The sequence below is a fragment of the Nocardioides ginsengisoli genome (assembly GCF_039537225.1).
Taxonomy (GTDB): Bacteria; Actinomycetota; Actinomycetes; order Propionibacteriales; family Nocardioidaceae; genus Nocardioides; species Nocardioides ginsengisoli.
Genome location: NZ_BAABAC010000049.1, coordinates 296115 through 339909, shown reverse-complemented (window position 1 = coordinate 339909; position 43795 = coordinate 296115). Strand labels below are relative to the sequence as shown.

Sequence of the window (43795 nt, the reverse complement as noted above, 5' to 3'; positions counted from 1 at the left end):
CTCCGGGGCGGCGGCCGGCTCGGGCGCCGCGGGAGCGGCCGGAGCGGCGGCGGGGGCCGGGGAGCCCGAGCCGATGATGGCGAGCTCGGCGCCCACCTCGACGGTCTCGTCCTCGGCGGCCTTGATCTCGAGCAGCGTCCCGGCGACGGGGGAGGGGATCTCGGTGTCGACCTTGTCGGTCGAGACCTCGAGCAGCGGCTCGTCGACGGCGATCTGGTCGCCGACTTGCTTGAGCCAGCGGGTGACGGTGCCTTCGGTGACGGACTCGCCCAGCGCGGGGAGGGTGACCGGGGTGCCGTCGGCGGCGCCGCCGGAGGCAGCGGGCGCGGCGGGAGCGGCCTGCTCGGCTGCGGGCTCGGCAGCGGCAGGGGCCGGAGCGGCCTCGGCGGCCGGCGCGGGCTCGGGCTCGGGCTCGGCCGGAGCAGCGGGAGCCTCGGCAGCGGGAGCGGAGTCGCCCGCGGGTGCCTCGCCGGCCTCGCCGACGACCGCCAGGACGGCGCCGACCTCGACCGTGTCATCCTCGTTCGCCCGGATCTCGAGCAGCGTCCCGGCGACCGGCGCGGGGATCTCGGTGTCGACCTTGTCGGTCGAGACCTCGAGCAGTGGCTCGTCGATCGCGATCTGGTCGCCGACTTGCTTGAGCCAGCGGGTGACGGTGCCTTCGGTGACGGACTCACCGAGGGCGGGGAGAGTGACTTCGGTCGCCATGGGGATCATCCTTGCACCACGGTGGAGCGAACTCGCAACGGCCCACCCACGGATCGGGCAAACTGGTCACATGGGATTGTTCGACCGGTTCCGTGGTGGCTCCAAGCTACGTATGAGTAACCCCTCCCGGGACGCCGCACGCACCGGTTCGACCCGTGTCCGGGCCTCCGATCGCGCCGACGAGGAGCACCTGCAGACGTGGATCCAGGCGCGCCGCGGCGTCGAGGGATTCGTCGAGCCCCGTACGGCGGTCAGCGAGATCACCCTGCTCCTCGTCGCCCACGACGGCGAGTGGACCCGCCGCCGTGTGCCGTCCGCGCGGTGGGCGCACGACTTCTGCAACCGCTACCAGATCCCGTCCTACGACGCGGCGGTCGTCGGCGTCCCGCAGCGGATGCGCGACTACAACTCCCGGGTCAGGCAGGCGCAGAAGGAGCGGGAGCGGCAGCGCCGCGACCGGCAGCAGTGAGCTCCAGCAGTTCGATCAGCGTCGCCACGCCGTAGCCGGTCGCGCCGGTCGCCAGGTGACCGGTCGCGCCGCCCTTGTTGTACGTCGGTCCGGCGATGTCGAGGTGCGCCCACGGCAGACCGCCGGTGAACTCGCGCAGGAAGGCCGCGGCGAAGAGGCCGCCGCCCCAGCGGATCCCGTCGTACTGCGCGAGGTCGGCGATGGTGGAGCTGTGGACGCGCTCGTCCATGTACTCCGGGATCGGCATCGGCCAGGCGTCCTCGCCCGCGGCCTCGGCGGCGGCGAGCACGTCGGCGACGACGGCGTCGTCGCCCATCACGCCCGCGATCCGGTCGCCGAGCGCCAGCACCATGTGGCCGGTGAGGGTGGCGATGTCGATGATCGCGTCCGGTCGCTGCTCGACGGCGCGGCCGAGCGCGTCGGCCAGCACCAGGCGGCCCTCGGCGTCGGTGTTGCTGATCTCGACGGTGGTGCCGTCGTAGGTGGTGAGCACGTCGCCGGGGCGCATCGCGGCCTCGCCGATCATGTTCTCGGCGAGCGCGGCGAAGGCGGAGATCCGCACGGGCAGGCCGAGGCGGGCGGCGGCGAGGGTGGCCTGGACGACGGCCGCGGCGCCGGCCATGTCCTCCTTCATGGTGGCCATGCTCGCGGCCGGCTTGATCCAGAGGCCGCCGGAGTCGAAGGTGATGCCCTTGCCAACGAGCGCGAGGTGGGCAACCGCGTCCTGGGGCGCGTAGGTCAGCTCGACCAGGCGCGGGGGAGCGGCCGAGCCGGCACCCACGCCGAGCAGTCCGCCGCAGCCGAGCTCGGCGAGCGCTGCCTCGTCGAGGACGTCGACGGTGACCTTGGTGGCGCCCTTGCCGAGCCCCTTGTTGGCCGTCTTGACCGCCGCGGCGATCGCCTCGGCGAAGGCGGGCGGGGTGAGGTCGGCGGGCGGCGTGTTGACCCAGTCACGGGCGGCGACGACCGCGTCGACCAGCACCTGCGCAGGCTCGACGGCGGCCGCGATCTCGGCGCGCCGGGCCGCCGGGGTCAGGACGACGATCTCGGCGGGGGTGGTCGGCGTCCCCGGCTGGCTCTTGTACGACGTGAACGCGTAGCCGCCCAGCCGGTAGCCCTCGATGACCGCCCGCACCAGCTCGGGGCTGTCGGCCGGCAGCGCGAGCGCGACCGAGGCGGCGTTGGTGACGGCACGCGCGGCGTTGCCCGCCGCCCGTCGTACGGCGTCGGGGCCGGCGTCGGGCCCGAGACCGACGAGCACGAGCAGCGGTGAGGAGATGACCCCGCCGGTGGGGACCTTGGCGACCTCTCCGGGCATCCCGTTGATGCCGATGCTGGCCAGCAGGCCGGACAGCTTGCGCCCGTAGGCGGCCGCCACGTCCTCGGCGCCGGGCGCGAGCACGCCGTCCGGCAGCACCCCGACGACCACGGCCTCGGCACGGGTCTTGGCGGGGCTGGCCGTACGAAGCGCGAAGGTCGTCACGCTCGGCAGGATATCGGCACGTCCGGGGCATCGCGGACGGGATGGATGGCGATAGATTCCGACCCATGGCCGACGCGACCCCGTCCCCGCTCACCAGCCCCCTCCACGACCGGCACGAGGCGCTCGGCGCCAAGTTCTCCGAGTTCGGCGGCTGGCTCATGCCCCTGGAGTACCCGACCGGCGTGGTCAAGGAGCACACCGCCGTCCGCGAGGGCGTCGGCATCTTCGACGTCAGCCACCTCGGCAAGCTCGTCGTCCGCGGCCCGGGCGCCGTCGAGTTCCTCAACGCGACGCTCACCAACGACCTCCACCGGATCGGGCCCGGCCGGGCGCAGTACAGCCTGGTCGTCGACGACGCGACCGGCGGGATCATCGACGATGTCTTCACCTACTACCGCGACGACGATCACGTCCTCGTCGTCCCCAACGCCGCCAACAACGAAGAGGTACGGCGGCGCCTGGCCGCCGCCGCGCCCGAGGGCGTCGAGATCGTCGACCACCACCGGGACTACGTCGTCCTGGCCGTCCAGGGCACGAGGTCCGACGACGTCGTCGCCGGCGTCGGCCTGCCGGTCGGCCACGACTACCTGACCTTCGTCGAGGCGCCCTTCGAGGGCGCCGAGGTGATCGTCTGCCGCACCGGCTACACCGGCGAGCGCGGCTACGAGCTGATCGCGCCGTCGAGCGTCGCGCCGGCCCTGTGGGACGCGCTGATGGCGGCGGGCGAGCCGCACGGTCTGGTCCCCGCCGGCCTCGGCGCCCGCGACACGCTGCGCACCGAGATGGGCTACCCGCTGCACGGCCAGGACATCTCCCCGGTCGTCACCCCCAACGAGGCCCGCCTGGGCTGGGCGGTCGGCTGGAAGAAGCCCGCCTTCTGGGGCCGCGACGTGCTGCTCGCCGAGCGCGAGGCCGGTCCGCGCCGCAAGCTGGTGGGTCTGGTCGCGACCGGCCGGGGCATCCCGCGTCCGCACATGAGCGTCCGGCTGATCCAGGACGTGCCGCTCGGTGAGATCACGTCCGGAACCTTCTCGCCGACCATGAAGAAGGGCATCGGCCTGGCGCTGGTCTCCACCGTCGTCGACGACGGCGCCGAGGTGAGCGTCGACATCCGCGGACGCGCCGAGGTCTTCCAGATCACCAAGCCCCCGTTCGTCCAGCCGTCCGTGCGAGAGTCGTGACCATGAGCCTTCCCGAGCAGCCCCCGTCCTTCCGCCCGCCGGCGCCCGTGGAGCAGCCCTGGCACTGGCGCCTCGAGGACGGCGCCGGCGCCGAGGTGACGCTGAGCGGCGCCGACGTCCAGGAGTACGGCGCGCAGGAGTTCCCGTCCCAGGGCGACGCCGAGTCCTGGATCGGCGAGGTCTGGCCCGAGCTGGCCGAACGCGGGGTCGCCCAGGTGACCCTCTTCGAGCTCGACCGCGAGGTCTACGGCCCGATGTCGCTCTCGGCATGACCGCGCGCACCGCCCGCGACTTCCGCCAGGTCGACGTCTTCACCGCCGAGCCGCTGCTCGGCAACCCGGTCGCCGTCGTCCACGGCGCCGAGGGGATGTCGGACGAGGAGATGCAGCGCTTCGCCCGCTGGACCAACCTGAGCGAGACGACCTTCCTGCTGGCGCCGACCGACCCGGCCGCCGACTACCGGCTGCGGATCTTCACGACCGAGACCGAGCTGCCGTTCGCCGGCCACCCCACGCTCGGCTCGGCGCACGCCTGGCTCGAGGCCGGCGGCACGCCCCGCGGTGCGTACGTCGTCCAGCAGTGCGGGGTGGGCCTGGTCGAGCTGCGCCGCGACGGCGGCCGGCTCGCGTTCGCCGCCCCCGACCTGCTCCGTTCCGGCCCGGTCGCGGAGGAGCTGGCTGCCGAGATCGCCGCCGCGCTGCGCATCGAGCGGGCCGCGATCCTCGATCTCGCCTGGGCCGACAACGGCCCCGGCTGGGTCGGCGTCCGGCTCGCGTCGGCCGACGCGGTGCTCGCACTCACGCCCGACCACGCCCGGCTCCCGGTCGACGTCGGCGTCGTCGGCCCCTACCCGGCGGGCGCGGAGTGCGCGGTCGAGGTCCGGGCGTTCGTCCCGCACGCCGCCGGCATCGCCGAGGACCCGGTCACCGGCTCGCTCAACGCCTCGCTCGCCCAGTGGCTGACGGCGACCGGCGACCTGCCGCTGTCGTACGTCGCCTCCCAGGGGACGGTCATCGGCCGGCGCGGCCGGATCCACGTCGACACCGACGCCGCCGGCACGATCTGGGTCGGCGGCGACACCCTGACGACCATCCAGGGGACGGTCGCCCTCTGACGACTTTGTCGGCACCCCGAACTACGCTGACCCCGTGCGCACGTATCTCGACCTCGTCCAACGCATCCTCGACGAGGGCACCGAGAAGGGCGACCGCACCGGCACCGGCACGCTGAGCGTGTTCGGCCACCAGATGCGCTTCGACCTGACCGCCGGCTTCCCGATGGTCACCACGAAGAAGATCCACACCCGGTCGGTCTTCGGCGAGCTGCTGTGGTTCCTGCGCGGCGACACCAACGTCCGCTGGCTGCAGGAGCGCGGGATCTCGATCTGGGACGAGTGGGCCGACGACAACGGCGACCTCGGGCCGGTCTACGGCGCCCAGTGGCGCTCGTGGCCGACCCCGGACGGGCGGCACATCGACCAGCTCGCGCAGGTCATCGAGCAGATCCGCAGCAACCCCGACAGCCGGCGCCACATCGTGTCGGCGTGGAACCCGGGCCAGGTCGACGACATGGCGCTGCCGCCGTGCCACAGCATGTTCCAGTTCTACGTCGCAGACGGGCGGCTCAGCTGCCAGCTCTACCAGCGCTCGGCCGACGTCTTCCTCGGCGTCCCGTTCAACATCGCCTCCTACGCGCTGCTCACCCACATGGTGGCCCAGGTGACCGGACTCGGCGTGGGCGACTTCGTGCACACCCTCGGCGACGCGCACCTCTACTCCAACCACCTCGAGCAGGCCCGGCTGCAGCTCACCCGCGAGCCGCGGCCGCTGCCCACGCTGGTCCTCAACCCGGCGGTGACCGAGATCGACGCCTTCGACCTCGACGACATCGCGGTCGAGGGCTACGACCCGCATCCCGTGATCAAGGCGCCGATCGCCGTATGACGACTCCTGCCGGCCGGCGCGTCACGATGGTGGCCGCCGTGGCCCAGAACGGCGTGATCGGCGCGGACGCCGACATCCCCTGGAAGATCTCCGAGGACTTCCAGCACTTCAAGTCGACCACGATGGGCCACGTGCTGATCCTCGGGCGCACCACCCACGAGGGCATCGGCCGGCCGTTGCCGGGCCGGACGACCGTCGTGCTGACCCGCGACCCGTCGTACGCGGCCGAGGGCGTGGAGGTCGCGCACTCGATCACCGACGCGCTCGAGCTCGCCGACCGGATCCTCGCCGACCAGCCTGACGACCGGCAGGTGATGATCGGCGGGGGAGCGCACGTCTACGCCGCCGCCCTGCCGTACGCCGACGAGCAGGTCATCTCCGAGATCCCGCTGTCGCCCGCCGGCGACACGCACTACCCCGAGTTCAGCCCGAAGCGCTGGGCCGAGGTCCGGCGTGAGCCGCGCGACGGATTCACCATCGTCTGGTGGGAGCGCGTCTTCGCGTGTGGAGGCGCCTGACAGGGTAGGGGCATGGAGCTCCGTGTCTTCACCGAACCGCAGCAGGGCGCGACCTACGACGACCTGCTGGCCGTCGCCCTCGAGGCCGAGCGACTCGGCTTCGACGCGTTCTTCCGCAGCGATCACTACCTGCACATGAGCGGTGACGGCCTGCCCGGCTCGACCGACGCCTGGACGACGCTCGCCGGGCTGGCCCGCGACACGAGCACCATCCGGCTCGGCACGATGATGACCAGCGCCACCTTCCGGCACCCGGGCGTGCTCGCGATCCAGGTGGCGCAGGTCGACCAGATGAGCGGCGGGCGGGTCGAGCTCGGCATCGGCGCGGGGTGGTTCACCCAGGAGCACACGGCCTACGGCATCCCGTTCCCCGACACCGCCGAGCGCTTCGAGCGCTACGCCGAGCAGCTCGAGCTGATCACCGGCCTGTGGACCACCCCGGTCGGCGAGCACTACGCGTTCGACGGGCAGCACTACCGGCTCGCCGACAGCCCGGCGCTGCCCAAGCCGGTGCAGACGAGTGGCCACCGGGGCGGCGTCCCGGTGCTGATCGGCGGCAAGGGGGCGCGCAAGACGCCCGCGCTCGCGGCGGCGTACGCCGACGAGTTCAACCTGCCGTTCGTCGACGAGGAGTTCACCGGCGTCCAGTTCGCGCGGGTGCGCCGTGCCGCCGAGGAGATCGGCCGCGACCCCGCGTCGATCACCTGGTCCAACGCGCTGGTGCTGTGCGTGGGGGAGGACGAGGCCGAGCTCGCGCGCCGCGCCGCCGCCATCGGCCGCGAGGTCGACGAGCTGCGGGCCAACGGCCTCGCCGGCACGCCGGCCGAGGCGGTCGACAAGATCAAGCGCTACGAGGCGCTCGGCGCGCAGCGGATCTATCTGCAGACGCTCGACCTGTCCGATCTCGACCACCTGCGGCTGGTCGCGGCGGAGGTCATGCCCCACGTGTGAAGTCGGCGATGACCGCGGTCAGTGCGGCGGGGTCGTCCAGCATCGGCAGGTGACCGGTGGCGAGCGTGCGCTCGAAGGAGCCGCCCAGGGCGCGGGCCGAGCGCCCCTGGACGACCGCCGGGACGGTGCGGTCGGCCGTCGTCCGGACGTAGCCGCGCCGGGGCGGCAGCGCCGCCGCTGGCGCGGGCGCCAGGAACAGCCCGCGCGCCTCGGGTGAGAACTCGGCGACCAGCCGATCGGCGGTCGCCGGCGCGATCGCGGCACCGACCATGGCGCGGAGCTGCTTCTCGGGCGGCCGGGTTCCGGCGAGCCGCAGCAGCACGGGCAGCACCCAGCGCTGGGGCGCGGGCAACGCGCCGGCGAAGGAGCGCCCGGGCGCCGGCCAGACGGCGGCGACGCCGAGCACGCCCGCCACGCGCTCCGGCTCGGCGGCGGCGATGGCCTGCGCCACGACGCCGCCCACCGAGTGCGCGACCACCGTGAACCGTGGCCAGTCGACCGCGGCGAGCGCGGCCGCGGCGTACTCCTCCGGACCGGGGTCGGGGGACGACGGTCGCGGCGCGACGGCCGAGACGCCGAGGCCGCCACGGACGTCGTCCCAGATCCAGGCGGGCAGGCCGGAGCCACTGAGCAGGAGCACGGATTCGGTCACGTCGCCGACGCTTCCAGACGCCGCCGACAGTGGCGATGTGCGAGGAAGCGAACCGGGGGCGATAGCCTGAGCCCATGACTTCTGCACCCTTCGGCACCATGCTGACCGCGATGGTCACGCCGTTCCTCGAGGACGGCTCGGTCGACCTGGACGGTGTTCAGAAGGTCGCCAAGCACCTGGTCGACAACGGCAACGACGGCATCGTCGTCTCCGGCACCACCGGCGAGTCGCCGACCACCACCGGCGCCGAGGACGGCGAGACGCTCGCTGCGGTCAAGGACGCCGTCGGCGGCCGGGCCAAGGTCGTCGCCGGTGTCGGCACCAACGACACCCGCCACTCGGTCGAGCTCGCGAAGCAGGCCGAGAAGGTCGGCGCCGACGGTCTACTGCTCGTCACGCCCTACTACAACAAGCCGAGCCAGCCGGGCGTGCTCAACCACTTCCGCCAGGTCGTCGACGCGACCGCCGTCCCGGTCATGCTCTACGACGTCCCCGGCCGCACCGGCACCAAGATCGCGCTCGAGACCTACGTCGCGGCGAAGGACTGGGACACCGTCGTGGCGGTGAAGGAGGCGACCGGCGACCTCGCCCGCACCGCCCAGCTGGTCGACCTCGGCTACTCCGTCTACTCCGGCGACGACGTCAACACCCTCGGCTACCTCGCCTACGGCGCGTGCGGCCTGGTGTCCGTCGTCGGCCACGTCGCCGGCAGCCAGCTGCGCGCGATGATCGAGGCCTTCCGCTCCGGCGACCACGCCGAGGCGCTGCGCATCCACACCGGCCTGATCCCCGCCTTCGAGGCGATCATGGGCGTGCCCAACTACGGCGCGACCACGGCCAAGGCGGCCCTCGAGCTGCTCGGCGTCCTGCCCAACCGGTCCGTACGTGCGCCACTCATGGCGCTCGACGAGGCGGAGGTCGCCGACCTCCGTGCCGGCCTCGCGGCAGCGGGCCTCCTCTGATGAGCCACCCGCACCCCGAGCTGTCCGCCCCGCCGGAGCTGCCCGCCGGCGGCCTGCGCGTCATCCCGCTCGGCGGCCTCGGCGAGGTCGGGCGCAACATGACCGTCTTCGAGTACGACGGCCGCCTGCTCGTCGTCGACTGCGGCGTGCTCTTCCCCGACGACAGCCAGCCCGGCGTCGACCTGATCCTCCCCGACTTCGGGCCGATCCGCGACCGCCTCGACGCGGTCGAGGCGATCGTCCTGACCCACGGCCACGAGGACCACATCGGCGCCACGCCGTACCTGCTGCGTGAGCGGCAGGACATCCCGCTGGTCGGCTCCGAGCTCACCCTCGCGCTGGTCAACTCCAAGCTGCGCGAGCACCGGCTGCGCCAGACGCCGTTCTACACGGTCAAGGAGGGCGACCGGATCTCGTTCGGCCCCTTCGACCTGGAGTTCGTGGCGGTCAACCACTCGATCCCCGACGCGCTCGCGGTCGCGATCCGTACCGGTGCCGGCATGGTGCTCCACACCGGCGACTTCAAGATGGACCAGCTCCCGCTCGACGGCCGGATCACCGACCTGCGCGCGTTCGCGCGGCTGGGCGAGGAGGGCGTCGACCTCTTCCTCACCGACTCCACCAACGCCGAGGTGCCCGGCTTCACCACCGCCGAGCGGCGGATCACGCCGGTGCTCGAGCAGGCCTTCGCCGAGTCGTCGCAGCGGATCATCGTCGCCTGCTTCGCCTCCCACGTGCACCGCGTCCAGCAAGTGCTCGACGCGGCGGTCAAGCACAACCGCAAGGTGGCCTACGTCGGCCGCTCGATGGTCCGCAACATGGCCATCGCCCGCGACCTCGGCTACCTCACGGTCCCGCCCGGCGTGATGGTCGAGGCCAAGGAGCTCGCCGACCTCGCGCCCGAGCGCCAGGTGCTCATCTCCACCGGATCGCAGGGTGAGCCGCTGAGCGCGCTGGCCCGGATCGCGCAGCGCAGCCACAACTTCGTGCACCTGCAGGAGGGCGACACCGTCATCCTGGCCTCGAGCCTGATCCCCGGCAACGAGAACGCCGTCTACCGGGTCATCAACGGCCTGATGCGCCTGGGCGCGCGCGTCGTCCACAAGGGCAACGCGCTGGTCCACGTCAGCGGTCACGCGAGCGCCGGCGAGCTGCTCTACTGCTACAACATCGTGCGCCCGCGCAACGTGCTGCCCGTCCACGGCGAGGTCCGCCACATGCTTGCCAACGGCGAGCTGGCCAAGGCGACCGGCGTCGAGAACGTCGTCTACGCCGAGGACGGCGTCGTGGTCGACCTCGTCGACGGCGTCGCGTCGGTGGTGGGCAAGGTCGAGTGCGGCTACGTCTTCGTCGACGGCCAGTCCGTCGGCGACGTCACCGAGTCCGAGCTCAAGGACCGCCGGATTCTCGGCGAGGAGGGCTTCATCTCGGTGATCGTGGTCGTCGACTCGGTCTCCGGCAAGGTCTCCGCCGGCCCCGAGATCCACGCCCGCGGCCACGCCTGGGTCGACTCCGACTTCGAATCGATCAAGCAGCCGATCGTCGACGCGGTCAACCGCTCGCTCGACGAGGGCACCACCGACACCTACCAGCTGCAGCAGACCGTGCGCCGCACCATCGGGCGCTGGGTGAGCAACACGCACAAGCGGCGGCCGATGATCATCCCGGTGGTCGTCGAGGCGTAGCGCTTCTGGTGCAGGAATCCCCGCTTCAGCGGGGATTCCTGCGCTTCCTGCCCGTTGCAACGGCCAGGAAGCGCCAGTTTCCGTCAGGAAGTCCAGCCACGCCGAACGCCCCGTCCCTCCGATCGGAGGGACGGGGCGTTCGTCATCGGTCGGCTACTGCCGGCCCTTGAGCTTGATCACCACCGTTCCGGAGAAGGCCTCGACCTTCGCGTCGCCGGGGTAGCGCACAATGGCGTTGACCGTACGGCGGTGCTGCCTCCACAGCTTGGCCAGCTGCTTCTTCGCCTTGATCGTCACCACGCCGTTGACCACGGTGCCGGTGTAGGACTTGCCCTTGATCTTGACGGTCACCTTGCCGGTGGGCGTGACGCCGCCGGCGACCTTGACCTTGATCTTGACGATGCCCTTCTTCGCCACCGCGGTGGGGACGACGACCGCCGGGACGGGCGTGGGCGGAGTGACGACGGGCGCGTCGCAGATGCTCAGCGCGACGTTGTCGACGTACCAGCCGTCGATCCCGTTGCAGCCGTCCATGCCGAAGTCGAACCGGAAGCTGACGGTGTCGCCGGGCTGGGCGATCTCGGCCAGGTCGATCACCGAGGAGCCCCAGGCGCCGGTCGGCTGGCCGCCGTCGGTGCCGGTGAAGGCGACCTCGCCGGCCATCGGGCTGGTGTTGGTCGCGGAGCTCTGGAACTGACCGCCGGGGCCGTTGTAGATCCACGCCTGGTCGGGGACGATCTCGTAGGGGTCGCCGTTGACGCTGACCTTGACGTTGCCGCCGTCGAACTCCACCTCGGACGCCACGTAGTGGTCGAACGAGAACCGCGGGAGGTCGCCGTCGGGGACGGTGAGCGTCGGCGTCGCCATGCTGACCCGCGAGGAGTAGTCGTCGGCGTCGTTGTTGCAGCTGCCGAAGCTGCCGTCGCCGTCGGGGCCCTTGTCGTCGAAGTAGAGCACCGACGAGCCGCCCCTGTGCTGGGTGCCGCCCTCGGTGACCACCGGGAGCTTGGTCGTGACGGTGGGCTCGAAGAAGGCGTTCGCGGCGTCGTGGGACTTGGTCCACGTCGCCGGGAGGCCGCCCTCGAAGTCCTCGGACCACAGCTTCTTGGTGACCGTGCCCTCGCCGCAGCCGATGGTGCCGCGCTTGAACATCGGACGGAAGTTGCACTGGACCGGCTCGACCCGCAGCTGGGTCGCGTCGGCGACCTTCGCCACGGCGGCGCAGTCGTCGGCGGTGATGGCCGGCATGACGCCGGCGTCGGCCGGGCCGCCACCGGTCGGGCCGGCGCCCACGGTGAGCTTCTTCAGCGTGGCGTTGCCCTTGAGGTCGGCGCAGGAGGCCTCGAGGCCGTCGGCGAGCTCGGCGAAGCCGGACGTCGCCGTGAGGTACGACGTCTGCGTGTGCCAGAAGATGTTCGCCGCCTTGTCCAGGCCGATGGCCGGGACGGTGACGCCGTTGTAGGTGCCACCGTCGACGAGCAGGGCGTAGGTGTGGTTGACGACGCCGGAGTTGGTGTGGACGCCGCCGTTGTCGCCGGTGTCGCAGGCGTACTCCTCGTCGGAGACCTTGCCGGGGTCGCCGTAGCAGGTCGGGTTCCACATGTCGCGGATCGCGCCGCCGAACGCCGGGTCGTCCTCGCCCGACAGCCAGCGGTAGCTGTCGTCGCGCGGGTCGGTGACCGCGTCGTCCATCGTGATCGTCAGCGGGCCCGCGGCGGCCTTGATCTTCGTGCCGTCGGCGGTGGTGACCATGGCGCCGTACAGCGTCGAGTTGCCAGCCACCGACGAGACGCCGGCCCGGTTGTTGCCGAAGATGATGCCGATGGCGCCGGCGTCCTCGGCGTTGGCCATCTTGGTCGCGAAGGCGCACAGGCCGCGGTCGACGTAGACGAACTTGCCGTCGAGGTCGGCGGCGTTGTCGAAGGGCGAGCAGCCGTCGGTGTCGGTGCCGACGACGTCGCCGCCGTCCGTCTCGACCGCGTCCTTGCCGACCACCAGGTCGCCGGAGACGTGCGAGATGATCGGGCCGAACGCGGCCGGGGCGGCGGTGCAGGTGCCGACCGGGGCGCTGATCACGACGGCGATGTCACCGCGGGTGCCCTTGGAGCAGTTGCCGTCGGTGCGGTGGGTGACCTCGTCCGGGTCGTTGAACCGGTTGTTGAGCATGTCGACGGTCTCGCCCCAGATGTCCGAGTACGCCTCGTTCATCGCGCCCGGCTGCCACTGGTAGAGCAGGCCCGACGTGTACTCGGTGTAGGCGTGTCCCCACTCGTGCGCGACGGTGTCGTCGGAGGAGACGCCGGAGCAGTAGTTGGTCGACTTGCCGTTCCAGTTGGCGTTGGGGCAGTCGATGGTCGGGTCGTTGTTGACCGTCACCATCTTCGAGCCCTTGCCGTCATAGGAGTCACGACCGAAGGAGTTCTTGAACAGCCAGTACGCCTCGCCGGTGCCCTGGACCTCGTTCTGCTGGTCCTGGTCGAGACCGCCGGGGAAGGCGTCGCCCTCGGACCAGACCGGGCCGGAGTCGATGGACTCCTCGTGCAGCTCGCGGGTGAGGTCGTGGGCGATCATCGAGTAGCGGTTGACCGGCTTGCCGGTGCGGGCGTCGATGACGTCGGTCTCGCGGACCAGCTTGCCGTCGGTGACCTCGACGACCCACGCCAGCAGGTTGCGGCCCTGGACGCCCTGGATCGCGCCCATTCGGTACACCATGAGCTCGGCCTTGGTTGCCGAGAGGCTGCTCGCCTTGACCTTGCCGGTGCCCGCCTCGCCGGCGCCGGCCGGCGCCTGGCTGGCGAACCTGATCGCCTTCGCGATCGCCGCGTCGCGATCGAGCCGCGGGGTGACGCCGACGTCGACGCCCGGAGCGACGTACCCGGTGACGGACGTCAGGTCGCCCTGGCTGTCGACGTGCGCGCGGAGCTTGGCCCCGAAGACCGGCACGCCCTGGTAGCTCTGCGCGAAGTCGACGGTGAAGCCGGACGGCGACGTGGTCACCGACGCGCGCTTGAGCTGGGCCGAGCTCGCGCCGAACGCCTTGGCGTACTTGGCGACGTAGCCGTCGGCCTTGGCCGCGGCGCCGGACGCCGTCCGGCCGGACTGCTCGGTGGGGTAGAGGTCCTGGGTGGCGCTGACGAAGCTCACCCGGTCGGTGGCCGGCGACGTCGTCACGGTGACGTGGCCGTCGGCCTCGTTGCGCATCTGCTGGATGAGGGAGGGATCGGGTGGTGCCGCGTCCACCGACGCCGTCGGCACGACGGCCAGGGCGGCGCCGGCGAGGGAGAGGCCGAGCCCCTTCCGCACGTGCCCGGAGAGATTGAGTCTCACGTGTCTAACTCCTCGAGGGGGGATGAGTGTCGTCGGCGAGGTCCGAGGGCCGCTCGCTCCAGACACGTGACCGGCACCCTAGGACGGCGTCGTACGGCAGGTCCAGGAAAATCAAGGAAAGCCTTCGCAATTCGCATCGACCGACCGCACAACGTCCCGGTCGCCGGCGACACACCGCAGTGTGATCCCTGAGGCGGGTGGGGCGATCACCTAGGTTTGGTGTCATGGCGACCCGTACGTCTTCCCCGCCGGGGTCGCGCAGCAGGACCAGCTCTTCCTCCCGCTCGGGCGCGAAGAAGACGACCAGCTCGCGTTCCCGGAGTACGACCAGCAAGAAGCCCGCCGCGAAGAAGACCTCCGCGCGGCGGCCGGCTCCGCGCGCGGTGCGCAGCGGGCCTGGTCCGGTGCTGCGCGGGTTCACCGCGCTCGGCAGGGGAGTGGTCGCCCTCTGGCTCGCCTTCGCCCACGGCATCGGCGCGGTCGCGCGCGGTGTCGGGCACGGCGCCCGCGAGATCGAGCCCGAGCAGCGCCGCGACGGCTTCGGCCTGCTGCTGGTAGCGGTCTCGATCATCATCGCCGCGGCGGTCTGGTTCGAGCTGCCCGGCGGCGTCATGGACTTCGCGCGCGCCGCGGTGTCCGGCTCGGTCGGCAAGATCGGCTGGCTGGTGCCGCTGCTCGTGCTGGCCGCCGGCTACCGCGTGATGCGCGACCCGATCGGCAACGGCCCCGCCGGGCGCCAGGTGATCGGCTGGACCGCGCTCTCCTTCGGCCTGCTCGGCATCGTCCACATCGCCAACGGCAGCCCCGAGCCGGTGCAGGGCGACACCATGCCGCTGCGCGAGGGCGGCGGCGCCGTCGGCTACGTCGTCTCGGCGCTCCTGCTCGACCTGCTGCGCTCGCCGGGCGTCGTCGTCCCGCTGCTCGCGCTGCTCGCCTTCTTCGGCGTGCTGGTCATCACCGCCACGCCGCTCTACCGCGTCCCCGACCGGCTGCGCGAGATCGGCGACCTGCTGCTCGGTCGCCACCACGACGACGGCGACGAGACCCAGGCCATCAAGCTCGACGACACCTTCGAGCGGATGGGCGACCCGGCCTACGACTCGCCCGTGCTGGTGGAGCCCAAGAAGCGCCGCCGCAAGAAGGCGGAGCCCGAGCCCACCGAGGAGTCGATGGAGCTCCTCGAGCCGATCGACCTCCCGCTCGTCGACGACGAGCCGGAGCTCGACCCCGAGGCCGGCTCCAACGCGCTCATCGCCCGTCGCCTCGCGCAGACGCGGGTCGCCGACGAGACCGACGAGACCGGCGAGACCGGCGAGACCGGCGAGACCGGCGAGCTCGAGCCGCCGCCGCACGCCGACCTGCCCCAGCGCGTCGAGCAGCTCGCACTCTCCGGCGACATCGTCTACACGCTGCCCGACGCGAGCGCGCTCAAGCCCGGCGACCCCCACCGCGCGCGGTCCAAGGCCAGCGACGACGTCGTCGAGCGGCTGCAGACCGTGCTCGACGAGTTCAACGTCGACGCCCAGGTCACCGGCTACACCCGCGGCCCGACGGTCACCCGCTACGAGATCGAGCTGGGCACCGGCGTCAAGGTCGAGAAGATCCTCGGCGTCCAGCGCAACATCTCCTACGCCGTCGGCTCCGAGGACGTGCGGATCCTCAGCCCGATCCCCGGCAAGTCCGCGGTCGGCGTCGAGATCCCCAACTCCGACAAGGAGATCGTCTCCCTCGGTGACGTGCTTCGGTCCCATGTCGCGCGCAACGACCACCACCCGCTCATCTCGGGCCTGGGCAAGGACGTCGAGGGCGGCTTCGTGGTCGCCAACCTGGCGAAGATGCCGCACCTGCTGGTCGCCGGCGCCACCGGCTCCGGAAAGTCGAGCTTCATCAACTCGATGATCACCTCGGTGCTGATGCGCTCCACGCCCGACGAGGTCCGGATGATCATGGTCGACCCCAAGCGGGTCGAGCTCAACGCCTACGAGGGCGTCCCGCACCTGATCACGCCGATCATCACCAACCCGAAGAAGGCCGCCGAGGCGCTCGAGTGGGTCTGCCGCGAGATGGACATGCGGTACGACGACCTCGCCAACTTCGGCTTCCGTCACATCAACGACTTCAACAAGGCCGTCCGCGAGGGCAAGGTCGAGGTGCCGCCGGGCAGCGAGCGCACGCTCACGCCGTACCCCTACCTGCTGGTGATCGTCGACGAGCTCGCCGACCTGATGATGGTCGCCCCGCGCGACGTCGAGGGCTCGATCGTCCGGATCACCCAGCTCGCCCGGGCTGCCGGCATCCACCTGGTGCTCGCCACCCAGCGCCCGTCGGTCGACGTCGTGACCGGTCTGATCAAGGCCAACGTCCCGTCCCGGCTGGCGTTCGCGACGTCCAGCCTCGCCGACTCGCGCGTCATCCTCGACACCCCCGGCGCCGAGAAGCTGGTCGGCCAGGGTGACGGGCTGTTCCTGCCGATGGGCGCCTCCAAGCCGATCCGCGTCCAAGGGTCGTGGGTCAGCGAGTCCGAGATCCAGCAGGTCGTCAAGCACTGCAAGGGCCAGCTCGAGCCCAGCTACCGCGAGGACGTCACCGCGCCCGCCGCGTCCAACAAGGTCCTCGACGACGACATCGGCGACGACATGGACCTGGTGATCCAGGCGATCGAGCTGGTGGTCTCCACCCAGTTCGGCTCGACCTCGATGCTGCAGCGCAAGCTCCGCGTCGGCTTCGCCAAGGCCGGCCGGCTGATGGACATCCTCGAGAGCCGGGGCGTGGTCGGGCCGAGCGAGGGCTCGAAGGCCCGCGACGTCCTGGTCAAGCCCGACGAGATCGATGCCGTGATCATGACCATCCAGGGGGAGGCGTGAGCGAGATGACCGAGAGCCCGATCGACACCGACCAGACCGCCGACACCGACCAGGCCACCGCGGTCGACGACACCGTCCCGGGCGACCTGCGGGTCGAGGTGCGCCGCAATGTCGCGCTCTCCAGCGCGGTCGGCGGCCTCTCCGCGCTGCTCACGCTCGCCTTCGCGGCGCGCGCCTTCACCGGCGGCACCAGCCTCGACTGGCTGGCGTTCGGCGTCCTCGCGATCGTCACCATCGCCCACGCGGCCTCGCTCGCCGACGGCCGCGCGCCGCTGCTCGTGGCCGACACGCACGGCGTACGGCTGCGCCAGGGCGCGCACTGGCGCGGCATCGCCTGGCCCGACATCGACTGCCTCGAGCACCTGCCGCGCCGAGGCGTGCTGCGCGACGGCCACCTCCTCGTCGACGGCTACGACGACCAGCAGCTCGTCGTCCCGCTCACGCTGGCGACGCGGCTGGTCGGCGCCGAGGCCGCCACGCTCAGCGACGTCCTCGCCGAGCTGGCCGACGGCCGTGCCGACGTCGTCGAGGTGGTGCCCGGCCTGGCCGACGAGCCGGCGACGCGCACCGACGTGGTCCCCAAGCTGAGCGACCTCTACCGCGACGACGAGCCCGTCCCGGCCCCCCACGAGCCGCACGGCATCGCGGCCCGCGTCGCCGCCGGCCTGACCCCGGCAGTCGTCGCGCCCGGGAGCGACGCCGACCTGGAGCCCGAGGCGGGCGACACCGAGGCGGCCGACGTCGAGCACACCGACGAGATCGTGCTCGACGCCGGTGACGTCGAGAGCACCGACGAGATCCCCGCGATCACGCCCGAGGCTCTCGAGTCCGAGGCGCGCGAGCCCGAGACGCCCGTCGAGCCCGAGCGGGCGATGGTGCTGCCGGCGCGCGTCGAGCTGGAGAGCTCGTTCGCGCCCGAGCCGCGCGTCCTGCCCGAGCCGGTGCGCACCCCCGACGCCGGCCCCGAGACGATGACCGTCGTCCTCGACGACCTCGCCGTCCACCCGGCCGCCGACCCGGTGATCGGCCCCGAGCTGACCGCCGCGCGCGACCGGCTCCGGCTGAGCATCGACCAGCTGTCCGAGCGCACGCGGATCCGCCCGCACGTCATCGAGGCGATCGAGGTCGACGACTTCGCGCCCTGCGGCGGCGACTTCTACGCGCGCGGTCACCTGCGGACCCTGTCGCGAGTCCTCGGCATCGACGCCGGCCCCCTGCTCGCCGCCTACGACGAGCACTACGCCCACGCGCCGGTCGACCCGCGCCGGGTGTTCGAGTCCGAGCTCGCCACCGGCACCGGCGGCGCGATCCGCAGCACCCGCGGCGGGCGCAACTGGTCGGTCCTGATCGCGGCCGTGATGGGCGCCGTCCTGGTGTGGTCGGTCGCCAAGCTGGTGATGGGCGGCCCCGAGCCGGTCGACAACACGCCGGTGCTCAACCAGAGCGGCGGCGTCCCCAAGGCGTCCGCGGCCAAGGGCACCCCGGTCAAGCTCACCCTGACCGCCGCGGGCGGCGGCGCCAAGCTGCTGGTCCGCGACGCGGCCGGCGAGATCGTGTTCGACGGCAACCTGGCGTTCGGGCAGACCTCCGAGCTCAAGGTGGTGCCGCCGGTGCGCATCTGGAGCTCCGACGGCTCGGTCGCCTACGCCCTGGGCGGCAAGAAGGCCGAGGCGCTCGGCGAGACCGGCGCCGAGGTCTCCAAGACGCTCATCGCGCGCTGAGGCCGTGGTGAGGAATGCCGACGGGGCGCGCCCCGCCGGTATCCTCGACCGGACATGACCAGCATGCCCACGAACCCTGTCTCGGTCGCCCTGCTCACCCTCGGGTGCGCGCGCAACGACGTCGACTCCGAAGAGCTGGCCGGCCGGCTCGCCGCCGACGGCTTCACGCTCGTCGACGACCCCGAGGACGCCGACACCGTCGTCGTCAACACCTGCGGCTTCGTCGACGCCGCCAAGAAGGACTCGATCGACACGCTGCTCGCGGCGGCCGACCTCAAGGAGACCGGCCGCCCGCAGGCCGTCGTCGCGGTGGGCTGCCTCGCCGAGCGGTACGGCGAGGAGCTGGCCTCGTCGCTGCCCGAGGCCGACGCGGTCCTCGGGTTCGACGACTACCAGGACATCTCCGGGCGGCTGCGCTCGATCCTGGCCGGCGAGCGGCCCCATCCGCACACGCCGCGCGACCGCCGCCTGCTACTCCCGATCAGCCCAGCCGAGCGCCAGGCCATCGTCGAGGCGCCCGGGGCCGACAGCGAGATCGACATCGCGATCCCCGGCCGCTCCGCCATCCGGCGCCGGCTCGACGGCGGTCCGATGGCCCCGCTCAAGCTGGCCAGCGGCTGCGACCGGCGCTGCACCTTCTGCGCGATCCCGATGTTCCGCGGCTCCTTCGTCAGCCGCCGGCCCTCCGACGTGCTGCAGGAGGCCGTCTGGCTCGCCGAGCAGGGCGTCAAGGAGCTCTTCCTCGTCTCCGAGAACTCCACCTCCTACGGCAAGGACCTCGGCGACCTCGGCCTGCTCGAGACGCTGCTGCCCGAGCTGACCGCGATCGACGGCATCGAGCGCGTGCGGGTGTCCTACCTGCAGCCCGCCGAGACCCGCCCCGGCCTGGTCCGGGCGATCGCGACGACGCCCGGCGTGGCGCCGTACTTCGACCTGTCGTTCCAGCACGCCAGCGCCACGGTGCTGCGCCGGATGCGCCGCTTCGGTGACCCCGAGAGCTTCCTCGGACTGCTCGCGCAGGTGCGCGAGCTGGCGCCTCATGCGGGCGTGCGCTCCAACGTGATCGTCGGCTTCCCCGGCGAGACCGAGGAGGAGTTCCAGACGCTGTGCGACTTCCTCGTCGCCGCGCGGATGGACGTCACGGGTGTCTTCGGCTATTCCGACGAGGACGGCACCGAGGCCGAGAAGCTCGACGGCAAGCTCGACGACGACGAGATCCGCGCCCGCGTCCAGCACCTCACCGACCTGGTCGGCGAACTCACCGCGGAGCGCGCGGAGGAGCGGATCGGCAGCATCGTCGACGTCCTCGTCGAGGAGGTCGACCCCGACGGCGCCGGCGACGGCACGGTCGAGGGCCGCGCCGCCGAGCAGGGCCCCGAGGTCGACGGTACGACGCGCGTGCTCGGCGTCCCGGACGCACGGGTCGGCGACTTCGTGCGCGCGGTCGTCGTCGCGACCGACGGCGTCGACCTGATCGCCGAACCCGCAGGAGGACAGGGATGAGCGAGACCCACACGGGGGCGACCCCGACGGCGGCCACGCCGAGCAACTGGAACCTCCCCAACGCGCTGACCACGCTGCGGATCGTGCTGGTGCCCTTCTACGGCTGGGCGCTGCTCTACGACGGCGGCGACTCGGTCACCTGGCGCACCGTCGCATGGGCGATCTTCTTCGTCGCGATGGTCACCGACAAGGTCGACGGCGACATCGCCCGGGCGCGCAACCTGGTCACCGACTTCGGCAAGATCGCCGACCCGATCGCCGACAAGGCGATCACCGGGATGGCCTTCATCGGGCTGTCGATCATCATGGACAACTGGTGGATGTGGACGATCACCGTCGTCGTCCTGGTCCGCGAGTGGGCGGTCACCCTGCTGCGCCTGTCGGTGCTCAAGTCGGTCGTCATCGCCGCCGCGCAGAGCGGCAAGTGGAAGACCGCCGCGCAGGCGCTGGCACTGGGCTTCCTCAGCCTGCCGCTGCTCGAGGTCGACGGCTGGCTCGACATCCCCGGCAAGGTGACCTACGTCTTCGCGATCGGCCTGCTGCTGGTGGCCTTCGTGCTGACCCTGTGGTCGGGCTACGAGTTCTTCCGCGACGTCTGGAAGCAGCGCGACCGGATCCGCCGGCCCGCCGCGAGCTGAGCTCTGCGCGCCTCGAGCCGAGACCTGCCGAGACGCCGCGAACGCCCCGACCTCCCTCTGAGGTCGGGGCGTTCGGCGTTGCGGGGGCGCATCCTCGTCTGCGGAGGCTGGTCTAGTCAAGGGCAACTATCGACGTAGTGACGGCAAGGTCTCCTGTCAGTGACGACGTCGACGGACAAGCTTGCGGCTGCGTGCCCGTGGAGTTCGTCATTCTTCATCGATTCGTTGCGCGCGATTTGTCGAAGTTCTTGCCAATGGGTCGGTGTCTCGGCTTAGGGTCAGGGCCCTTCCCTCGTCCACGCCGCTCTCGGGCCACGGCGTGGTCGGCCTTTTTTCGACGACCCCGAAAGAAGTTCATGCGCTCCGTGAAGAAGTTACTGTTCGGCTCCTTGAGCGCCGCCGTCGCCGCATCCGGCATGGCCGCGCTCGCTCCCTCACCCGCCCAGGCGAACCCCGGCGGCACTGCTCTCGTGATCTCGGAGGTGTACGGCGCCGGCGGCAACGGCGGCGCCGCCTACAACGCCGACTTCGTCGAGCTCTTCAACCCGACCGCTGCGGCGATCTCGCTCTCGGGGATGGCCGTGCACTACCGGTCGGCCACCGGCGGCTCGGGCGGCAACCCGTTCGCGCTGTCGGGATCGGTGCCCGCACACGGGCGCTACCTGATCCAGATGAGCGGCGCCGGCACCACCGGTGCGGCGCTGCCGACGCCCGACGCCGGCCCGGCCGGCTTCAGCATGGCGGCCAGTGGCGGTCAGGTCGCGCTGCAGAACGGCAATGCGATCATCGCGACCTCCGGCAACACCGTGGGCGTCTCGGGGATCGTCGACTTCTTCGGCACCACCGGCGCAGCCAGCTACGAGGGCGCTCCCGCGACGTCCGCGGCCACCGCCGCCAAGTCGCTCAACCGCAACAACGGCGCCGACTCCGACAACAACGCCGCCGACTTCGTGCTCGGCGACCCGACGCCGCAGAACACCAGCAGCGGCCAGGCGGAGCCGAGCGAGCTCACGGTCACCAACCCCGGCGCCACGTCCCTCACCAAGGACTCCGCCGCGTCGATCACCCTGTCGGCGGCGGGCGGCACCGCGCCGTACACCTGGACGTCGACGGCGCTCCCGGCCGGCCTGACCCTGACCGGCGACACCATCGCCGGCACCCCGACGGCGGTCGGCACCACCTCGGTCACCGTCACCGCGACCGACGCGGTCGACGCCACCGCCACCGCGACCTTCGACATCACCGTCGCCGAGGCCGCCGCGGCCACGCCGATCGCGGAGATCCAGGGCACGGGCCCGAGCAGCCCGACGGTCAACACGGCCGTCACGACGCAGGGCGTCATCACCGCGCTCTACCCGACGGGTGGCTTCAACGGCTTCTACCTCCAGACCCCCGGCGCCGACACTCCCGACGCCTCCGACGCTGTCTTCGTGTTCGTCGGCAGCAACCCGACGCTCCTGAACAGTCTGGCCATCGGAGATTCGGTCCGGGTGTCCGGCACGGTCAAGGAGTTCGCGTCCAGCAACGGGACGGCGACCGGCACGCTCACCGAGGTCGACACCACGGCCGGTACGGTCGACAAGATCGCCGCCCTCGGCACGGTGACGCCGAAGACGGTCATCCCGGGCACCGACTGCGCCCTGCCCGGCACCGGCTGCCTGACGCTCGCGCAGATCGACACCGCGCGCGAGGCCGTCGAGGGCGAGCTGTTCGCGCCGTCCGGCAACTACACCGTGACCGACGCCTACGACGGCTCCGCGTTCAACCCGCCGGGCACCGCGTCCAGCAACAACGTCGGCGAGATCGGCCTCGCGGCCAACTCCACCGAGCCGCTGATCACGCCGACCGACATCATCGACGCCCAGGACACCGCGGCGATCGCCGCCCGTACGGCGTGGAACAACGCCCACCGGGTGATCCTCGACGACGGCTCCAGCACGACGTACTGGAACACGCAGAACACGGCCGCTGGCAAGGACGCCGCGATGCCGTGGCTGACGCCGGACCACTACGTCCGCGTCGGCGCGAAGGTGACCTTCGACCAGCCGGTCGTCCTCGACTGGCGCTTCGGCTGGAAGCTGCAGCCGACGTCGCAGATCGTCGGCGCGCCCACGGGCAAGGTGACCTTCGAGCAGAACCGTCCGGCCGCCCCGGCGCCCGTCGGCGGTGACCTCAAGCTGGCCACGTTCAACGTGCTCAACTACTTCACCACGCTGGGCTCGACCTACGGCGGATGCTCGTCGTACGTCGACCGCGCCGGCACCCCGATCGCCGTCAACCAGTGCCCGGGCAACGGTCCGCGCGGCGCCTGGGACGCGGCGAGCTTCGACCGCCAGCAGGCCAAGATCGTCAAGGCGATCAACAAGATCGACGCCGACATCGTGTCGGTCGAGGAGATCGAGAACAGCCTGGTCGTCGACGGCGTCGACCGTGACGAGGCGCTCGCCGCGCTCGTGACGGCCCTCAACGCCGACGCGGGCGCCGGCACCTGGGACTACGTCCGCTCGCCGGCCGACGCGTCGACCCCGACCAACAAGGCCTACCAGGACGTCATCCGCACCGGCTTCATCTACAAGCCGGCCAAGGTCGCCGTCGTCGGTGACGCGCAGATGCTGTTCGGCACCTCGGAGTTCGACAACGCGCGTGAGCCGTTCGCCTCGGTGTTCAAGCCGGTGGGCGGCACGGACGCCGACCGGTTCGCGGTCATCGTCAACCACTTCAAGTCCAAGGGCTCCGGCGCCAACGACGGGACCGGGCAGGGCAACGCCAACCCGGACCGGATCGCGCAGGCGACCCGCCTGAAGCAGTTCGCGAGTGACTTCGCCACCTCCCGCGGGGTGTCGGCGGTCTTCCTGACCGGCGACTTCAACTCCTACTCGCAGGAGGACCCGATGCAGGTCCTCTACGCCGGCGGCTACACGCAGATGGAGGCCGAGGGCAAGCACTCCTACAGCTTCGACGGTCAGTCGGGCTCGCTCGACCACGTCCTCGCCAATGACGCGGCCAAGGCCATGGTCAGCGGCGTCGACATCTGGGAGGTCAACGCCAACGAGTCGGTGTTCAACCTCTACTCCCGCTACAACTACAACTTCACCAACCTCTTCTCGACCGGCGCCTACAGCGCCTCGGACCACAACCCCGAGGTCATCGGCATCAAGAAGGCCGCCGCTGGGACGACGGACGTGCAGATCCTCGGCACGAACGACTTCCACGGCCGGATCCTGCCGACTGCGTCGAACCGCGAGGCCGGCGCCGCCGTCCTCTCGGGCGCGGTGAAGAAGCTGCGCGCGGACAACCCGAACACGGTCTTCGCGGCCGCGGGCGACCTGATCGGCGCCTCGACCTTCGAGTCCTTCATCCAGAAGGACAAGCCGACGATCGACGCCCTCAACGAGGCCGGTCTCGACGTCTCGGCTGTGGGCAACCACGAGCTCGACGGCGGCTACGACGACCTCGTCAACCGGGTGATGGCCGCCTACGACCCCACCACCAACAAGTACGGCGGCGCGAGGTGGCAGTACATTGCGGCGAACCTGAAGATCAAGGCGACCGGTGACCCCGCCGTCCCCGCCACCTGGATCAAGGACGTCGCGGGCGTCAAGGTCGGCTTCGTCGGCGCGGTCACCGAGGATCTCCCGACCCTCGTCTCGCCGGCCGGCATCGCGAACCTGAAGGTCGACGGAATCGTCAGCTCGGTCAACACCGAGGCCGCCGACCTGCGGGCCCACGGCGCCGACGTCGTGATCATGCTGGTCCACGAGGGCTCGGCCTCGACGAGCTGCGCGTCGGCGCAGTTCACCGACCCGAGCACGACCTGGGGCAAGATCACCCAGACCGTCTCGTCGGACGTCGACGCGATCGTGTCCGGCCACACCCACCTCGCCTACAACTGCTCCTTCCCGGTGCAGAAGTGGGTCGACGAGGGTCGTGCGGTCACCCAGCGCCCGGTCGTCTCCGCCGGTCAGTACGGCATGAACCTCGACCAGCTCGTGTTCACCGTCGACAACGCGACCGGCAAGGTCACCGGCGTCACCAGCAACATCCTGCCGCTGATGACGACCGACCCCGACGGCTCCGGCCCCCTGCTGCCGACGGCGCTCTACCCGGCCGACCCGACCGTCCAGGCGATCGTCGACGCCGCGAAGAACGAGGCCAACGTGCTCGGCGCGCGGGTGCTCGGCCAGCTCAAGGCGCCGTTCAACCGCGCCAAGCTGTCCAACGCCAGCGAGAACCGCGGTGGCGAGTCGACGCTCGGCAACCTGGTCGCCGAGGTCCAGCGCTGGGCCACGGAGAACCCGGAGTCGGGCAGCGCCCAGATCGCCTTCATGAACCCGGGCGGTCTGCGCGACGACATGGGCGGCACGGTCAACGGCAACGCCCGCGACCTGACCTACAAGCAGGCGGCGGTCGTCCAGCCGTTCGCCAACACCCTGGTCAACATGCGGCTCACTGGCGCCCAGATCAAGAAGGTGCTCGAGCAGCAGTGGCAGCGCGACGCCGCCGGCAAGGTCCCGACCCGTCCGTTCCTGCGCCTCGGCGTCTCGAAGGGCTTCACCTACACCTACAGCGAGAACCCGGTGACCGTGCAGGGCACCGCCACCTACGAGGGTCACGTCACCGGCATGTGGCTGAACGGGACGCCGATCGACCTCGGCGCGACGTACTCGGTCACGGTGAACTCCTTCCTCGCCTCGGGCGGTGACAACTTCTTCGAGCTCAACAACGGCGTGAGCAAGGCGGACACCGGCAAGATCGACCTGCAGGCGATGGTCGACTACCTGGCGGCGAAGACCAGCTCGGGTCCGCTCGCGGTCGACTACAGCCAGCGCGCGGTCGGCATCAACAAGCCGGCCGACGCCCCGGCGACGTACCGTCCCGGTGCACACGTCCTCCTCGACGTCAGCTCGTGGACCATGTCCACCGCCGACGACGTCAAGGACACCGAGGTCGCCGTCAAGCTGGGTGACCAGCAGATCGGCACCGCGACGCTCGACAACACGATCGGCACGGAGGCGGCCGACCGGTACGGCGTGGCCCACGTCGACGTCACCCTTCCGGCGAACACGCCGGCGGGCGCAGTGACCCTGACCCTGGTCGGCGCGCAGACGGGGACCCAGGTCCTCGTGCCGATCACCGTCACGGGCACGCTGGTCAACACCGTCAAGCCGGCGATCACCGGCACCGCCAAGGTCGGCCAGCAGCTGACCGCCAGCCCGGGCACCTGGGACCCGGCGGCGACGTCGGCGACCTACCGGTGGCTGGCTGACGGCCAGCCGATCGACGGCGCCACGGCGGCGACGTTCACGGTGACCACGGCGCAGCTCGGCAAGGCGATCACGGTCGAGGTGACCGCGTCGGCGGCGGGCTACGACGACGGCGTCGCGACGTCCGACCCGACGGCTGCGGTGGCCAAGGGCACCTTCACCACCCAGCCCACGCCGACGATCTCCGGCACGGTCCGGGTCGGCCGGACGCTGACCGCGTCCGCGGGCACCTGGGCGCCGACCCCGGTCTCGCTGACCTACCAGTGGTACGCGAACGCGAAGCCGATCGCCGGTGCGACCGGTGCGACCCTGAAGCTCAAGGGCTCGCTCGGTGGCCAGCGGATCACCGTGGCCGTCACGGCCAAGGCGGCCGGCTACGACGACGCGACCGTCGTCTCGGCGCAGACCGAGCCCGTGGCCCGGGGTGCGGTGACCATGTCGGTGAAGACCAAGCCGGGCACGGTCAAGGTCAAGAAGACCAAGGCCCAGGTCGTCGTCACGCTCGTCAACGCCGACGGCGAGGCGGTCACCGGCACGGTCCAGGTGAAGGCCAAGGGGCTGGCGGCCAAGACGGTCAACGTGGTCGACGGCAAGGCCGTGGTCACGCTGGCGAAGTTCACGTCGACCGGATCGAAGAAGGTCACGGTCACCTACTCCGGCAGCACCGGTCTGAGCGGCCAGCAGACGACCACCACGATCTGGGTGGTCAAGCGCTGACCCGGTCCGACCGGACCTAGCGACACACGGCACGACCGGGAGCCTCGGTCGGTGGCCCATGACAGCATGACCGTCGTGGGATCACCGGCCGAGGCTCTTGTCCATCTGCTCCGCTCGCGCGAGGCGTCCGTCGCGGTCGCGGAGTCGCTGACCGGCGGCCAGCTCGCCGCCCGGGTGACCAACGTCCCCGGCTCGTCAGCGGTCTTCGCGGGCGGCGTGGTCAGCTATCAGACCCAGGTCAAGGTCGACGTCCTCGGTGTCCCGCAGGACGTCGTCGACGGTGACGGCGTGGTGTCCGCGGCCTGTGCCTGCGCGATGGCCGAGGGCGTACGACGGCTGCTCGGCACGACGTACGCGCTGAGCACGACCGGCGTCGCCGGGCCCGACGAGCAGGAGGGCAAGCCGGTCGGCACCGTCTACGTCGGCCTCGCCGGCCCCGACGACGCCCGCGCGGTGGCCCTCGAGCTGAGCGGCGATCGGGCCGCGATCCAGAGCGCGACGGTCGATGCCGCGCTGGCCGAGCTGACGGCGGTCCTGTCTCCCCAATCTCGATGAGGTCCGTGGTCTCAGCGGCCGGTCGCCCAGCGGAAGATTCGGGCCTCGGGTAGCGTTGGGGACAACAGCCGCCACCCACCTACGGAGAGGAGATCGAGATGGTGCTCTTCCGCCGCTCGCTCGGTGACATCCTGCGCGGTCGCCGTACCGACCTGGGTCTGACCCTCCGTGAGGTCTCCGGCGCCGCGCGCGTCAGCCTCGGCTACATCTCCGAGATCGAGCGCGGACAGAAGGAGGCGTCCTCCGAGCTGCTCGCCTCGCTGTGCGAGGCGCTCGACCTGCCGCTGTCCGACGTGCTCCGCGACGTCGCCGACGCGATCGCGCTCGAGGAGGCCGCCCTGGTCGGCGCCGCCCCGACCCCGATCGCCCCGCGCCGTGCCGGCGAGGTCGTGGCCTCCGCCGCCTGATCCCGGCTCCCGACAGACGAAGGCCCCCGGTCCTGCTGGACCGGGGGCCTTCGCTCTTCTCTCTCGGAAGTCGCTCAGCGCTGGTGGGCCATCGCCTCGAGACGGGCGATGCGCTCGTCCATCGGCGGGTGGGTGGAGAACATCCGCTGGACGTCGGCCGCGCGGAACGGGTTCGCGATCATCATGTGGCTCGCGTTCTGCAGCTGCGGGGTGGGGGCCAGCGGGGCGCGGGCGGTGCCGGACTCCAGCTTGCGCAGCGCCGACGCCAGGGCCAGCGGGTCGCCGGTCAGGCGGGCGCCGTCCTCGTCGGCGTCGTACTCGCGGGTGCGGCTGATCGCCATCTGGATCACGCCCGCCGCGAACGGCGCAAGCAGCGCGGTGCCGATCATGACCAGCGGGTTGGGCCGCTCGTCGTCGTTGCCGCCGCCGAAGATCGACGAGAACGCCAGGAACTGCGCCACCGAGCTGATCACGCCGGCGACCGCCGCCGCGACCGAGCCGGTGAGGATGTCGCGGTTGTAGACGTGCATCAGCTCGTGGCCCAGGACGCCGCGCAGCTCGCGCTCGTCGAGCAGGGCGAGGATGCCCTCGGTGCAGCAGACCGCGGCGTTCTGCGGGTTGCGGCCGGTCGCGAAGGCGTTCGGGGCCTGGGTGGGGGAGACGAAGAGCGCGGGCATCGGCTGCCCCGCCGCGGTGGAGAGCTCGCGGACGATCCGGTACATGGCGGGCTGCTGCGACTCCGAGACCGGGTAGGCGTGCATCGCCTTGATGGCGAGCTTGTCGGAGTTCCAGTAGCCGTAGGCGGTGGTGCCGACGCCGATGAGTGCGAAGATCCAGATGAACGCCGAGCTGCCGGTCGCCGCGGCGATCAGGCCACCGACGGCGAGCAGCAGACCGAAGATCGCGCCGAAGAGGCCGGCGGTCTTGAGGCCGTTGTAGTGCCGATGCATGTCAGGTCAACGAACGGCGAGGTGCGTTCCGTTCCGGCGGCGCGAAGAGAGGCGGATCACGCTCGGGCGACTCAGGCGCGGGGCTGGCAGCGGGGGCACCAGTAGGTGGTGCGCTCGCGGCCGGGCGGGCCGACCTGGCCGGCTTCGATCGTCGTCCGGCAGCGCAGGCAGGGCTGGCGCTGGCGGCGGTAGACCCAGACCGGGTTGTGGCGGTCGCCGGTGGTGATCGGCTGGCCGTGCTCGAGCCCCGAGCGGAGCAGGGCCCGCGCGCGGCGCAGCAGGCGGAGGGGGTCGGCGAGCGCGGAGACCGGCCGCTGCGGGTGGATGCCCTGGACGAAGCAGGTCTCGGACAGCCAGATGGTGCCGAGCCCGGCCACGACGCTCTGGTCGAGGAGGGCCTCGCCGAGGACCCGGTCGGGCGCGGCAGTAAGGCGGGCGAGCGCGGTCTGCTCGTCGTCGGCGGACCACGGCCCGAGCAGGTCGGGGCCGAGGTGGCCGATCACGGTGTGCTCGTCGGCCGTGGGGAGCAGCTCGACCAGTCCGAGCTGGAAGCCGATCGCCTCGACGGCGTCGGTGGTGAGGACGACGCGCGCGAGGTGGCCGGGCTGCGGCCAGCGGTCGCCGGCGTGGATGACCCGCCAGCTGCCCTCCATCTTGAGGTGGGTGTGCAGCGTGAGCCGGTCGCCGCCGGCGGTGGTGAGCCGGGTCAGGAGGTGCTTGCCGTGGGTCGCGGTCGGCGCGACGGTGGCGCCGGCGAGGTCGGTGGTGGCGAGCTGGGGGACCCGGAAGTCGCTGCGGACCAGGGTCGCGCCGGCCAGCGCCCGGTCGAGCCGGTCGCCGGTACGACGTACGGCGTCTCCCTCGGGCATCGCGACCGCCTACGCCCGCACCCGCAGCCCCCGCGGCGTCGCCACGAAGCCCGCGGCGGCGAGCGCGTCGCGCAGCGGGCCGGCGTTGCCGAGGAGGGCCTCGCCGTCGGCCTTCTCGACGGTGAGCTGGCCGAGCGTGCCGCGCCGGACCGCGGTCGACAGCGCCTCCGCCGCCGGGGTGAGCAGGTCGGGATCGTCGGACCAGGTGAGCAGCGTGCGCCCGCCGCGTTCGACGTAGAGGACCAGCGCCCCGTCGACCAGGACGACGAGCCCGCCGGCCTTGCGCCCGGGCCGGTGGCCGGCGTCGGAGGGCGGCCAGGGGAGCGCGGCGCCGTAGGGGTTGGCCGGGTCGGTCGCCGCGAGCGCGACCGCGGTCGGCTTGTGGTCGGGCGCCTCGCCGCCGGCCGGGGTGGCGAAGGAGCGGAGCCGGTCGACCGCGCCGGCCGTGCCGAACTGGGCGGCGCCGAGGCCCTCGACGAAGTAGCCGCGACGGCAGCGGCCGGACTCCTCGAACGCGCTCAGCACCTTGTAGACCGCGGCGAAGCCGCCGGCCACCCGCTCGTTGACGACGGCTCCGCGGGTCACGACGCCGTGGCGCTCGAGGAGCTGCTCGGCGGTGGCGTGGGCGCGGCGGGTGACGTCGACGTCGATCGGCGGCAGGACCGCCCACCGGCCGGCGGTCTCGGGCGGGCCGGTGCGCGCGAGGCGACCCGGTCGCGCGGGCGCGCGCTTCGAGCGGTGGGCCGCGCGGCCGGAGCGGGTGAGCGCGCGCAGCGGGGTGAGGGTGTCGTTGGTGAGCCGGCCGTCCCAGACCAGTGCCCAGAGCGCGGCGTTGACCGCCTCGTCGAGCGGGGCGTCGTCGCCCGCGTCGAGGCAGGCCCGCGCGACCTGGTCGGAGACCTGTCGGAAGAACCACGCACCGCCCGGAGCCAGGACGTCGAGGACCCGCTGCTGGAGGGGGTCGGTGATCTCGGGTGGCTGCGCGAGGCTGAGGTGGGCGCGGTCGGCGAGGTGGAGGGACACCCAGCCGTCGGACCCGGGTAGCGCGCCGTGGCCGGCCCACAGGACCTCGCCGGTGGCGGTCAGCTCGTCGAGCAGCGCCGGCTCGTAGTCGCGGACGCGGGCCGGCAGCACGAGCGACTCCAGCGCGCTGGCCGGCACGGCGGCGCCGGCCAGCTGCTCGATCGCGCGGAGCAGCCCGTCGCCGCCGCGCAGGCCCTTGGGCGTGGCGATCTGGTGCCAGGCGGTGGAGAACCGGGCGAGCGTGGTGGGATCGACCGGCTCGATCTCGTGGCGCAGCTTGGCCAGCGAGCGCCGCCGCAGCCGGCGCAGCACCTCGAGGTCGCACCACTCCTCGCCGGTCAGCGACCCGGCCGCGGGCACCGGCCGGAACTCGCCGGACAGCACCCGGCCCTGCGCCTCGAGCCGCTGCAGCGTGTGGCGGACGACGGCGACGCCGAGACCCAGCCGGGCCGCCACCTGGTCGGCGGCGAAAGGCCCGTGCGTGCGGGCGTAGCGGCCGACCAGGTCGGCGAGCGGGTCGTCGACGGGCTCGGCGAAGGCGGCGGGCGTGCCGGGCGGGGCGGGGATGCCGAGCCCGTCGCGGAGACGGGCGACGTCCTCGACGGCGGCCCACGCGTCGCCGTAGGGCATGCGGACGGCGACGACCCGGCGCGCGGCGGTGAGGTCGCTCAGCCAGTCGGCGACCGGCGCGTCGTCGCGCGCGCGGGCGGCGATCTCGGCCTCGGTGAGGGGGCCGAGCAGGCGGAGCAGGTCGGTGAGCCCTTCGGCGTCGCGCGCACGGCGGTCGGGGACGGTGCGCTGCAGCTCGGCCTCGACCTCCGCGAGGACGTCGGGGTCGAGCAGCTCGCGCAGCTCGGCCCGGCCGAGCAGCTCGGCGAGCAGGCCCTGGTCGAGGGTGAGCGCCGCGGCCCGGCGCTCGGCGAGCGGCGAGTCGCCCTCGTAGACGAACTGGGCGACGTAGCCGAACATCAGCGTCCGGGCGTACGGCGACGGCTGGGTCGTCTCGACCTCGGTGATCGTGATCTCGCGCTGGTCGACCCGGCGCAGCAGGGTGACCAGACCGGGCAGGTCGTAGACGTCGTTGAGGACCTCGCGGACCGTCTCGAGCACGATCGGGAACGACGGGTAGCGCGTCGCGACCTCGAGCAGCGCCGCCGCCCGCTGGCGCTGCTGCCACAGCGGGGAGCGGCGTCCGGGGTCGCGGCGGGGGAGCAGCAGCGCGCGCGCCGCGCACTCGCGGAAGCGGGCGGCGAAGAGCGCGGACCCGCCGACCTCGCGGGTGACGATCTCCTCGATCTCGTCGGGCTCGAAGGCGATCAGGTCGGCGCCGGGCGGCTCGGCGTCGGTGTCGGGGATGCGGATCACGATGCCGTCGTCGGAGGCGAGCGCCTGGCCGTCGACGCCGAACCTCTCGCGCAGCCGGGCGTTGATGGCCAGCGCCCAGGGGGAGTGGACGGCCGTGCCGTAGGGCGAGTGGACCGCGAGGCGCCAGTCGCCGAGCTCGTCGCGGAAGCGCTCGACCAGGACGGTCAGGTCGCTCGGCAGCACCCGGGTCGCGTCGACCTGCTCGCGCAGATAGCCGACCAGGTTGGTCGCGGCGTTGTCGTCGAGCCCCACCTCGCGGGCGCGGGCGGTGGCGTCGGCCTCGGGCAGCGCGGCGAGCTCGCGGGTGAAGCCGCCGATCGCCTCACCCAGCTCGGTGGGCCGGCCGGCGGTGTCGCCCTTCCAGAACGGCAGCCGGCCCGGGACGCCGGGCGCGGGCGTGACGATGACCTGGTCGTGGGTGATGTCCTCGATCCGCCAGCTCGTCGCGCCGAGCGCGAAGACGTCACCGACCCGGCTCTCGTAGACCATCTCCTCGTCGAGCTCGCCGACGCGGCGGTTGGCGCCCTGGCCGGCGAGGAACACGCCGTACAGGCCGCGGTCGGGGATGGTGCCTCCGCTGGTGACGGCGAGCCGCTGGGCGCCGGGGCGGCCGGTGATCTGGCCGGTGACGCGGTCCCAGGTGATGCGGGGGCGGAGCTCGGCGAACTCGTCGGACGGGTAGCGCCCGGCGAGCAGGTCGAGGACGGCGTCGTAGGCCGAGCGCGGCAGGTGGACGTAGGGGGCGCTGCGCCGGACGGTGGCGTAGAGCTCGTCGACGTCCCAGTCGTCGATCGCGGTGACGGCCACGATCTGCTGGGCGAGGACGTCGAGCGGGTTGGTGGGGACGCGCAGCTGCTCGATGCCGCCGGTGCGCATCCGGGCGACGGAGACGGCCGCGGGCGCGAGGTCGCCGCGGTGCTGGGGGAAGAAGATGCCGCGCGAGGTCTCGCCGACCTGGTGGCCGGCCCGGCCGACGCGCTGCAGGGCGCTCGCGACGCTCGGCGGCGACGCGATCTGCAGCACCAGGTCGACCGCGCCCATGTCGATGCCGAGCTCGAGGCTGCTCGTCGCGACGACTGCCGGGAGCCGGCCCGCCTTCAGGTCGTCCTCGACGAGCGCGCGCTGCTCCTTGGAGACCGAGCCGTGGTGGGTGCGTGCCAGGACCGGCGCGGCCCCGGCGGCCGCGCCGGACTGCGCCATGACCTGGGCGGGCGGCTCGACGCCGTCGGCGCTCACGCCGGCGGCGATCTCGTTGAGCCGGGCGGTGAGCCGCTCGGCGGTACGGCGGCCGTTGGTGAACACGATCGTCGAGCGGTGCTGCTCGATCAGCTCGGCGACCCGCTGCTCGACATGGGGCCAGATGCTGGCCCGCGCGGGTGGGGCGGTGGGGTCGTCGTCGTCGATGACCTGGCCGAGCTCGGTCATGTCCTCGACGGGGACCTCGACCCGCAGGTCCCACTCCTTGTGGGCCGGCGGCGCGACGATCTCGACCGGGGCGGTGCCGCCGAGGAAGCGGGCGACCTCCTCGGTGGGGCGCACGGTGGCCGACAGGCCGACCCGCTGGGCCGGCCGGGGAAGCAGCGCGTCGAGTCGCTCGAGGGACAGCGCCAGGTGGGCGCCGCGCTTGGTGCCGGCGACCGCGTGGACCTCGTCGACGATCACCGTGTCGATGCCGCGCAGGGTCTCGCGCGCCTGGCTGGTGAGGATGAGGAAGAGCGACTCGGGTGTGGTGATGAGGACGTCGGGCGGCTTGGCCGCCAGCCTGCGCCGCTCGTTGGCGGGCGTGTCGCCGGAGCGGATGCCGACCGTGACCTCGGGCAGGGGAGCGCCGCAGAGCCGCTCGGCGGTCTGGCGGATGCCGATGAGCGGCGCGCGCAGGTTGCGCTCGACGTCGACCGCCAGCGCCTTGAGCGGCGAGACGTAGAGGACGCGCGTGCGATGCAGCCGGTCGTCGGGCGCCGGCGTCGTGAGCAGCCGGTCGATGCCGGCGAGGAAGGCGCTCAGCGTCTTGCCGGAGCCGGTCGGCGCGACCACGAGTGTGTGGTGGCCGCGCCCGATCGCGTCCCACGCCCCGGCCTGGGCCGCGGTCGGCTCCGCGAACGCGGCACGGAACCACGTGCGCGTCGCGTCGCTGAACGCGGCCAGCGGGTCGGGGATCGTCATGACGCCATCCTCGCGCAGACCTCCGACAGTCAGGTCGCGGCCGGGGTGAGGTCGTGCTCGACGATGGGCCACCAGTGGCGGGCGGACAGCTCGGCGCGTGCCGCGTCCAGGGTCCGCCAGACGCCGTCCCGCGTCGGCTCGACGGCTTTGGCCGGGACGAAGACGGGAACATGTGCCCACGGCGACGGGTGCGGGTAGGACGGGTCGGGCGTCGGGACGACATTGCGGATGTAGCCGACACAGCGGTGCTCGAGCCGCCCGCGGCCGTGGGTCGAGCTCGCGAGCGCGGCGAGGCCGTCGGCGGTGCTGCTCCGGTCGGGCCCGGTCGCGAGAGCCAGGCTCGGGAGATCGAGGCCCCGCTCGGTCGGGACGCAGAAGAACTCCGAGCCCCGATGCGTCGGTCGGCTCAGGAGCAGCCGGACGATGATGCTCGGCTCCGGCACCGCGCAATCGAGGCCGGCCCACGCCTCCGCCGTACTGCCTGGCGGGAGCCACGGCGCCGCGGGCGTGGAGCAGATGAGGCGAACGTCGGCCACGGCGCGAGTCTGACACGCACAATGGGCCGATGGAGTGGACCAGGCGCCGCAAGGCGACGATCGCCGGTGCGGTCGCGCTCCTGCTCGTCGTCGCGCTCGCGTGGCTGATCCTCCGCGACGACCCTGCTTCCGCGCCGCCCGCCGCCGCGCCCCAGCCGACGCTCACGCCGAGCCCGAGGCCGCCCCCGCCACCGAGGGACGTCTGCGACAGGCAGGCACGGCGGGGGTTCGTGCCGAGCGCGATCACCGTCCAGCACGTCGTACGGCGGGCGACGGTGACGGGCTACCCGCGGGATGCCGCCGGTGTGCCCGGGGTCCCGCCGGTCACCGCCAAGGACGTCTTCGCCTGGGACCTCGGCGGCGTCGAGCCCGGCTCGAAGCAGGGCCATGTCCTGCTCAACGCGCACACCTGGCCCAACGGCAGCGCGATGGGCAACCGGCTGCTCGCCGGCCTGCAGGTCGGCGGGCGGATCGTGCTCCGCGGCGCCGGTGGCGAGGTCGCGTGCTACCGGGTGATGCAGCGGACCGAGGTCCGCGCGGAGGAGGGCTACCCGGGCTGGTCGGCCGCCGACGGCGCGCCGCAGGCGGTCATCGTCGTGTGCTCCGGCGTACGGCGTGGTCCGCGGGACTGGTCGCACCGGACGCTCTGGTTCGCCGAGCCGGTCTGAAGCAGTCCGTTCGCGGCGGCGGGCAGGTGCCGCTCGAGCACCCGCGTGAGCGCCACGATCGCGGCACAGCCGATGAGCATCAGGGCGATGAGCAGCATGCCGGCGCCCTCCTGCAGGAGCAGGCCGGCGACGATCGGTCCGGCGACGGTGCCGGCCTGGACCGCGGCGGCGTTGAGCGCGTTGGCGCGACCGCGCGACTGGTCGGCGGCGAGGTCGTTGGTCATCGCGGGAACGGTCGGCTGGAGCAGGGTCTCGCCGACGCCGAACACGACGCCGAAGCCGAGCAGGCCGATCGCGGCGACGATGCCTCCGGGGAGCAGTCCGCCGAGACCGACGAGGGCCCAGGCGGCGGCCCAGAGCGCGGCCATCACGACTAGGACGCGGGTGCGGCGGCGGCCGCGGATCCGGCCCATCATCGCGAACTGCAGGCCCACGATCACGAAGGTGTTGAGCGCGAAGCCGATGCCGATCAGCTCGGTCGACAACCCCGCCGTCTGGCGCGCGAAGCCCGGCAGGCCGGCCTCGAACTGGCCGTAGCCGATGAACGTGGCGACGAAGGTGAGCAGCGTCAGCCAGCGCACGGCGGGGTTGCGCAGCAGGGCACGGTAGGTCGGCCGGACGTAGCCGGCCTGGTCGGCGAGGTCGCGCGGCGGGCGCGGCGCACGGCCGTGCAGGTGGCGCAGCGGGCCGAGGAAGAGCGCCAGCGGGATCAGGCAGGACGCCGCGTCGGCGAGGTAGATCGCGGTGAACGTCTCCGGCCGCGCGACGTCGGCGAAGAGACCGCCGACGATGCCGCCGACGCCGAGGCCGAGGTTGGTGAGCGCGAAGTTCACGCCGAAGTACTGCTGGCGCACCTCGCCCTGCACGACCGAGGCGATGAGCGAGTTGAAGGCCGGCCAGGAGGCGCCGAAGTTGACGCCGATGAGGGTCAGCGCGACCGCGGCGGCCGACGGCGTGGTGGCGAAGCCGAGCAGCAGGGTGCCGAACACCATCGAGGTCTGGCCGCCCAGCATGACCACGCGGGCGCCGTACCGGTCGGTGAGGGCGCCGCTCGGCCCGGTGACGATGAAGGCGACCGCGGCGATGAGCGCCATCAGGCCGCCGGAGACGCCGAGGTCGAAGCCGCGGACCTCGTGCAGGTAGATCAGGGTGAACGGCAGGACCAGGCCGCGGCCGAGCGTGGAGACGGCGACGGTGGAGAGCAGCCAGCGTCCTTCGCGGGGCAGAGCGCCCCAGAAGGAGTTCAACGAGATCATGCGCGGACCGACGGCTTCACGACGGAAAACTTTACGGTTTGAGCGAGGGGGCGATGAAATCCTCTGGAGCCGGCGGAGGTCGGTTGTGTCGGACCTCACCCCGTGGGAAGGCATCCGCGGAAATCGCAGGATTGGAGCGCGCTCGACCGAGGAAGGCTCGCAGCACGCTCGGGCGCGCCGGGCGTCCAGCGAGCCACGGCGGTGTCGATGAACCTATCTGCGACCTACGACGACCGAGTCGCGCTCCAGCGCGAGATCCGGGGGACACAGTGGTTCGTCTCCGCCGACCCGACCCGGGGGCGTGACGAGCGCACCGGCCTCGAGCTCGAGGTCGACGCCACGGGCTGGCCGGTGCGGGTGATCGCCCTCGACGCGATGACCGTCGAGCTCCGTGACGCGGCCGGGCTGCGGGCCGCACTCGACCGTGCGATCGGAGCCGCCGTGCTGGCCCACCTGGCGGCCAGTGCGGAGCAGCGCCGGCTCGGCGACGACGAGCTGGCGCGCGGCCGCGAGCTGATCGAGGGACGACGCCGGCTCGTGGCGCCGTCCGCCTTCCGGGCCGGCCCGCTGGTGCCGCCCGACGCCCCGGTGCAACCGCGCCGGGCCTGGCGCGACGAGCGCCTCGACCGCCGGGTCACCGGCGCGTCCCGCGAGGGTGAGGTGCGGATCGAGCTGGGGTACGTCGACGGGCTCCGCCGCCTCGAAGCCGACCCACGTTTCCTCGCCACCGCGGCCGCCGACCTGGCCCGCCATGCACTCAACGAGGCGTTCGCCGACGCCCAGGCAGGAGGTACCCGATGAGCACGACCCCGCAGCACCCGGTCTACGGCCCCTTCGTGCCGCCGGAGTGGAAGGCGCCGGACGATCCGCCCGGCTACGGCACGCCGCACCCGCCCGGCGGAGCCCACGGCCAGTTCTCGGCCGACGTCCAGGAGCTGGTCACCGCGGCCGGCTCGTGGGAGGCGCTGTCGAAGGCGCTGCAGACCGTGTGGGGCTATGCGTCCGAGGGCTGGGGATATCCGTGGCTCTTCGGCATGCAGGACACGCTCTACACCGCGGGCCGCCTGCACCAGACGATCAACGCGGTCATGGTCAACGGCGCCGCCGACGGCCACTGGATCACCCAGACGCTCGCCAACGGTCTGATCGAGACGGCGAACGACCTCAGCGGCACCGACACCACCCAGGGCGAGAACTTCCGCAAGCTCAAGGATCGGGCAGGGAAATGACCGACACCACGGCGAACAAGGACCCCGAGGTCTTCCTCACCCAGGTCAACGACGCCATCGAGGACGTCAACAAGGCCATCGGCGACTTCATCGAGAAGTCGACGAACTTCATCAACGACCACCTCACCGAGAGCGGCGGGCTGATCGGCGGCCTCCTCGGCGGACCGCTGGGCATGGTGTTCGGCGGGCTGGCCGGCCACGAGCTCGAGGGCCGCTTCCATGACGCCATCAGCCACATCAACGAGGCGTGGGAGACGGCGTCCGAGACGATCCGGCAGTCGATCGGCGCGATCCTCGGCGACCCGCTGCGCATGTCGAGCATCGCCAGCCGCTACCGCGACTCGGTCGAGCAGCTGGGCCAGGTGCGCAACGACATCGATGCCGCCAACCGCTACCTCTCCAAGACGTGGACCGGCCGGGCCTACACGGCGTACGAGAACACCTCGAGCTTCCAGCTCAAGGCGGTCCAGGGCATGGCCGACACGCTGGCCGAGGCGGCCGACCTGCTCGACGACCACCAGGTCAACCTGCTGAAGTATTGGACCGCGCAGCTGAAGAACCTGGTCGACCTCGCCGCCGCGATCCTCGGCAAGGCCGGCGAGCTGGGGGACGTCGGCAACTGGTTCACCGGCGGTGCGGGCGTCGTCGTGCAGATCATCGTGACGGCGGGCTCCGAGGCGGCGTCGATCCTGCAGGAGGCCGTCGACTACTGGATCGACCTCAACGTCGGCAGCGCGGGCGACTGGGACGCGATCCAGTCCAAGCTGGGGCAGCGCGGCTTCGAGGGCGACAAATGGCCCGACTTCTCGAACGTCGATCTGCCGAATCTCAACGGCCCCTGGCAGCACGCCTGACCCACCCAGGCGCGGCGGGGCCGGGGCTCAGCGCCCCGGCACCGTCAGGTCGAGCGATCCGCGCAGCGTGAGCGGGCCGCTCGGTGCCGTGCTGGTGCGCCGGACGGCGAAGTGGGTGCCGGACGGGAAGACCAGGATGGACGACGTGCTCTCGCCGCTCTGGTCGCCGCCGCTGGTCGCCGCGGGCGCCTGCCCGTCGAGCGTCGCCGCGACCTTCGTGTCACGCACGACCCCACCGTCAGCCGGGTGCATCGTGGTCTCGAGCTGCACCAGCTGCCACGGCCTCCCGTCGGACCAGCCGCTGCCGGCGACCCACGGCCAGCTCGCCGTCCGCGCACGGCAGAACGCGCTGCCGCCCCGGCGGGTGAACGAGGCGGGCGTGACGGCGGCGACGCAGTCGGTGTAGTCGGCAGGGGATGCCTGGGTCGCGTCGTAGAGGGGCTGCGCGGCCGGGTCGGCATGGGGTGCGTCGGCCCCGGCGGCGATCGCCTGGGTCACGCCGTCGAAGACCACCTCCAGGCGCAGGTGCGCGGGATCGGTGACCGCGGCGTAGACGAAGCCCTTGGTGCGGCTGAGCCCGTCGACCTCGAGCGGCACCCGCTGGTCGCCGTCGACCAGCGCGAGCTCGTCCTCGACGCGGGGGTCGAGCACCATCGTCTGGGCGACGGGAGGGACGCCGGCTCCGGCTTCGCTGGCCCAGGAGACGGCGACCAGCGTGGTGCCGTCGCCGGCCTCGACCGCCTGGCGGGCGAAAGTCTGGTCGGCCCGAACCTTCGTGTCGGTCAGTGGCGCGATGCGCGCCGTCAGGCGACCGTCGGGAAGCTGGAACTCCGCCGTCCAGCCGTCGTGCGCGGCGGCGCTGCTGCGCGGCGGCGCGTCAGCAGCCGCGCGGACCGCCTTGCCGGAGAGGTCGTCGGTGGAGTCGAGCACCGAGCAGCCGGCGCCCAGCAGCGGAGTCGCCAGCACGGCGGCCGCGACGGCGCGGAACAGAGAGGTCATGCGGGCCTTCCTTCCCCGGTCAGCGCCGGTTCAGTCCGCACTCCGTTGGCGACGTCCGAGACGTGCCATTCGAGCCGGCGGGCCATCGCGGCGATGGCGACGCAGCCGAGCACCATGATCACGATGTACGTCGACCCGAGCCCGCGATGCAGCAGCAGCCCGGCCGCCACCGGCCCGGCGATCGCGCCGCCCTGGAAGGCCGCCGCGGTCAGCGCGTTGTAGCGTCCGCGGGTGCGGTCGGTGGCGAGGTCGTTGGTCATCGCCGGGACGGTCGGCTGCAGCAGCGTCTCGCCCAGCGCGAACACCGCCATGAAGCCCAGCACCGCGGACGTCGCGATCGCGCCGCCGGGCACCAGCCCGCCGACGCCGAGCAACGCCCACGCGGCCGCCCAGATGGCGGCCATCACCACGATCACGCGGGTACGACGGCGCCCGGTGATCCGCGAGAGCACGGTGAACTGCAGCAGCACGATCACCGCGGTGTTGATCGCGAAGGACAGCCCGACCGTGCGCGTCGACACCTCGGCTGCGGCCCGCGCGTAGCCCGGGAAGCCCGCCTCGTGCTGGCCGTAGCCGATGAAGGTGGCCACGAAGGTGAGCGCGGTCAGCCAGCGCACGGTCGGCTCGCGCAGGATCGCGAGGTAGCCGACGGCCGGCGTCGCGACCTCGTCGTCGGAGGCCTCGGCGCGCCCGCTGACGTGGCGCAGCGGCCCGAGCAGCAGGAAGAGCGGCACCAGGCCGGTGATCGCGTCGCCGATGAAGATGGCGGTGAAGGTGCCGGGCCGGTCGACGTCGGCCCACAGCCCGCCGACGATGCCGCCGACGCCGATGCCGAGGTTGACCAGCGCGAAGTTGATGCCGAAGTAGGTCTGGCGCAGTGGACCGGTCACGACCGCCGCGATGAGCGCGTTGAAGGCCGGCCACGAGACGCCGAAGTTGAGGCCGATGAGCACCAGTGCCACCGCGGCCGCCGCCGGTGTGGTCGCGTAGGCGAGCAGCAGGTTGCCCGCGACCATCGACACAATGCCGACGATCAGGACCGCGCGGGCGCCGTACTTGTCGGTGAGGGCGCCGCTCGGTCCGGTGACCAGGAAGCCGGTGACCGCGACCAGCGCCATCAGCGTGCCGGCGAGGCCGAGGTCGAAGCCGCGGACCTCGTGCAGGTAGATCAGCGTGAACGGCAGCGTGAGGCCGCGGCCGAGAGTCTGGATCGCGACCGTCGAGAGCAGCCAGCGGCCCTCACGGGGGAGCGCCGCCCAGAACGCCTTCACTTCGCCGGGAGGCTCGCGGCGTAGGACGCCCCGCGCCGCACCCAGGTCGCCAGCGCGTCGTCGGCCGCGACCTCGTCGAGGTCGACGCGCAGCCAGCCGGTCATCGCGCGGCCGCGCATCTCCATCGGGTAGGCGGCGGTCGTGGCGATCAGCTGCTCGCCCTCGTCGGGGTCGATGCGGACCATCAGGCCGCCCTGCCCGCTGGCGGCCACCGCCATGTTGCCGCCCACGAGGAAGGCGAGCCCGCCGAACATCTTCTTCTCGCTCACCTCGTGGCCGGCGACGCTCGGCTCGTCGACCAGGAGGTCGCGGAGCCGAGCGGCCAGCTCTTCGTCGTACGCCATGAGGAGGACGCTACGACCGACCACCGACACTTGCGCGCCAGCGTGGGTCGCGCCCGACGAAGCCCATCAGCCGGTCCTGCCAGCTGGCGTCGTCGGCGACCGCGACGCGGGCGCCGTACTGGCCGCTGTGGCGCAGCATCTCGTCGAGCGGCTCCATGCCGGTCAGCATCGTCCGGCAGCGCTCCTCGTCGAGCGCGGGCTCCTGGCCGCTGGCGCGGGCGAGGTCCCAGGTGTGCATGAAGACGTCGCTCGTGTAGAACTGCGCGATCGCCTGGGGGAGCGGCGATGCGGGGAGCCGCGGGTGGGCGAAGGTGACGTCGGCGTTGGCCGGGTCGTCGAGCACCGCCTGGACGGCGGCGGCGTGGTGGGCCCAGGCGCCGGCGGGGTCGTCGTCGACCGAGGGGCCGGGCGGGATCCGCAGGCCGGAGCCGTCGGCGAGGAAGGCGGGGAACCACTCCACCAGATGCCGTACGACGTCGCGCGCCCGCCAGTCGGCGACCGGGGACTGCGCGTCCCAGTCGTCGGCGGCGACCCCGCGGACGACGTCGTGGAAGCCGCCCGCGATGGCGCGGTGCTCGTCGGCGGGCCCGGCGGGGATCACGCGCCGTCCGCCTTGCCCTGGAGCGACGCGAGCAGCCGGTCGAGCGCGGCGTAGCCCTCCTGGACGCCGACCTCCATCCCGCTGGCGAGCATCCCGGCGCGGGACTCGAAGTCGTAGACCACCGAGAGCCCCTCGAGCCGGGTGCGGCCGTCGGGGAGCTCGTGGAAGACGAGCGTGTCGAGGCTGACCGCGTCGGGCATCTCCTCGAAGCCGAAGGTCTGCACGATCCGCTCGTTGGGCGTGACCCGGTGGACCGAGCCGTAGAAGTGCGCGATCTCCTCGCCGTCGCGGGTCGCGGTGTAGCGGTACTCGCCGCCGGTACGCATGTCCCAGACGTCGATCTCCATGCCGATCGAGTCGGGGCCGAGCCACTGCTTGACCAGCTCCGGCTCGACGTGCGCGCGGTAGACGAGCTCACGCGGGGCGTCGAACTCGCGGACGATCCGGACCGTGGGGACGTCGGGGTCGGCCTCGATCGTGGCCTCGACCGCCGGGTGGGCGTGGGTGCTCATCCTGCTGCTCCTTCGTGTCGCTCGTTCTCGTCGGCCGTGGCGGCCGCAATGGGCTTGCCCTGCATCCGCGCGAGGACGTCGTCCAGGCGGCGGTAGCGCTCCTCGGCCTGCTGCCGGTAGCGCTCGATCCACTTCGTCATGAGGTCGAACACCTCCGCGTCCAGATGGACCGGTCGGCGCTGGGCGTCGCGGCTGCGGCGGACCAGGCCGGCCTCCTCGAGCACCTTGAGGTGCTTGGAGACGGCCTGCATCGAGACGTCGTACGGCGCCGCGAGCTCGCTCACCGTCGCGTCGCCCGCCGCGAGCCGGGCGACCATGTCGCGCCGGGTCGGGTCGGCGAGGGCGCCGAAGACCCGCGACAGCCGGTCGTCCTTATCAACCATGAGGTTGAGTAGACGCCCAAGACGGCCTCGTTGTCAACCGTTGGGTTGAGAAAGTGACGTTGCGTCGACTTCTCAGCCCCGCGCCATCGGCGGCGAGACCACCTGAGCCGGACCCCGCCGGTAGAGCAGCGCCCGCCGGCCACCGGCCTCGGTCGCCTGCCCGCGCACGTCGGTCGGCACGACGAACCCCTCGGTGCCGAGGACCTTGCGGCGGAAGTTGCCGAGGTCGGGGGGAGCGCCCCAGACGGCGGCGTAGACGCGGCGCAGCTCGGGGAGAGTGAACGGCTCGGCCACGAACTCGGTGGCGAGCGTCGTGTACTCCAGCTTGGCCCGCACCCGCTCCCGGGCGTCGAGCAGGATCTGGCGGTGGTCGAAGGCCAGCGCCGGCCCGTCCAGGTCGTCGCGGCCCTCGAGCAGGTCGTCGACGACCCACCAGCGCGCGTCGGCGGCGTCGGTGCCGGCGCTCGGCTCGGGGAGGTCGGGGGCGAGGGCGACGTGGGCGACCGAGACCACGCGCATCCGCGGGTCGCGGTCGGGCGCGGAGTAGGTCTTGAGCTGCTCGAGGTGGCCGGGGAAGCGCTCCATGCCGGTCTCCTCGCGCAGCTCGCGCCAGGCTGCCTGCTCGGCGTCCTCGTCGGGCTCGACGAAGCCGCCGGGGAGCGCCCAGCTGCCGGCGTACGGCTCCTCGCCGCGCTCGACGAGCAGGACGGCGAGGGCGCCGTCGCGGATCGTGAACACGGCCAGGTCGACCGCGACCGCGAAGGGCGGGTAGGTGCTCATCGCGCCACCTCCACGCCGGCGCCGGCCATCTCCTCGAGCGCCGCGGCCGACGACTCGGGCGCGACACCCGCGTGCAGCCCGTCGAGCAGCCGGACCTGGAAGCCCTCCTTGACCGCGTCGAGAGCGGTCGCGCGGACGCAGTAGTCGGTGGCGATGCCGGTGACGTCGACGTCGGTGACGCCGGCCGTGCGCAGCAGGTCGACGAGCCGCTCGCCGGCGTCAGTGACGCCCTCGAAGGCGGAGTACGCCGGCTCGCCCATGCCCTTGACCACGTGGTGGGTGACCGCGTCGGTGACCAGCTCGGGCGCGTAGTCGGAGCCGGTCTCGCCCTGCACGCAGTGCACCGGCCAGGTGGTCACGTAGTCGGGGTCCTCGCCGGGGGAGTGGAAGTGGCCGCCGTTGGTGTCGCCCGCGTGGTGCCAGTCGCGGGAGGCGGCGACCAGT

Annotated in this window: 36 protein-coding genes (1 of these 36 running past the window's edge); 19 read left to right on the top strand and 17 right to left on the bottom strand. The window is 72.4% G+C overall.

Translation table 11 applies throughout. From position 1 onward, the window contains the following. Positions 1-708 (bottom strand): biotin/lipoyl-containing protein (locus AB4880_RS25340; protein ID WP_367921999.1); only part of this gene is annotated, 708 nt, incomplete at its 3' end. Between the two features lie 112 nt (positions 709-820). Here AB4880_RS25340 and AB4880_RS25335 point away from each other — a divergent pair. Beyond that, positions 821-1177 carry a hypothetical protein gene (locus tag AB4880_RS25335; RefSeq protein ID WP_367921998.1) on the top strand — a complete coding sequence of 119 codons (357 nt, stop codon included), beginning with the start codon at positions 821-823 and terminating at the stop codon, positions 1175-1177. On the opposite strand, the gene AB4880_RS25330 is transcribed toward AB4880_RS25335, so the two are convergent. Beyond that, positions 1125-2660: a leucyl aminopeptidase gene (locus AB4880_RS25330; RefSeq protein ID WP_367921997.1), complete on the bottom strand. Its 1536-nt coding sequence runs from the start codon at positions 2658-2660 to the stop codon at positions 1125-1127. The genes AB4880_RS25335 and AB4880_RS25330 overlap by 53 nt on opposite strands. Positions 2661-2725: 65 nt before the next feature. On the opposite strand from AB4880_RS25330, the gene gcvT reads away from it, so the two are divergent. Genes gcvT through AB4880_RS25300 form a run of 6 tightly spaced genes read left to right on the top strand, consistent with a single transcriptional unit; the run spans position 2726 to position 7253 of the window. Further along, positions 2726-3841, top strand: a complete 1116-nt coding sequence (gene gcvT, locus AB4880_RS25325; RefSeq protein WP_367921996.1) for a glycine cleavage system aminomethyltransferase GcvT — start codon at positions 2726-2728, stop codon at positions 3839-3841. Between the two features lie 2 nt (positions 3842-3843). Beyond that, positions 3844-4113 carry a hypothetical protein gene (locus AB4880_RS25320; RefSeq protein ID WP_367921995.1) on the top strand — a complete coding sequence of 90 codons (270 nt, stop codon included), beginning with the start codon at positions 3844-3846 and terminating at the stop codon, positions 4111-4113. Continuing rightward, positions 4110-4955: a PhzF family phenazine biosynthesis protein gene (locus tag AB4880_RS25315; RefSeq protein WP_367921994.1), complete on the top strand. Its 846-nt coding sequence runs from the start codon at positions 4110-4112 to the stop codon at positions 4953-4955. Before AB4880_RS25320 ends, AB4880_RS25315 begins: the two co-directional genes overlap by 4 nt. Before the next feature lie 34 nt (positions 4956-4989). Beyond that, a complete protein-coding gene (locus tag AB4880_RS25310) occupies positions 4990-5784 on the top strand; it encodes a thymidylate synthase (protein ID WP_367921993.1) in 795 nt (264 codons plus the stop codon). Beyond that, entirely contained in the window at positions 5781-6302 is a 522-nt protein-coding gene (locus tag AB4880_RS25305; protein ID WP_367921992.1) for a dihydrofolate reductase, read from the top strand. Before AB4880_RS25310 ends, AB4880_RS25305 begins: the two co-directional genes overlap by 4 nt. 12 nt (positions 6303-6314) lie before the next feature. Next, positions 6315-7253, top strand: a complete 939-nt coding sequence (locus AB4880_RS25300) for an LLM class F420-dependent oxidoreductase (protein ID WP_367921991.1) — start codon at positions 6315-6317, stop codon at positions 7251-7253. Here the strand turns inward: AB4880_RS25300 and AB4880_RS25295 are convergent. After that, entirely contained in the window at positions 7237-7905 is a 669-nt protein-coding gene (locus AB4880_RS25295) for an alpha/beta fold hydrolase (RefSeq protein ID WP_367921990.1), read from the bottom strand. The genes AB4880_RS25300 and AB4880_RS25295 overlap by 17 nt on opposite strands. A gap of 74 nt (positions 7906-7979) precedes the next feature. Between AB4880_RS25295 and dapA the strand changes: the two genes are divergently transcribed. Further along, positions 7980-8867, top strand: coding sequence for a 4-hydroxy-tetrahydrodipicolinate synthase (dapA, locus tag AB4880_RS25290; RefSeq protein WP_367921989.1), 888 nt, complete (start codon positions 7980-7982; stop codon positions 8865-8867). Continuing rightward, entirely contained in the window at positions 8867-10552 is a 1686-nt protein-coding gene (locus AB4880_RS25285; protein WP_367921988.1) for a ribonuclease J, read from the top strand. The genes dapA and AB4880_RS25285 overlap by 1 nt, the downstream gene beginning before the upstream one ends. A 153-nt stretch (positions 10553-10705) precedes the next feature. Here the strand turns inward: AB4880_RS25285 and AB4880_RS25280 are convergent, their stop codons facing one another. Continuing rightward, entirely contained in the window at positions 10706-13879 is a 3174-nt protein-coding gene (locus AB4880_RS25280; RefSeq protein WP_367921987.1) for a M4 family metallopeptidase, read from the bottom strand. A 224-nt stretch (positions 13880-14103) separates the two neighbouring features. On the opposite strand from AB4880_RS25280, the gene AB4880_RS25275 reads away from it, so the two are divergent. The 7 genes from AB4880_RS25275 to AB4880_RS25245 all read left to right on the top strand — a co-directional run bounded on the left by AB4880_RS25275 (position 14104) and on the right by AB4880_RS25245 (position 27548). Further along, the gene (locus tag AB4880_RS25275; RefSeq protein WP_367921986.1) at positions 14104-16743 is read left to right on the top strand and encodes an FtsK/SpoIIIE family DNA translocase; all 2640 of its coding nucleotides are present in this window, start codon (positions 14104-14106) and stop codon (positions 16741-16743) included. Between the two features lie 5 nt (positions 16744-16748). Beyond that, entirely contained in the window at positions 16749-18464 is a 1716-nt protein-coding gene (locus AB4880_RS25270) for a helix-turn-helix domain-containing protein (protein ID WP_367922013.1), read from the top strand. Between the two features lie 63 nt (positions 18465-18527). Then, positions 18528-19967: a 30S ribosomal protein S12 methylthiotransferase RimO gene (rimO, locus tag AB4880_RS25265; RefSeq protein WP_367922012.1), complete on the top strand. Its 1440-nt coding sequence runs from the start codon at positions 18528-18530 to the stop codon at positions 19965-19967. After that, on the top strand, positions 19964-20605 hold the full coding sequence (pgsA, locus tag AB4880_RS25260; RefSeq protein WP_367921985.1) for a CDP-diacylglycerol--glycerol-3-phosphate 3-phosphatidyltransferase: 642 nt from the start codon (positions 19964-19966) through the stop codon (positions 20603-20605). The genes rimO and pgsA overlap by 4 nt, the downstream gene beginning before the upstream one ends. Before the next feature lie 365 nt (positions 20606-20970). Further along, on the top strand, positions 20971-26586 hold the full coding sequence (locus AB4880_RS25255; RefSeq protein WP_367921984.1) for an ExeM/NucH family extracellular endonuclease: 5616 nt from the start codon (positions 20971-20973) through the stop codon (positions 26584-26586). Positions 26587-26637: 51 nt separating this feature from the next. After that, positions 26638-27141, top strand: coding sequence for a CinA family protein (locus AB4880_RS25250; RefSeq protein ID WP_367921983.1), 504 nt, complete (start codon positions 26638-26640; stop codon positions 27139-27141). Between the two features lie 92 nt (positions 27142-27233). After that, positions 27234-27548 carry a helix-turn-helix domain-containing protein gene (locus AB4880_RS25245; protein ID WP_437440515.1) on the top strand — a complete coding sequence of 105 codons (315 nt, stop codon included), beginning with the start codon at positions 27234-27236 and terminating at the stop codon, positions 27546-27548. A 74-nt stretch (positions 27549-27622) separates the two neighbouring features. Here AB4880_RS25245 and htpX read toward each other — a convergent pair whose 3' ends face one another. From htpX to AB4880_RS25220, 5 genes are all read right to left on the bottom strand, one after another. Next, complete coding sequence (gene htpX, locus AB4880_RS25240; protein WP_367921981.1) at positions 27623-28498, bottom strand: zinc metalloprotease HtpX; 876 nt, start codon at positions 28496-28498, stop codon at positions 27623-27625. A 71-nt stretch (positions 28499-28569) separates the two neighbouring features. After that, positions 28570-29367 carry a DNA-formamidopyrimidine glycosylase family protein gene (locus AB4880_RS25235; protein WP_367921980.1) on the bottom strand — a complete coding sequence of 266 codons (798 nt, stop codon included), beginning with the start codon at positions 29365-29367 and terminating at the stop codon, positions 28570-28572. A 9-nt stretch (positions 29368-29376) separates the two neighbouring features. Next, entirely contained in the window at positions 29377-33918 is a 4542-nt protein-coding gene (locus AB4880_RS25230) for an ATP-dependent helicase (protein WP_367921979.1), read from the bottom strand. Positions 33919-33947: 29 nt separating this feature from the next. Then, complete coding sequence (locus AB4880_RS25225; protein ID WP_367921978.1) at positions 33948-34454, bottom strand: hypothetical protein; 507 nt, start codon at positions 34452-34454, stop codon at positions 33948-33950. A 547-nt stretch (positions 34455-35001) separates the two neighbouring features. Then, positions 35002-36378 (bottom strand): MFS transporter, encoded by a 1377-nt coding sequence (locus AB4880_RS25220; protein ID WP_367921977.1) that lies wholly within the window; start codon positions 36376-36378, stop codon positions 35002-35004. Between the two features lie 207 nt (positions 36379-36585). On the opposite strand from AB4880_RS25220, the gene AB4880_RS25215 reads away from it, so the two are divergent. From AB4880_RS25215 to AB4880_RS25205, 3 genes are read left to right on the top strand one after another with little or no spacing between them, the layout of a single operon-like run. Then, a complete protein-coding gene (locus AB4880_RS25215; RefSeq protein WP_367921976.1) occupies positions 36586-37179 on the top strand; it encodes a hypothetical protein in 594 nt (197 codons plus the stop codon). Next, positions 37176-37607: a hypothetical protein gene (locus AB4880_RS25210; protein ID WP_367921975.1), complete on the top strand. Its 432-nt coding sequence runs from the start codon at positions 37176-37178 to the stop codon at positions 37605-37607. The genes AB4880_RS25215 and AB4880_RS25210 overlap by 4 nt, the downstream gene beginning before the upstream one ends. Then, on the top strand, positions 37604-38461 hold the full coding sequence (locus AB4880_RS25205) for a WXG100 family type VII secretion target (RefSeq protein WP_367921974.1): 858 nt from the start codon (positions 37604-37606) through the stop codon (positions 38459-38461). The genes AB4880_RS25210 and AB4880_RS25205 overlap by 4 nt, the downstream gene beginning before the upstream one ends. Positions 38462-38488: 27 nt before the next feature. Here AB4880_RS25205 and AB4880_RS25200 read toward each other — a convergent pair whose 3' ends face one another. The 8 genes from AB4880_RS25200 to AB4880_RS26120 form a co-directional block, all read right to left on the bottom strand. Next, a complete protein-coding gene (locus AB4880_RS25200) occupies positions 38489-39460 on the bottom strand; it encodes a hypothetical protein (RefSeq protein ID WP_367921973.1) in 972 nt (323 codons plus the stop codon). Then, on the bottom strand, positions 39457-40731 hold the full coding sequence (locus tag AB4880_RS25195) for an MFS transporter (RefSeq protein ID WP_367921972.1): 1275 nt from the start codon (positions 40729-40731) through the stop codon (positions 39457-39459). Before AB4880_RS25195 ends, AB4880_RS25200 begins: the two co-directional genes overlap by 4 nt. Then, positions 40728-41075: a TfoX/Sxy family protein gene (locus AB4880_RS25190; protein ID WP_367921971.1), complete on the bottom strand. Its 348-nt coding sequence runs from the start codon at positions 41073-41075 to the stop codon at positions 40728-40730. The genes AB4880_RS25195 and AB4880_RS25190 overlap by 4 nt, the downstream gene beginning before the upstream one ends. 10 nt (positions 41076-41085) lie before the next feature. Next, on the bottom strand, positions 41086-41676 hold the full coding sequence (locus tag AB4880_RS25185; protein WP_367921970.1) for a TIGR03086 family metal-binding protein: 591 nt from the start codon (positions 41674-41676) through the stop codon (positions 41086-41088). Beyond that, on the bottom strand, positions 41673-42188 hold the full coding sequence (locus AB4880_RS25180) for an SRPBCC family protein (protein ID WP_367921969.1): 516 nt from the start codon (positions 42186-42188) through the stop codon (positions 41673-41675). Before AB4880_RS25180 ends, AB4880_RS25185 begins: the two co-directional genes overlap by 4 nt. Beyond that, positions 42185-42571, bottom strand: a complete 387-nt coding sequence (locus tag AB4880_RS25175; RefSeq protein WP_367921968.1) for an ArsR/SmtB family transcription factor — start codon at positions 42569-42571, stop codon at positions 42185-42187. The genes AB4880_RS25180 and AB4880_RS25175 overlap by 4 nt, the downstream gene beginning before the upstream one ends. Positions 42572-42643: 72 nt before the next feature. Next, positions 42644-43351, bottom strand: coding sequence for an NUDIX hydrolase (locus tag AB4880_RS25170; RefSeq protein ID WP_367921967.1), 708 nt, complete (start codon positions 43349-43351; stop codon positions 42644-42646). Continuing rightward, on the bottom strand, positions 43348-43795 hold the 3' portion of the coding sequence (locus tag AB4880_RS26120) for an isochorismatase family protein (RefSeq protein ID WP_379228889.1). Its footprint extends 140 nt past the window's final position; the window shows 448 of its 588 coding nt (coding positions 141-588); its start codon lies beyond the right edge, outside the window; it ends in the stop codon at positions 43348-43350. The genes AB4880_RS25170 and AB4880_RS26120 overlap by 4 nt, the downstream gene beginning before the upstream one ends.

Excerpts from the sequence above, each read along its gene's own strand:
- AB4880_RS25180 (WP_367921969.1), bottom strand. The coding sequence starts at position 42,188 with ATGAGCACCCACGCCCACCCGGCGGTCGAGGCCACGATCGAGGCCGAC.
- AB4880_RS25205 (WP_367921974.1), top strand. The coding sequence starts at position 37,604 with ATGACCGACACCACGGCGAACAAGGACCCCGAGGTCTTCCTCACCCAG.
- AB4880_RS25170 (WP_367921967.1), bottom strand. The coding sequence starts at position 43,351 with ATGAGCACCTACCCGCCCTTCGCGGTCGCGGTCGACCTGGCCGTGTTC.
- pgsA (WP_367921985.1), top strand. The coding sequence starts at position 19,964 with ATGAGCGAGACCCACACGGGGGCGACCCCGACGGCGGCCACGCCGAGC.
- AB4880_RS25305 (WP_367921992.1), top strand. The coding sequence starts at position 5,781 with ATGACGACTCCTGCCGGCCGGCGCGTCACGATGGTGGCCGCCGTGGCC.
- AB4880_RS25300 (WP_367921991.1), top strand. The coding sequence starts at position 6,315 with ATGGAGCTCCGTGTCTTCACCGAACCGCAGCAGGGCGCGACCTACGAC.
- htpX (WP_367921981.1), bottom strand. The coding sequence starts at position 28,498 with ATGCATCGGCACTACAACGGCCTCAAGACCGCCGGCCTCTTCGGCGCG.
- AB4880_RS25210 (WP_367921975.1), top strand. The coding sequence starts at position 37,176 with ATGAGCACGACCCCGCAGCACCCGGTCTACGGCCCCTTCGTGCCGCCG.
- AB4880_RS25230 (WP_367921979.1), bottom strand. The coding sequence starts at position 33,918 with ATGACGATCCCCGACCCGCTGGCCGCGTTCAGCGACGCGACGCGCACG.
- AB4880_RS25275 (WP_367921986.1), top strand. The coding sequence starts at position 14,104 with ATGGCGACCCGTACGTCTTCCCCGCCGGGGTCGCGCAGCAGGACCAGC.
- AB4880_RS25320 (WP_367921995.1), top strand. The coding sequence starts at position 3,844 with ATGAGCCTTCCCGAGCAGCCCCCGTCCTTCCGCCCGCCGGCGCCCGTG.
- AB4880_RS25315 (WP_367921994.1), top strand. The coding sequence starts at position 4,110 with ATGACCGCGCGCACCGCCCGCGACTTCCGCCAGGTCGACGTCTTCACC.
- AB4880_RS25190 (WP_367921971.1), bottom strand. The coding sequence starts at position 41,075 with ATGGCGTACGACGAAGAGCTGGCCGCTCGGCTCCGCGACCTCCTGGTC.
- AB4880_RS25175 (WP_367921968.1), bottom strand. The coding sequence starts at position 42,571 with ATGGTTGATAAGGACGACCGGCTGTCGCGGGTCTTCGGCGCCCTCGCC.
- gcvT (WP_367921996.1), top strand. The coding sequence starts at position 2,726 with ATGGCCGACGCGACCCCGTCCCCGCTCACCAGCCCCCTCCACGACCGG.
- AB4880_RS25200 (WP_367921973.1), bottom strand. The coding sequence starts at position 39,460 with ATGACCTCTCTGTTCCGCGCCGTCGCGGCCGCCGTGCTGGCGACTCCG.
- AB4880_RS25335 (WP_367921998.1), top strand. The coding sequence starts at position 821 with ATGAGTAACCCCTCCCGGGACGCCGCACGCACCGGTTCGACCCGTGTC.
- AB4880_RS25215 (WP_367921976.1), top strand. The coding sequence starts at position 36,586 with ATGAACCTATCTGCGACCTACGACGACCGAGTCGCGCTCCAGCGCGAG.
- AB4880_RS25285 (WP_367921988.1), top strand. The coding sequence starts at position 8,867 with ATGAGCCACCCGCACCCCGAGCTGTCCGCCCCGCCGGAGCTGCCCGCC.
- AB4880_RS25220 (WP_367921977.1), bottom strand. The coding sequence starts at position 36,378 with ATGATCTCGTTGAACTCCTTCTGGGGCGCTCTGCCCCGCGAAGGACGC.
- AB4880_RS25270 (WP_367922013.1), top strand. The coding sequence starts at position 16,749 with ATGACCGAGAGCCCGATCGACACCGACCAGACCGCCGACACCGACCAG.
- AB4880_RS25235 (WP_367921980.1), bottom strand. The coding sequence starts at position 29,367 with ATGCCCGAGGGAGACGCCGTACGTCGTACCGGCGACCGGCTCGACCGG.
- dapA (WP_367921989.1), top strand. The coding sequence starts at position 7,980 with ATGACTTCTGCACCCTTCGGCACCATGCTGACCGCGATGGTCACGCCG.
- rimO (WP_367922012.1), top strand. The coding sequence starts at position 18,528 with ATGCCCACGAACCCTGTCTCGGTCGCCCTGCTCACCCTCGGGTGCGCG.